This window comes from Fictibacillus sp. B-59209, from assembly GCF_036216745.1.
Lineage (GTDB): Bacteria > Bacillota > Bacilli > Bacillales > Fictibacillaceae > Fictibacillus_C > Fictibacillus_C marinisediminis.
The window spans coordinates 1-57,671 of record NZ_JARMMC010000041.1; the positions used below are offsets into that span (position 1 = coordinate 1).

The following is a 57,671-nucleotide window of genomic DNA, read 5'->3' on the forward strand; positions in this document are numbered from 1 at the left end:
TCCTAGAAAATATAGTTCAATTTTTTCGTGCGATGTTTCGCTGCCGGAGCCTTCCTTGTCCTGCGGGACTAGCGTGACAGGTGAGACTCCCGCAGGCGCTAGCGCCAAGAGGCTCACCGCACGCCCCGCGGAAAGCGAGCACCCTGGAACGGAAATCAACAGCTTACAGACTTCTTGGACAGCCCCTTCTTCCTTTTACATAAGATACCTAAGATAAACATAAACACTTGATATAAGAATGGATAAAATCATCAAGGGAAATCCAATGATCAAATATTTAACAAACGAAATATGATAGCCTTCTTTACTTGCAAGTCCGGCAACCACAAGGTTGGCACTCGCACCGATCAAGGTTCCGTTGCCGCCAAGGCAGGCTCCGAGTGACAAACTCCACCATAAGGGCTCAAGGTTTGTGATTCCCATATGCCCCATTTCTTTAATCATCGGAATCATCGTCGCAACAAACGGAATGTTATCCACGAAAGCAGAAGCAATCGCGCTCATCCATAAGATTAAGAAAGTCGTCGCCTTTAAATCTCCGCCTGTCCACTCCATCGCATGTTTAGCCACACTTGCAATAATCCCAGTCTCAACCAGCCCTGCTACAATAACAAACAATCCCACAAAGAAAAACAGCGTGGTCCATTCTACTTTTTCGAGAGCATATTCCAGGTGTTTTTCACCTGCCAGCAACAAGAGTAGAAAGGCACCAAACAAGGCAATGGTTGCGGTTTCCACATGAATGAACTGATGCAGGAAGAATCCGCCAATGGTAATCGCAAGTGCGAGCAAGCACTTACGGAGCAGCTTATGGTCTACAATTTCTTTCTTTTCATCAAGCCTCATCAGATTTTCTACTAACTCAGGTTTAGTTTTGAGTCCTTTTTTATAAAAGATAGCCATGATGACTATTGTGACCACTAGAATGATCCCGCAGATAAAAGCAAGATTATCAATAAAGGACAAGAAGGTGAGCTCCTTTACCGCACTGCCGATCATAATGTTGGGCGGGTCACCAATCATCGTTGCTGTTCCGCCGATATTGGACGCGAAGATCTCAGTCATTAAAAAAGGAATCGGATTGAGGTTTAACCTTCTTGTTACGCTGAAGGTAACAGGTACAACGAGCAGAACCGTCGTCACATTATCAAGAAAGGCCGAACCGATAGCTGTAATCAAACCTAACGCAATGAGGGTCTTGACCGGATCTCCTTTTACTTTTTTTGCTGCCCATATCGCAATAAATTTGAATAATCCGGTTTCCGCCGTTATGGTTACAATAACCATCATACCGATGAGAAGACCGATCGTATTAAAATCAATATGATGAATGGCCGTTTCCTGGTCAATGACGCCAAGAGCTACCATAAGCGCTCCCCCAAGAATGGAAATAATGGTACGGTGAACTTTTTCAGAAATAATTAAGCCATATGTAATTAAAAATATGCTGAGCGCTATAATTGCTTGTTGTCCCATATTCTTCTCCTCCATTTATCATTACGGAAAACCAGTGCTAGCGGTGCACTTGTCTCAAACCTTAACTAAAATAATACTTCATTACCGTTGAATGGGTAAATGGTTTTTGCATTATTGCTAAGTTACAATTCCATTGATATAGTCTTTTTTTCTCCTCCCTTTTTGTTTTAAATCCTTAAAAGAATGGAATATGTGTATTAAGTTTGTTGGGGAAGAAAATGAAAAACTTCGTGATAAAAAGGCAAGCCGGAGAGAAGAGCTTCTCCAAAAACCGCAGCATCATGAAATTAATTTGTAGAATATTTGTATAACTTCTGTCATGTTTTTTTATGAATTTCAGGGTTCGTTTTATAAAAAATCGGGTACTACTCTTATATCCCAACTTTTAGGAGGAATACAAAATGGCTAACACAAACGTGAACAATGTGGACGAGAAAGTAGCAAATATGGACTCCGAAAAGAAAGATCAAGTTTTACAGGATTTTGAGGAATTTAAAGGATACTTATCAGACAAAGTCAGTAAAGGCCAAAAGTTAGGATTAGGGGAAGAGCAGCTGGCGAAAGCCGCTGAAAAAGTTGCTGGATATCTTGCTGAACATGAAGAACCTAGAAACTCTGAAGAAAAACTCCTTCAGGAACTTTGGAAAGTAGGAGACAAAGATCAGCAGCATGCACTCGCTCATATGCTGGTACGCCTGGTAGATTAACAGTAAGAGTTGTAAGAGTACCGGATTCTTATCCGGTGCTCTTTTTTAGATCCCTCCAGTATAAAAACTTTTGATCCTATGTTTAAGAAAAATTTCATAGGGAACAGAAAACTATGGCCAAATTAAAATTAATTCTACTGAAGGAGTGATTCCAAATGGCCAAGAACAATAACCACAACATCTCTAGAGAAGAAGCTGGAAAGAAAGGCGGAGACGCTACTTCCCGCACTCACAGCAAGGAGTTTTATCAAGAGATCGGGAAAAAAGGCGGCAATGCTACCTCAAAAAATCATGATCGGGAATTTTATGAAGATATCGGAAGCAAGGGCGGAAAAGCCCGCCATAATGATTAAAAAATCAGCCCTTAAAGGGCTGATTTTTTTTGATTTACCTTAACTCTATACGTTTATAAACTACTTCACCGATTAACGCATACCCCTTTTTATTAGGATGCAGTTCGTCAGCAAAATAAGCTTTTTTGTTTTTCCCTGTGAAGACTCCCTCTACATTAATAAACCGGGTATTCTCCTGTTCAGCCGTTATATCCTGTGCCTTTTTGTTCCATTGCTGAACCAGGCTGCTTTCAGGGAGGCGGTCTTTTCGGTTTGTGAATGGGTTATAAATGCCTGCCAGATATATTTTTGCCTTTGGATTTTCTTTTCTCATTTCTTTTATCGCTGTTTTTAAATTTTTTTGATAGTTCTGCTGTGCTTTTATAATGATTTCTTTTTTTCGATCCGGCTGGGTTTTAGAAAGGTGCAGGCTGTTTAAGTAATCATTCATACCAATATTTAAGAAGATCATTCGGGCAGAGCCGATGGATGACTTTAACTGTTCATTCTTTAAACGCTTTAACAATAAGGCGCTTGTATCATCTAGAACTCCGTAATCCTTGACTGTAATCTCAGTTTTCATGTGATTTTCAAGTCGTTCTTCCACTGTTCCTACATAACCGCTGTTGCTTGAATTTCCTACACCATAGGATAATGAATCCCCCAATACAACCAAATTAAATTCTTTGCCATCGTTTTTTAATTCTGATTTTCCGTAATGGGTCATAGAGGACAGAACAGAAGGAAGATTAAGCTTTGTGATGGAAAAAAGGATGCCTGTGATTAAAACGATCAGACAGGATGCGATAATTAATGTGTTTTTTTTCATGGTGAAAGCCTCCGGATTTAATTTCAATTAGGTCTAATGATCTAGCTTAAAATATTTCCCTTATTTCCTCGGATGTAAACTATAAATCGGTATGGAAGCCTTTAAACCATTGTAATGTTTTCGCAATATTAATATGTTAAGATAAAATTATGTCAGAGTAATGCGGGGGCTTTCTATGTCAAAGTACTTAGTTGATCATAAATCCTTGGTTATACATCGGACAGCATACATCTGCCACGCATGTCAGCATAACTTTATTCTTAACAATTATCGTGACTTCACAAACAGCGAAGATAAAGTACATTCTCTTGTTGAAGAACAACGCTATACGTATTGTCCAAACTGCGCTCAAGAATTGATCCTACCACCTTATTAACAATAAAAACATCGCAGCCAATGGCTGCGATTGTTTTTTTTATATGATCCTTTGGCCTCTTTCAGCAAGTGCATAATGAATGCCATGCTTTAGATTGGCAAAGGACTTTATATCGGAAGTATGATAATTTGAATTTGTCATCTTTATACTAAGTGCCGGTGAAATTCCTACCATGATCGTTTTTGTGCCAAGCAATGTCGTAGCCGCAATGAGCTGCTGAAACAGAGAAATTGTATACTCGCTAATGTCCTCATCCAATCCCGTAAGATCAAGGATTAAAAAATCAGCTCCATATTTCGGAAGTTCATTGATGGTTTTTTCAAGCAATTCTTTAGAACGGTCTTCGTTATACTTGCCCAATAATGGGATGACCACAATATGATCCAAAACAGGAATGATAGGTGAAGAAATAACTTTTAGCAGATCGGACAATTCTTTTGTCCGTTCTTCCACTATTTTTTCAAGCTTAAATATTTCAGCCTGTTCTCTCCTTCTTGAAAGTTCATGAATATTTTCAGAAACGGTGATTAGTGAGGGATAGAATTCAAACTGACAATATTCATCACCTTCCAGCTGGCTGGAAGTCACTCGATACCAGAGGTTCTCTCCAAACAATCCGGTTAGTACACCTGCCCAGTGTCCAGGAATGAATGTTCCATGTTTCTTCTTTTTCTGCAGCTTATTGATCCGGTATTCCCAACTGTTTTTCATCCGCAAAACAGCTTTCTTCTCTTTTTCATCCAACTCTTCGATCTCCAAGGTTCCCCATCCGGCAGAAGCATAAATCCCTGGCAGTACATTCAAGACATCTGCCGGATTGGCTCCCTCATTATAAAAGAATTCTCCAACGATGATTCCCATCCGATATCCAGTTGTCTCAAGTACGACATTAGCTGACTCATCCCCGGATACCTCTTCAATGGTGTCAAGAAATGTTTTAAAAGCAGAATTAATCCAAAAGAGAATAGCATCTTCCCCTTTAAATAAAAAGCTTCCATCAGCAGGTTTCCAGCTAAATTCAGCACTTCCCACCTTAATCTGTGTATTATTTAAATGATTCATAATGACCAGTCCTTTCGAGGCTTGGCGAAATCAACCTTCCTTTAATTTTACTGTATTCACAAGAAAAAGCCATAATAAAAGCTCTATGTTGGCCACATAGAGCCCATTTTAATTAAATCAGCCTTTCTAATAAAACACTAGATCATGATTCCTGCAACTGCTGCTGATAACAAGCTGACGAGTGTGGCTCCATACAGCAATTTCAGTCCGAATTTTGCTACTTCGTTCCCTTTTTGTTCATGAAGGCCTTTTACCGCACCCGTTATGATTCCGATTGAAGAAAAGTTGGCAAAAGAAACGAGAAATACCGATACAATACCAACGGTACGCTCGGAAAGTCCTTTAATTTTGGCGAGGTCAAGCATTGCTACAAACTCATTGGATACAAGCTTTGTTGCCATAATCGTTCCGGCTTTTACAGTCTCTGAAAAAGGAACACCGACAATAAAGGCGAACGGAGCAAATACATATCCGAGCAGCTTTTGAAACGTTATGCCGAACGCCATATTGAAAACATCATTAATGGCACTGATCAGCGCCACAAATCCAATTAGCATCGCACCTACAATGATTGCTACTTTAAACCCGTCCAGAATATACTCCCCCAGCATTTCAAAAAAGGTTTGCTTTTCTTCCTGAATCTCGATAATATCCTCTTCTGCTGTTACTTCATAAGGGTTAATGATATTTACTATGATGAATCCTCCAAGAAGATTAAGCATTAAGGCCGTCACAACATACTTTGGATCAATCAGCGTCATATATGCACCAAGTATGGATGCAGAAACCGTGGACATCGCAGACGTACACAGCGTGTACAGACGATGCCTTGGCATATGGCCAAGCAGCTTTTTAACCGAAATAAAAACTTCTGATTGTCCGAAGACTGCTGAAGCCACTGCGTTATAGGATTCCAAACGCCCTAAACCATTGATCTTGCTTAGAAAAAATCCGATCCATTTTATGATGAAAGGCAGAATTCTTAAGTGCTGTGCAATTCCGATCAGAACGGATATAAATACAATCGGCAGGAGAACATTAAAGAAGAATGGCATAGCCCCTTTGTTTGCAATTCCGCCAAAAACAAAGTTTACACCGTCTGCTGCATACCCGAGCAGCTTTTCAAAAAGATTAGAGATACCATGGATAATTACTAAACCAATCCCTGTATTGAGCAGGATATAAGTCAGAAGGACCTGAAGTACAAGCATGATAATAATAGGTTTAAACTTGATATGCTTTCTATTATTGCTGACGGCATAAGCAAGCAAAAATACAACAGCAAGCCCTAAAATAAAAATAAGATATTTCAATCTACCATCAACCTCCTTTAAATTTTATATTGTTCAACTTTTCATATTTAAATATGTTTCACGCAGCAAATAAACATATACATATACTACCCTCCATAGTGGATGCTTTATCCTGAAATTTTCACCCTATTAAAAAAACCACCTGAGTTAAAAGGTGGCTGAAATAACAATAGGTTATGAAAGTTGACGGCTTTTAATAATCACGGGGAGCGCCTGGCGCAGATGGGCATACGTTGATATGTTGGAAAAATCCAATCCAAGGTTAACCGCAGTCTGTGCAATTTCCGGACGAATTCCAGTTACTGTTGTTTCAACACCGAGTAAAGCAAGCGCCCGAACAACTTGAAACAGCTCATTCGCTACCATCGTATCCATGATTGGAACACCTGAGAGATCAATGATCAAATGTTCAAGTTTTAATTCTGTGCATTTATCAAGACTGCTTTCTTTAATCATTTGCGCGCGGTAAGTATCAATTTCGCCTACCAGCGGCAAAACACCGATCCCTGAAAACACGGGAATAATCGGCGCACTCAGATCCAGGATCATCTGCTGCTGTGACAAGAGTCTCGCGTCACTGATCTGCTGGAAATAAACCGTAAATAGCTCAATGACATGATCAAAACCCGCATTCACTTTTTTGCTCCATCGTCCCAGTGTTTGAAGGGAGATTTCTGCTTCATTCTCTTGTACAAAATCCATGATTAGATTCCAAAAAACAATCCTGAAATGTTTAAAGTTTTCCAAAGTTTCATGCAACGGGGTATCAGCATTTGCCCTTCTTACAGCCACCTGCTCTGACCACGCGGAAAAGTTCACGTCGTCACTGATAAACGTTTTGGCCATATTCTCAATAAATGTTTGATTATGCTGTATTCGTTCTGCGCTGACTCCTTCTAAAGAGCCGCTGAGACTTAATTTTTCCTCCTGAAGCTTCAGCCATTCCTCACTTAAAGCTGCGGTGTTTCGCATCAAATACTCGTATAAGTCACGTTCCATTGCCAATGGTGTTCCCTCCTTATGTATCCAAGCATCCTCTTCTATAGTAACACTTTTAATGGATGAAAATAAAAAACCAGGCAATGGTCGCATTGCCTGGCGTAAACTAATGATTTCTTCTTGCAAAGTCAACAAATCGGAATTTATCGGGACGATGCCTGGATTCAGTGTATTGAAGAAGGCTTGCATCATCAAGATAGACATGATTTTTAACAACTACAACGTTATGAAAGCCATTGAGTGATAACAAGTTTTGATCTTCCTCTGTCGGTTCTTCAACAATAATTTCTTTTTTGGCAAAGCTGATCGTTAACCCAAGATCTTTTTCTATATATTCGTAGATCGAATCTTCACAGATTTTTTTTGTTAAACCAGGAACCAACTTTTCGTTAAAAAAGTCTTTATCGAGGATAATTTTTTCCTCATTTATCTCCCGTATCCTTATTACTTTCCTAACGGTATCATTCTTCGTCAAATTCAGCTCATTTTGCAAAAAAACGTCTGGAGCGATTGTTTCCAATTCATGAACCACTGTTTTCCAAGGTTTCCCTAATTTCGAGGCCAATTCCTTAAAGCTGACCAGTCCGGAAACAGGAAAATCAAATTTAGCCAGATCAAGGACGATTGAGCCTTTCCCGCGGATCTTCTGGATAAAACCGTTCTGAGCAAGCAAGTTTAAGGCCTTTCTGATCGTTTCCCTGGATGTCTTGTATCGCTCAGCAAGCTCATGCTCAGAGGGCAGTTGTTTTCTTGCAACAAATTCCCCTTTTTCAATCTGCTGGGATATCTCTTGATAGATCGCCAAATATTTGTTTGTTTTCATTTTTACCACCACATTTATTGTACCATTACTTTATAATGCGATAAACGATGGATTCATAGGGTCTCAGCTTCATTCCTTGGAATTCATGGGATGAATCCTCGTAGTTAGACAGGATCACCTCTGCCTTTCTCCCTGAAGGTACAAGCTCTTGAGGTGCATGGAACACCGCTTCTTTAGCATAGAAATTATTAATGACCAGCAGTTTTTCATCTGGAGTATTTCTCGTATAGGCAAAAATAGATGGATGGTCTTCGAGGATTAAGCTGTAATCCCCCTCTGTTAGAACATCCAGCGACTTTCGCATGGAGATTAATTTCTGATAGTGGCTGAACACAGAGTTCTCGTCGTGAACGGCCTTTTGTGCATTGATTTCTTTATAATTAGGCGCAACGTTGATCCAAGGAGTACCTGAGGTAAAACCAGCATTTGGCGATGCATCCCATTGTACAGGAGTACGTGAGTTATCTCTTGATTTCTGCTTTAGTATCTTGATAATCTCCGGTACATCTTTTCCTGCCTCTTTTAACTCTTGGTAGACATTGAGTGTTTCAACATCCCGGTAGTCTTCGATGGTATCAAAGCCCGGATTTGTCATGCCGAACTCTTCACCCTGATAAATATAAGGAGTACCCTGCATACAGTGAATCACCGTCGCCAGCATTTTCGCCGATGTTATCCGATGTTCACCATCATCCCCATATCGGGAGACGATTCGAGGCTGATCATGATTGCACCAGAACAGCGCATTCCACCCGCCACCTTCATTCATGCGTGTCTGCCATTCAGAAAGAATCCTTTTTAACGAAAGAAAATCAAAATCAGCGGCCGTCCACTTTTCTCCATTAGGATAGTCAACTTTTAAATGATGGAAGTTAAACGTCATGCTTAATTCTTTGCTTTCCGGCCTGGAATATCGGATACAATGATCGATGGAAGTGGAGGACATCTCTCCCACTGTCAGACTGTCATGCTTAGAAAAGACCTCTGAATTCATCTCCTGTATAAACTCATGCACCCTTGGGCCGTCCGTATAAAATCTGCGGCCGTCACCAGGCGGAAGTGATCCGTCATCTTCAGGAAAATCCTGATTTTTAGAAATAAGATTAATCACATCCAGCCTAAAACCGTCAACGCCTTTATCAAACCAGAAGTTCATCATCTCATACACATTTTCACGGACCTTTTTATTTTCCCAATTCAGATCGGCTTGAGATACATCAAAAAGGTGCAAATAATACTGTTCTGTTGTTTCATCATATTTCCACGCTGATCCGCCAAATTTGGAGATCCAGTTATTCGGTGCAGCTCCGTCTTTCGGATCTTTCCATATATAAAAATCTCTAAATTCATTGTTTTTTGAAGAGCTGGCTTGTTTAAACCATGCATGATCTGTAGATGTATGATTCACAACGATATCCATGATGATTTTAATGCCCCGGTTATGTGCTTCACCCAGCAGCCGTTCAAAATCTTCCATGGAGCCGTATTCTTCATGAATTTTATAATAATCACTGATATCATAACCGTTATCCTTTTGCGGAGACTCATAGATTGGAGTCAGCCAGACCACATCTACATTGAGAAGCTTTAAGTAGTCCAGCTTTTCAATGATTCCGTTTAAATCTCCGGTGCCGTTTCCGGTCGTATCCTTGAAGCTTTTTGGATAAATCTGATAAACCACTGATTTTTTCCACCATGGCTGTTCCATAGTGTCCACCGCCTATCTGTCTAATAATTATAAATGTGAAGCCGGCTCATGTAAGTGAGCCAGCTGTACTTGTCCGTTATTTCGCTTTTTTTACTTTGGCAAAGAGGTATGTTAATACAAACGGAACAACAATTGCGATGGCCATTCCAATAAAGAAAGGCGCCCATTTATCCGGGAAAATAGAAAGAAAACCAGGTATTCCACCGACACCGATGGAAGAAGCTTTAACTTTATTTATAGTAATGAATACCCCCGCGATCGCAGAACCGATGATCGCACAGATGAAGGGATATCTGAACCTCAGATTAACCCCAAACAGTGCAGGTTCAGTTATTCCTAAATACGCAGAAACAGCTGATGTAAAGGACAATCCTTTTACCTTTTCGTCTTTTGAGATAAACATCATAGCCAGAGCTGCGGATCCTTGAGCAATATTAGAAAGAGCGAGCATCGGCCATAAAAAGGTTCCTCCCTTGCTTCCGATGAGCTGAAGATCTACCGCCAGGAAGGTATGGTGCATGCCTGTTACAACAAGCAGAGCGTAGAGACCGCCATAGATAAGCCCTCCTAAACCAGCAAAGTTGTCAAAAATACTGACAAGTCCATCAGTTAAAAAGTTTGCGATTCCAAATGTAATCGGACCAATAACGATAAAGGAAAGAAAACCTGTAACGAGCAGGGCAATCGGAGCAACGATAAGCAATTTAAACGCATCCGGTACCTTTTTATTTAAAAACACTTCAATTTTCGCCAGCACATAGGATGCCAGCAGAACAGGAAGCACCTGGCCTTGATAGCCGATCTTCTCAATCTGTAAACCGAATAAATTCCAGTGCGGCACTTTTCCAGCTTCAAGCGCTTTTCCGTAATCCCATGCGTTAAGAAGACTTGGATGCACAAGCATCAAACCCAGGACGATCCCCAGCAGAGGATTTCCCCCGAACTTCTTGACGGCTGACCAGCCGATTAATCCAGGAAGAAAAGCAAACGCTGTGTTGGCAATCACATTGATCATATCCGCAAGATCTTTCCAAGCGGTATTTACATCGACAAAAGATTTCCCCTCATAAAAAATCCCCGGCCCAGTAAGGATATTGTTTATCCCCATGAGCAGACCGGCTGTAACGATTGCCGGAAGGATTGGAATAAAAATATCAGCTAATGTTTTTACGGCCCGCTGTATAGGATTCAGTTTCTGTTCAGCCGCATTTTTGATGTCTTCCTTTGTTGCTTTACCTATTCCTGCAGCCTCGACGAGCTCATTATAAACTTTGTCCACGAGTCCTTGTCCGATGACGACTTGAAATTGGCCGTTTGTGGAAAAAGATCCCTTCACCGCATCAATATTTTCGAGCTTTTCTTTGTTGACTTGATTTTCATCATTTAGTGCAAAGCGAAGTCTGGTCACACAATGAGTTGCTGCACCGATGTTTTCTTTGCCGCCTACAGCTTCTACAATTTGTTCAGCGGTTTGCCTGATGTCCATATAACCTTCCTCCTTGATACCGTTTACATATAACTTTTATAAAACAGCCTTGTTCACGCGTTTTGTAATCAAGGCTAAATTTTGAAAAGTGATGTAAAGCAGTGCGTTTTAAATCGCTTTCATAAAAAGCGAAAACTTGTATATACATGTCTTGTTTTGTATTGTAGCTTGTATATACATGAAGGTCAACACTTTTGTTATTTCTTTTACTTTCATCCAAACTTTCGATGAAAAAACAATAGTTGTGGGATTTTTTTCAAAAGTCAAATGAAAACACCTATACGCGGTATACTGTTTATAAGAACAGAAGAAATAGAATTGGATTTGAATGGTTGATTAAAGTTAAGCGGGCTGATATGCCTTTATTCTAATAAAAAGGAATGAGGAAGCATGACAAAAAAACTTAAGGAGCTTATTTCCAAACTTCAAAAACAGGGTGTAAATATTGATATTTGTTCAAAAACGGCACTGCTGGCCTTTCAAAATGATTTTGGAAGTGTAAAAAAATGAAGGTTTGGATCGGGGAGACATTCGAAAAAACGATTGATGGCGAAAAAATCATGATCATCGATATTTACCCTGACAGCGAAAAACCATCAGACAAAATCTATCAAAAGCTGATTTACAAGTGGGTGTAATATAACGCACTGCAGGTTGTTCATATAGAGATCCTGATTTTGGCCTATCCGATCAGGACTTTATTTGGTATGGGACAGGCCATGAAATCAGCTCCTAGCAAAAACATTCCCTTTCAACTGGGGTACAAGATCAAACTCATCCATCTTCGTACAATGCCGCACATCTTCTGAAAATCCGCGTTCACGCAGCTCCAGTCCGCTTCCGCAGTTCCAAATGACTTCTTGAATGTTTTCCTTTTGATAAAGATAAGCGCCTATACATACTTGTGCTTCAGGCGATTTACTTCCGTTAAGTTTCGAAAGTATGGCACCTGCACCGAGATAATCCTCGATACCTGGTCTGATGTTATTTTCAGCCTGCTGCGGATTTTCCCATCTCTCACCGCATGCCACCACGGTGATGTCAGCACCTGACTGCTTTTGCAGCTGTTCGGCCTTTCCCGCAGCGGCCGATGCATTCAGCAGACAGCCGATCAGCAGTGCAGGAACTTTTCTGGCAGCCCAAATGCACGCTGCACCATTCAACGAGCACATCACAAACTTCTTTTCTTGATCATGCAAACTGAATGATGCCGGTGAAAGAGAATGCATCCCCCATTTCAAAGCTTCTGCTCTTCCTGATAAAAGCTCTGCTCCGACTTCCTCTGCATATTTTTTGGCTTCTTCATTGATTGGCGGAGGATAGGGAAAAATCTTGGCACCATAACTTAGTGCCGTAACAACGGTGGATGAAAAGCTTAAAACATCAACCACAACAATAATGTCTCCCCGCTCTGCTGCTTCCCTTGCTCCCCTGACTCCCCACTCTGTTTTGCATTGATAACGCTGCTGCTGAAATACCAACATTTTTCATTCTCCCTTCAGTCTCTCTGCTTTTAATGGTATCAGCAGCACTTTAAAAAAAGTAGACTATTTTTACATAATTTGTTAAACTGTATCCTGAGGTCTGAAAATTTTTCAAATGTTTCCCCGCTGCTTCTGGCAGCGGGCTTTTTTGTGTGTATTGCATTCTTTATAAATATATGTTTTACTTATAATTGTCTTAACAAGTATTTTTTTATGAGAGGAACGATGATTTTGCAATCACAACATAAAGATGTTTCTGTCGGCTTTTTAATTAACCAGACAAGCAGGAAAACAATAAATTTGCTTATGCATCGCTTTCGTGAATTTGATATTACACCCGAACAATGGTCGGTTCTTTATCAGTTATTCGAGGACGGGGGCATTACCCAGAAAGAACTTGCCCGCCGGACGGCTAAAGACCAGCCAACCACGGCTAGAATCCTCGATATCCTCATGAAAAAAGAACTGATTCAAAAGCAAATGAGCGAAACGGACCGCAGAGCTTTTATTGTCTCCCTTACGGAAAAAGGCGAGGAAATCGCCTCCAAGACCGTTCCCATTGAAGCTGAAACCATGAAAGAAATCCTTGCTGGAATTGAACCGGCAGAAGTGGAACGGTTTAAAGAAGTCCTTGAGAAATTAAGCAAAAATATTGATGACATCATCAACAGTTAGGAGCCATGCAATTGAATTCACACCAAGAAAAACTTTGGAGCAAGGAATTTATTATCATAACCGTATGCAATTTGCTTTTATTTTTAAATTTGCAGATGATACTTCCTTCGTTTCCTGTCTATACGAAAGATGCCTTTCAAGCCAGTGATTTTACCGTCAGCCTTGTTACGAGCCTGTTTGCTCTTTCTGCCATCGCCACCCGTTTTTTTGCAGCGGGAATTCTTCGAAAAGGAAAAGCATCTGTCATTCTTTATTGTGGGATCGCCATCGCCGCACTATCGACAGCCGGCTATTATTGGTGCGGATCTATTCTTCTCCTTCTTGTCATGCGTGTGCTTTTTGGGATAGGCTTCGGACTATCAAGCACAACCTTGCCTACCATGGCAGCTGACGTTATACCCCAAAAACGGATGGGTGAAGGAATCGGCTATTTCGGGCTTTCAACGAGCTTAGCGATGTCACTCGGCCCGATTATCGGCCTTTCATTGCTTGGCAACTACGGGTTTGGAACACTGGCAGCTGTCGGGACTGTTGTTTTAATTCTTATTTTCCCGCTGGCGTTCGTGAACCGATCCGCCGCCGTTCTTCCAGCCCCGCCTAGTGCGGAACCATTGAAAAAAGCCAATCACAGTACGGGAGAAGCCCTTAAAAAAATTGCTCTTCCTGGGCTATTAAACCTGTTATTATCCATTACGTATGGAGGGCTGCTTAGTTTCCTTGCTCTATTTGGAAAAGAAGCCCACCTCACCCATATCAGCTACTTCTTTTTATTCAACGCCCTTGCCATCTTTATCATCCGTCCCTTTTCCGGAAAGATTTTTGACAGCAAAGGTCATTTTAGCTTACTGACAGCGGGGGCCATCTCCGTGATGTGCGGCCTCTTTACGCTTTCCATAGCCTCTTCCACAGGGTATATCATCCTGTCCGCGATGCTTTATGGCTTTGGGTATGGCATGATTCAGCCTTCCGTACAGGCTTGGATGATAAAAGCAGTACCCGTGGAACAACGCGGCTTAGCCAACAGCATGTTCTTTAATTCGCTCGACTTAGGAGTAGCTGCAGGTTCGATGCTGCTGGGTCTGATCGCCATGCATCAGGGATATGCCGGCATGTATCGCCTATCCGCTCTGTTTATGGCAGTCTTTCTCGTCCTGTATCTCGCTGTGTCTCTCTTGCACAAGGGAAAACAGCAGGCTGAAGATGTGCGGAAATCAGCTTGATATCATGGAATTGAGCGAAGCAAGGCTGGAATTGAGCCTAATCCGATGATAATTGAGCCAAAATCAGAATAATTGAGCCAAATATATTCAAACAACTTCGCTAGGGTAAAAACTTAAAAAGCCATAGAAAAAAGCTTGAAGAATCATAATGATCTTCAAGCTTTTTTATGCTGATTTAGCTATCTTTTTCCGTTTTCTTACCCACCATTGAGCCAGGGGCAGAACAGCAAACATAATAAAAAAGATACGAAACAGCTGATAACCTGTAACCATGGAAAGATCTGCATGAACTGCGGAAGCGGTAACTCCCATCTCAGCGATGCCTCCTGGTGCAGCACTCAAAAACGCGGTAGTAAAGTCCATTGGCGTCCATTTGCTGAGCAAAAAAGCAATCCCTAAAGAAAACAGGACGAGCAAAAGACTGTTTCCAATCGTGTAGATGCCTAGTTTCTTCACATTCCCCTCCATTTGTGGATTAAACTGCCGGCCAATGTGGATTCCGAGGAAAATTTGGGCGACGAGAATGAAATATGACGGAACAGGAGGGGCTTGCAATCCTGACGAAACGGATACTGCGACAGCGATCAGAGATCCTGTCAAAAAGCCGGCTGGAAGCCTGATCCTCTTTCCTCCCCAGGCGCCAAACAAGGCGATAGCAGCAAAAACAGCATACTGCACCCATGTCCCCGACTCAGCAGCATTTACCTGTGGAGCCGTAGATGGACGAACTTCACCGCCAATTCCGTGAACCGTTAAAAAGGGGACGAAAAAGATGACAGATACTGAACGGATCGTCTGCATGAGGACCACGGTCGTTGTATCCACCTCCATCGTTTCTTCGCTCATAACCACGACCTGTGACATTCCGCCGGGAACACTTCCAAAGATACTGCTCGCCAGATCAATTTTTATATGTTTTACCGTGTAGAAAGCCAGAACGAGGCAAAATAGAACCGTAATAACAGTTGTAGAAGCCATAAAAGGAAACTGAAGCACCATTTCTTTTACTGTTCCTGCTGTAAAAGAAGTTCCTAGCATCGATCCCAGAAAAATAATAGCCGTATGCCTGAATCCGATCGGCCAGTACAGTGGCTGTTTTGATAACTTCCTCCATACCACAACAGCAGTGAGCGAACCTAACAGCCATGGCAATGGCATGTGTATCAAAAGGAACAGGAGTGCACCCGTGATCCCTATACATGCTGTCTGCAAAATCGCAGATACGTTTTTGTTTCCTTCCAACATCAGCATTGCACCCCTTCAACTTCAACAGATAGTCAATACCTGCCTGAGAAATCAGCGTTGCCTAGTACATTTATTCAACTATCATATCAAAAAATGTTTAAAAATGACTGTTTTATACATAAAGAGCATTTTGTTCATAAAGTTCATGAATAGATGGTTTGGTGAAATTACGAAGTGTAATAAGCTGCTTATTCCATAGACAAAAATCTATTTCTACTAAACTTTGAAAAATAGTTATAAAACAAGAACAGAGGTCTAGTCCACCTTCTGCCATCCTCACATATGATATCTTAACCGGAATTTATTTCTGGAATCCACTTTCAAGGGGGATGCACAAATGGGCTTCGAAAAAAAGCACAAAAAGTTCAGCACAGGAAAGAAACATAAATGCGAATCTTCTTCTTCCTCTTCTTCTTCAAGCTCTTGCTTCTGTAAAAAGCGCAAGAGAAAACATTGCGGTTGCCATAGACGCCGCCGCTGTTGCTGCGGTTTCGGCTTTAGCTGGATCTAACCCTTTAGAAAATCAGCTCAAAAAGAAGGATCCTTTTAGGATCCTTCTTTTTTGCGCTTGTCCGCCAGCTTCATGATCAGTTCGTTTGCTTCTCTTTTGTTCAGCTTATACTTTGCCGAACTTTTCGAAAGTGATTTAATTTTGTTCATTTGTGTTTGGGTAGGAGGCTGTCTTTCAATCAGTGATTCATAGTTTTGATATGCTACTTTCACTGCTGTTTTATCGCTTAATAGATCAATCATCTCATAAATAGCGGCAATAGCCCCATCATACCCAATTCCATATCCAGAATCACTGCCAAACAAAAAACGATCTGGATACTTTTCCATCAAGGGCACAAAATCTTTCAGTTCATATTCACTGCCTTCGCCATATTCAGTATATCCTGCATAAAAGTCAATGAATAAATTGCTGTATTTAGAAAGCAATGCTTCTATATTTTCTGGCGAGGAGGCAACGTTGGCATGAGCGTAAATGAAATTGACCTTCGGAAAACGGGTAAGCACCCTTTGCAATCCCGCTATAGGCGGACCATAAGCAGGATCGATATGCAAAAGCACAGGAACTTTATACCGGCCAGCCAGTTTATAAATCTCATTGAGTTTCCCAGAAGACGGAGTTTCCGCCTTCCATTTAACAGAAGAGACAATTGGCGAATAAGTTGAAGCAGCCGCCAATTCACCGATGTTTAAGTAACCATTTTCAAGGTTTTTCCTTGTATAGGCTATCCCTTTTTCAGAATAAATGTTGATGCCCGCAAAGGATGGATACACCTGCTCAGGGCGTTCCTCATAATCCTTCCAGGCGAGCTCATCTGTTTTCATTGCCTCTGGTTCTGAAATACCACCAAATAAAACCGTACGATCCACTCCAAGTCTATCCCATTCCCTATAAGGAAATTCTGGAGATTGGTGGTTATGCACATCAATTAAGGGGAGATCTTTATATACCTTATAAAGCGGCTCGCCATCCGGCTTTTTCTTTCTCATCTCTTTTAATTTCAAATGCATCGTTTGATCCGCTTTATAGTTTACATCAGGAATTACGGTAACATTTTCTTCTTTTTTATCCACTTGAATCGTACAGGATGCCAACAGTAAAATGATGGTTCCTCCTGCAGCAAAAAAAGAACGGAATGCAGCGATTTTAATTGACCTCTTCCTCCCTTAGAATGTCATTATAAATAAAAGGAGTGAGCTAGCCTCACTCTTCCAGTTAGTTCATGATTTTCACAGGAATTAAATCGGTATTTTGCTTTGTGAAGGAATTATATTCTTTATTGATCCGGATAAATCCTTCTGTCGGTGTCTTCACTTTATTCGTCTTTAAAGTGTTGATATCCTCTTCATTTAAATCATTGTAGATCGTATCGTACTGTGAACCCGGTCCTGTGTTTCGCCACACGAGAAATTGCATAGGTCTTGCAGCATCCTCTATGACGTTATTTTCAAACTTCGGATGGATGGCACCACTGGCCAATATCCCCCTGTAACTCCCAGTTCCGTCAGCTACATTTTTGATGGTATTGTCTTCTATGACAGCGTTTGACCAGTTCATGACGCGAATGGCATCCTGGCGCGTTTTTTCTATCGTATTGTCCTTGATGACAACCTGATCATGATATTTTCCGCCTGAATACTTATGAGTCCCAACCGCCCGGTCAAGATTTTTAAACTCATTATCTTCAATGGTTACATTCTGGTTCGGTGTACGGTCGAACGTGCTCCATTTCTGGCTCCATCCTAATGTAGAATGATCCGGTGTATCAAGGTTGATGGCTTCTTTATTCCTGTTAGGCGAAGGCTTGGAATCAAGAAAACGATTATGTGCGATGGTTGCGTGTGACGTTGCATCCATTTCGATAAAATGGCCAGATTGCATATTTCGGAACGTAATGTTTTTTACATTTATATTCATGTTATGGCCTGCAATTATGGCAATTCCATCTTGTGTGTACTTCATATCGATTACGGCTGAACCTTCACCGATAAAAGAGATGTTTTTCTCTCCGTTATATTCTCCATATATACTGCTCTTTGCCGATTTGGAAGGACGGATCAGCTGAAAGATAGATTTCGCTGACTGAAAGACACTCGTCCCGGTCTTCGTTCCTTTCACAATGTTCACTCCGTCCTTTAATTTCAGGGTTACATTGGACGGAACATACAGGGTGTTGGAAATTGTGTACGTTCCTCTGTTTAAAACGAGAGTACCTCCACCCGTCTTTTCCAGCTGTTCCAAGTACGACCGCAGCAAATAATAATGCTTCGTATACGAATTATACGTACTGAAGTTCATCATAAGTCCTTTGTAGGTTTTACTGTTTGGAGTCACCGAATAAGTTGGTGACGCTGCAGCTGCATGGGATGGAAGAATAATGCTGGCCATCAGAGCTGCTGTTACAATCCATTTCATTGCCTTTTTACGCATGATTAATATTTCCCCCTATGAATTATTCTCCTCTTCTACTATCGGCAATTGGAGCCTATTCATTAGTTAATAATGCCATGCTGAGTGATCATAACTTTTACATTTGGTTCAATAGTGATCTTTGAATAATCTTTATCCCAGTTCATCCTCTTCCAATCGGAATTGTGAAACGCTCGAATCTTCTTGCCGATCCCAAGCTCATCACAGTTGGCTTTTTGCATTTTTTTAATCGTTTTTTTAGCAAGATTATTCATTTCTCGTGATAATAAACGATCCAGCTTTATTGCTTTTTTGGGATTGTCCAGATGATCCATCGGAAGTTCATTTACATTTACATCCATTTCCAAATTTAGTTTAACATGTACTTTTTGATTGTGGGAAATGTTAATTTTCATTTTCCGTTCAATATCATTAACAAGAATGGTCATGTAATTCTTTTCATTGATTTCTTGCCTTTTGCTGATTTTAAATGTAAATCGAGGGTAAGGATTTTTAACATTGTTCAAGAGCAGCAGCAGAGTGGACTCTCTACCGTTCAATGATCCTGTCATTTTGTTCCTATGAAACATCGCTGTTCCGATCACTGATGCTCTTTGCTGCTTCTCGCTGATCTTCAAGTAAGGCAGCAGATAATCATTCCCTTCATCAAACATGAGCGAACAGATCGATTGGACGGTTTCTATATCATAGAGGCCGATATTACTGGCACTTCTTATCAGTTCAGGGTAATAGATATCCAATAGCGTTGAATCCTGAGGCTGAATTTCCAGCCCTTTTTTAGCCTGTCCCTTCACAACGGCCACCATGGCGTTAATGGACCCTCTGGGATCCCTGTAAATGACATCGAGGCTGGAATACATATCTTTTCGGGCCAGCTTTTCACCAAATAAGAAGATGCGGTTTCTTGAAGCGTCGAACATCTGTGAAACTTTTTTATCGAGGTTAAACCGCGCATCACGTGTGGTGTCTCCGGTTGAAGTTACAACCACACTTTTTACCATAGCGACCGCTTGAGAAGGTTTGTTTACAACTGGATATACGACGGTGTCCCTTATTTTTCCGTTAGGAGCAAGATCTAGCCCTACTGCTAAAATAAGCCTGGATTCCTTGATGAGACGCTGATCCCAGCATCCTGTCATCAAGGGGATTATCGAAGCGATCAAGAACAGCACGCAGATTATTCTTGTCCATTTATTTTTCATAACGCCTTCTTCTCCTTTATATAGGTAAAAGCAGTTATGATAAAAAACAGGATTGGAATCCCGATTACGAATATATAGCTTAAATACGTCACGGAATTGGTAAACTTTCCAACCTCATACCCCCCCTCAGGTATGAGCGCAAGAATGACAGTGGGTATTGCAGTAAAAATAACGAAAGGAGTATGATCCTGATGTTTTTTTGAAAAGGACATCATTCCTCTTGAAGCGCCAAACAAGAAGGCCATATAAGATGTGGCAACCGAAACGATCCACATGGACAAAAACAGCAAATCAATCCGTTCAAGAACTTTAAATGAAAAGGATTTTATCATATACAGCAACGGCTGGGGAACCAGTTTAAATTCGTTAATACCAAAGAAGAGAATACAGATCAGTGTTAAGAAAGCATAAAACAATGTAACGATTAGATTGGCGATGGAAATGGACTTTAATTTCTTAATCGGCTTTGAATCTACATAAGGGGCAATGACCAGAAAAAGTTCAAATCCCAGCATGGAGAAAAAAGCTTTCTCCGTCCCTTTTAAAATTGGGAAAAAGCCACTCTCACCTACAGGGAAAATATTCAAGTAATTCACTTCAAAAAAAGCGTAAATGACAAGTAATACAAAAATGATCAGCATGATTGAGACAAATACAAAAAACCTCGCAAGAAATTTAACCGGCCCCCTTATTGCATAGATTCCGATAACCGCCATTAGAATAATAAGCAGCCACCTGGGGGTCAAAGGAAGAATCCATAAGTTGATCATCTCTGCAAATAGAGAAAGAATGCTCGCGCCGATCAAAATAAAAAAAATGATATATAGAAATTTAATCACTCCGCCAATCCAGGGGCCCGCACTATGATCAAAAATTTCAAAAATGGTCATGGCTGGATATCTTTTCATGGTGTACCAGAATAAAACTAATAGAACTTGTACAATACAGCCTCCGATTAATACAGATATCCAGCTGTCATGTCCAGCTTGTGTGTAAATATTGTATGGCATAGATAAGATTCCTACTCCGACCTGAGCCTGGACGATGAAGAAGATTAACTGAAAGGATGTAATATTGTCCTCATTTCTTAGTTTCATTTTTATTCCATCCTCTGGTTTTGTTTTGCTTCTTTATTTTTTGCGGCAAAGTGTCCATCGGCCGATCATTCAGTTTCCATATCGGAAAGCGAACGATTGCATCTTTTAAGCCACTGAGATTAAACGGCCCAAAAGGTGAGAAATATGGAGTGCCAATTGATTCCAATTTACAAAGATGCAGCAGGATGACCATCAGCCCCATAACAATGCCCAGGAAGCCAAGAAGAGAGGCGGCAATCATCAGAGGAAACGTCAAGATACGAATCGAAGCACCCATTTCATAGGTTGGAACTGTAAACGATGCGACCGCCGTAACCGCAATGACAATGACCATCACGTTGGAGATAAAGCCGGCGTTTACTACGGCATCACCGATGACCAAACCGCCAACGATACCGATTGTTTGACCGATCGGAGTGGGGAGCCTCACCCCCGCCTCGCGGATCAGCTCAATTGTAAACACCATGATGAAGGCCTCAACAATAGGCGGGAAAGGAATACCTTCCAATGATGACTTAATAGGAAGAACGAGTTCATTCGGTAATATCTCAAAATGAAATCCAATAATGGCTATGTATATCGCGGGCAGTGTCATGGCCACCAGAAAACTTACCATCCTCAGCAAGCGAAAAAAAGAACCAGAGAGGAGTCGGCTGTTAAAATCATCAGGCGATTGAAAAAAGGAAAGGAACGTAACCGGTAAAATTAATGCGGTTGCGCTCCCTTCTGCCAAGAGCGCAATCCTACCATCCATTAAGTGTGCCATCGTCCGGTCCGGACGTTCTGTAGGAAGCATTTGCGGAAAAGGCGAGAATGATTTATTTTCCAGAAACTCTTCCATAAACCCCGGACTAAAAATCATATCTGTGGAAATAGAACAGATTCTCCGGTCCACTTCCGCCAATATTTCTTTATTCACCAAATCATCCATATAAGCGATGACCACTTTTGATTTTGTTTTTTTACCCAAAATATACTGCTTAAAGACTAGACTCTCATTTTCGATGCGCCTGCGGATCAATCCGAGGTTTTGGTTTATGTTCTCGACAAAGCCTTCATGTGAACCTCGGACGACTTTTTCATTGTAGGGCTCTTCAGGAGGCCGGGTGATTTCTAACTGGACATTGATGGCGTAAACACTGTCCATCCCGTCCAAAAGCAGAAGGCAGTTTCCCGTCAGCAATTTTTTTATGGCTTCATTCAAATCGTTAAGCTGTATCATTTCTGCATTCGTAATGCCTGCCATGATATTTATTTTCGGCTGTCTGCTTAACGGTTCTAGTACGCTGTTTTGAATTTTTTCTGTATCAGCGATCGATTCCAGGTAGATGACAATCCCTGCTGATCCATTATGATTGATGTCTCTTGATTTCAAATCACTGCTTTGATGAAGGACCTGATTTACAAACTCCAGGTTTTTTGCAGCCGCAGAGTCAACCGGTTTGATTTCCACTGATTCTTGCATGATTTTTTCATCTCCCGGCATCTCCTTCACCTTCCCTTTAAAGCTATTCTCCTATCATTAGAGTGAGCAAATAAAGCAAGGTTTATTCTATTTCTTCTATTGCTGAATATATGATTTGCCGTATGATAAGAAAAGTGTAAAATAGTAAAGTCAGAAAGTTAATATTATGAAATTTTAAATCTGTTTTTTTAAAATGAATAGGCGGTTATATTGGAAAGGCGGATCTCTTCATTGAATAAAAAAATCATACTTTATTGTGTAGCCTTTGCTGCATTCTTCGGTCCCTTCACACAAACGATCTATACACCGATCCTCCCTGAAATCCAGCATGAATTTCAGACCTCGGGATTCATTGTGAATTTAACGATTTCCATCTTTACTTTCATACTCGCTATGATGCAGATGGTTTATGGCCCGTTGACAGATAAGATCGGCCGGAGAAAAGTGCTGCTTCCTGCAATACTTCTTTATGTTGCCGCTTCAGCCGGTGCGGCGTTATCCCCTAACATATGGACACTCCTCGTATTCCGGGCTGTTCAGGCAGCAGGAATCGCAGCAGGATCTGTCGTCGCAACCACTGTCATCGGAGATTTATTTGAAGGTAAGGGCCTTGGACGTTCTATGGGAACCTTTCAAATGCTTGTAGCGCTCGGCCCGGTAGTTGGGCCTGTTGTTGGAGGCTTTGTTGGAGGGTATACTGGTTATCAAGGTGTATTTTGGGTACTCACAGGAACTGGCCTGCTGATGTTTTTTGCTAATTTGAAGCTGCTTCCTGAAACAAAGCCTGCAGGGGAATCAAGAAAAGGATTCAGCTTTTCGGATTTCACCATTGTACTTAAGAAAAGAACCGGACTTGCTATCGTTCTTCTTGGATTTATTCAATATTATACGTTTTATAATTTTCTCGTTTTCCTGCCTCATCTGCTCGCAGCCTTCTATGGTTTATCGGCTAGCGAAAAAGGCTTGGTTTTCCTTCCTATGTCCTTGTTCTTAGTGGCAGGAAGCTATGTTGGCGGACGGCTCCAGGAAAGGGGCAATCCGAAAAATTTCCTGATTGTAACATCAAGCTTAAATGTTCTTGCCACCGTTTTATTTGTTTTTTTATCTTCAGTATCACTGCCCGTTTTAATCACGAGCATCTCACTTTTCGGTCTTTGTCTTGGGCTGTCACTCCCTGTCCAAACCACCCTGCTGGCACGGGCTTTTCAGCATAATCGTGCAACAGCCATAGGCGTTTATAACTTTTTCCGGTACTTAGGTATGGCGGCCGGACCGATGATCGGCTCGATGTTTTACAAGGTTGGAAATCGTGCCGAATTTTTATTTGCCTCTTTTCTATTTGCAGCCGCTGTATTTTTTGCAGGCAGGCAATTTCTAAAGTCAGCAGAAAAATCTATGAACTAATCTCCTGAAAGGGGGGCCTACTATGCCTAAGAATAAAATTGAAGATGTAATGGAAGTATGCCTTTTGGCAGGCAGGCTCATGCTTCAAAATGGTGCAGAAACCTACCGGGTTGAAGATACGATCACCCGGCTTGCGCAAAACTATAACATGGAAGCCGCCCAGGTTTTCGTTACACCGACCGCCATTATTCTATCGTTGCTTGAAAAGGGAAAAACAAAGGATTATACGAAGATTGTCAGGATCCTCGACCGGTCGACAGATCTGCATGTCGTCGTTCTCGTCAATGATCTGTCACGGAAAGTGGCCAATGAATCCCTTTCACTGGAGACGGCAAAAAAGGAATTGAAAAAGATTGAAGTCACACCTGAAGCGTATCCAACATGGATTCAGGTTGTGGCTGCCATTCTCGTGAGCGGCTGCTTCGCCCTAATGTTCAAAGGAAACTGGAACGACTTTTTGCCTGCCATGATCGCCGGAGGTGTCGGTTATGCCATTTTCTTATTTTCAAAACGCTACATTTCGGTCCGCTTTTTCTCTGAGCTTCTTGCTGCTTTTTTTATCGGCCTGATCGCCAAGCTTGCCATTACGGCCGGCATTGGAGACCAGCTCGATAAGATTATTATAGGAGCCGTGATGCCGCTTGTGCCGGGTGTGCTGATCACAAATGCGGTACGAGATCTGATGGCCGGTCACCTTGTTTCCGGCATCTCATTAGGAGCTGAAGCGATGCTGACGGCCTTTGCCATCGGAACTGGCATTGCTTTTGTTATCGTTACGCTGTGAGGAGGAAATACGATGCACATGATTGAAGCTATTTGGACGAGCTTTATTGCTTCGGCCGGGTTTGGTATTCTATTTAACGTTCCAAAAAAGGCTGTCATCCCCGGCGGCATCTGCGGGATGATCGGCTGGCTCATCTTTGAAGGGATGTCAGGAAACAGCCAGTTCGATCTGGTTCTGGCCACCGCGATGGCCTCATTTGTGGTAGCGGCCATCAGCCACCTGTATGCCCGGATCCACCGTATGCCTGTCATCATCTTCAGTGTCTCCGGCATCATCCCGCTCGTACCAGGCGGCGGTGCCTATGACACGATGAGGCAGCTGGTCGAGAATGATTACAACGCCGCGATCCAGCTCGGCTCACAAACCTTTCTGATTTCAGGGGCAATCGCATTCGGGCTTGTCCTTGCAGGAACGATTATCCCGATCATTTTACGCAGCCAAAGAAAGGTGACATAAGAAAAGAACTGACAATGTCAGTTCTTTTCTTATGCCATGAAAACTGCCCCGTAGCCAATGGCAGCCACGATTACAATAACTGGAGATACTTTGAATTTTTGCATTAATAGAAAACTGATAGCGGCTATGGCTGCAGTCTGTATCCAGCCGGAAGAGCTGACAGATTCCGCAAAAAAATCATAAGCCATCACTCCGAGAAGAACGGCAATCGTTGGTTTTACGTATAACGTCATTTTTTTCACTCTTGGTGAATCCTTGAACTTATAGATGACACTCAGGAAGACGATCATCAAAACCAGGGAAGGCGCTACCGTTGCAAAAACAGCCACAAAAGAGCCAAGAGCGCCTCCTTGCGTGTAACCGATATAGCCGGACATCTTTGTGGCAATCGGACCCGGGAGGGCATTGCCAAGCGCGAGCACTTCAGTAAACTGATTGACAGTCAGCCAATGATAACGGCCCACAACTTCATTTTCAATCAGAGGAATCGAAGCCGGGCCTCCCCCATACCCCAGCATGCCGGGGATAAAAAAAGCAAGGAAAATATGCCAATAAATCATCCCATACCTTCCCCTCTCTCAGAAGATTTCTCTTTATCTTTCCTTGTGGGCTTAAGAAGCGCATAAGCCAGAAGCACGCCGATCAAAATGGCGGGATGTATCCTCATCAGCTGCAATAATAAGATGCCTGCCGCTACATGAATCAGGCTGAGCTTAACTCCCAGACCTTTCTTTGCGCTGGTGAAAAACTGCCACGTCAGCACCGCAAGCATAACGGCAACAACAGGAAGCACGCCTTTTGTCATTCCTTGAACCCATGGCTGGTCTTTATATTGTGCGAGAGAGGTAAGAAGGACGATCATCAGAATAATAGTAGGAAGAATAGAAGAGAGCAAAGCAACAAGCATACCGGATAAACCGGCCACCCGGTATCCTATATATCCTGCCATTTTTGTGTTAATGGGGCCAGGCAAGGCATTTCCAAGGGCAAGCACATCTCCAAATTCTTCATCGTTCATCCATTTAAACTTTCCGACCACTTCCTTATGTACGAGCGGTATGGAGGACGGACCGCCTCCATATCCAAGAATGCCTGATCGAAAAAAAGCGATAAATAATTGCAAATAGGTCATGAATGCATCAAATCCTTATGAAGGTTATTTCTACCAGGCTGCCACGGCTCCGTCAGTCCGGCCTTCTGTTCCGCCGGCAAGTACACCGGTTTCAGGATTGCGCCATATGATCTGGCCTCTCCCAAAGTTTCCGGCATCAAGTGCAACTTTTACGTCATGGCCTTTGCGCGCCAATTCCTCGGCAACATGCTGCGGCAGTGAACGTTCTACCAGTACCTTTTTCCCTTCGATCCATTGCCATCTTGGCGCATCAAGCGCGGATTGTGGATTCAGCAGGAAATCGACCGTGTTCATGATGACCTGGACATGCCCCTGGGGCTGCATGTATCCTCCCATAACACCGAAAGGACCGACAGGCTGGCCGTCTTTCGTTAAAAATCCCGGAATAATGGTATGATAGGTTCTCTTGCCGGGACGAAGGCAGTTGTCGTGAGAATGATCCAATGAAAAATCATGTCCCCGATTCTGAAGGCTAATCCCGGTGCCAGGCACCACAATTCCAGAACCAAAGCCCATATAGTTGCTTTGAATAAACGATACCATGTTTCCTTCTTCATCAGCCGCTGCAAGATAGACTGTGCCGCCTTTTGGAGGTGTTCCCGGCTCAGGCAGCATCGCTTCTGAACCAATGAGCTGTCTGCGCTTTTCTGCGTATTTTTCTGATAAAAGAGCTTCTGCTGTTACTTTCATATGCGTAGTATCTGTCACATATTTTTTGGCATCCATAAAAGCAAGCTTGATCGCTTCAATCTGCTTGTGATACCGATCAGCAGCTTCCGTTTCGGGAAAATCATACCCTTTTAGGATATTAAGCGCCATTAAAGCAACAATTCCCTGGCCATTCGGGGGGATCTCCCATACTTCATATCCTTTATACTCCGCCTTAATCGGGTCTACCCATTCTGGATAATAGGCCGCAAGATCCTCTTTTCGCAGGAAACCCCCTTCATTTTCAGAGGCTTTGCTGACCTTATCAGCCAGTCTCCCTCTATAAAAGGATTCTCCGTTTGTTTCGGCGATTTCCTTTAATGTGGCTGCATGATCGGGTGATCGCCACATTTCACCTATTTCCGGAGCTCTTCCGTCGGGCGCAAAGGTTTCAAACCAGCTCTTAAATTCATCGGCCTTCTGTTCTTTTTTGTAAGCTTCAAAAGCTTGTTTCCAATACGTTCCGAGTACTGGAGAAACCGGAAAACCTTCTTCTGCATATGTAATGCCCGGCTGAAGCACCTCAGTCAGCGGCAACTTTCCAAAACGGCGCGATAATTCTGCCCATGCCGCAGGAGCTCCGGGGACAGTAACCGGATACCAGCCATATTTCGGGATCTTGTCGTACCCTTCATGTTTGAGCGCTTCAACGGTAATATTTTGGGGTGTGGCACCACTTGAATTCAACCCGTGCAGCTTTCCTTTTGTCCAAACAAGCGCAAAAGCATCTCCACCGATCCCGTTTGACGTCGGCTCGACCACGGTAAGGCAGGCAGCCGTCGCAATTGCCGCATCAATGGCATTTCCGCCTTTTTTTAAGATATCCAGGCCTGCCTGTGCCGCTAGCGGCTGAGATGTTGCGACCATTCCTTTTTTTCCGTACGTTACTGAACGCCGGGAAGCAAAAGGATATCGTTCATGATCATAAAATGTTTGTTCTGTTGTTTGTTCAATGGTTTGCTGTTTCATATCTTCACCTCTCATGGCATGCATAACTTGTACATATATTCAGAATATTTTATAAATAGTTTAAATGTTGTTAGGAACAAATACAAATGTTTTACAAATAGCACTTTCATAAACATAAAAAAATCCCGTCCTTCTTCGGACGGGATTACTTTACCTCGTCTATCGGTTTCATATCCATGGTTACCATGTAATCCTTCCCCCACTGGTACATGGCATCAAGAATCGGCATCAGGCTCTCACCTTGCTTCGTCAATGAATACTCAACTTTTGGCGGAACAACAGGATAAACTTCGCGATGGACAATCATATCCTCTTCCAGTTCACGAAGCTGGTTAACGAGCATGCGCTGAGTGATGGCGGGTATAAGAGCCTTCAGCTCACCGAAACGTTTTGTTCCTTCTTTCCCAAGGTGCCATAAAATAATCATTTTCCACTTGCCGCCGATGACAGATAACGTTAATTCTTTCTCACAGTTAAACATTTTATCGTCCATTCGTGACATAGAACATCACCTCCACCCTTATTATACCTTATAGTATACTTTTTGACACTATGTAATATTAAAGTCAGTACTTCACAATAGGTAATCATGAAGAGTATACTTACAACTAATCCTTTACGGACTTTATAAAGTCAGCCGCCAAAGGAAATAATATGAGGTGCAACATAGATAAAACACCACAGGAGGAGAATGTAAAAATGGAATTACAATTAGCGATAGATCTTGTAAATACAGAAGAAGCCATCAAATTGGTGAAAGAAGTTGAAGAACATATCGATATCGTTGAGATCGGTACCCCGGTTGTCATCAACGAAGGCCTTAGAGCAGTTAAAGAAATGAAAGAAGCATTTCCAAATTTGAAAGTCCTTGCCGACTTAAAGATTATGGATGCTGCAGGATACGAAGTCATGAAGGCTTCTGAAGCCGGTGCTGACATCATTACCATCCTTGGGGCAGCTGAAGATGCATCCATTCAAGGTGCGGTTGATGAAGCAAAAAAACAAAACAAAAAAATCCTTGTGGACATGATTGCCGTTAAAGATATCGAAACAAGAGCAAAAGAGCTTGATGAGCTTGGTGTTGATTATATTTGTGTCCATACAGGTTATGACTTACAGGCTGTCGGGAAAAATTCTTTTGAAGACTTAAAAGCGATCAAACGCGTCGTTAAAAACGCAAAAACGGCTGTCGCAGGCGGAATTAAATTAGAAACATTGCCTGAAGTTGTTGCAGCTCAGCCTGACCTGGTTATTGTCGGCGGCGGTATTACTGGACAAGATGATAAAAAAGCAACCGCAGCTGAAATCCAAAAATTAGTAAAACAAAGCTAAGGATTTTCCACATGAATACTTCACATTATTATACGGAAATTGTGAAGGAATTAAGCCGGGCAGCGGACCTAATTTCAGATCAAGAGGCTGAAAAGCTCGTAGATGAAATTTTGAAAGCCAAGAAGATATTTGTTGCAGGAGCTGGCCGGAGCGGATTGATGGGAAAATCCTTTGCCATGCGAATGATGCACATGGGATTGGATTCCTATGTCATCGGTGAAATCGTTACTCCTAACCTGACCGAGGACGATCTCATCATTTTCGGTTCAGGTTCCGGGGAAACAAAAAGCCTTATTTCAATGGCCGAAAAAGCGAAAAGCATTGGCGGTAAAGTTATTGCAGTGACCATCTTTCCCGACTCGACTCTTGGCAAATTGGCCGATGTCTGCGTAAAATTACCTGGCTCTCCAAAAGATCAATCGGAAAATGACTATAAGACCATTCAGCCTATGGGATCTCTATTCGAACAAACACTTCTGTTGTTTTTCGATGCCGTTATTTTACGTTTTATGGAAAGAAAAGGGCTGGATACCGATACCATGTTCGGACGGCATGCCAATTTGGAATAGATATTCATTAAAAACAGGACAGGACTGCCTTTGGCGTCCTTCCAGTTGTTTTTACATTAAGGAGGAAAGCGCAGATGCAAACATTAAAGGGAAAAACAGCGCTCATCACCGGAGCTGGAAGAGGAATCGGCCGTGCAACAGCGATTGCTTTTGCAAATGAAGGCATTCATGTTGGCCTTATCGGTAAAACCCGTTCAAATCTCGAAAAAACAGCAGCAGAACTGATGGAATATGGCGTGAAGGTGGCGATTGCAGAAGCTGACGTTACGAATAGCAATGCTGTTGTTCAAGCTGTAAAAAGCATTGAAGATGAACTGAGCTCCATCGATATTTTAATAAATAATGCCGGGATCGCAAAGTTTGGCGGATTCCTTGAACTTTCGCCTGAAGAGTGGAAAAATATCGTAGACGTCAATTTAATGGGTGTTTACAACGTTACAAGAGCAGTTTTGCCGGGAATGATTGAAAGAAAAGCAGGCGATATCATTAACATTTCGTCATCAGCAGGGCAAAAAGGTGCACCGGTAACAAGTGCGTACAGTGCTTCTAAATTTGCAGTATTAGGTCTAACCGAATCTCTTATGCTTGAAGTAAGGAAACATAATATTCGTGTCAGTGCCCTGACACCAAGCACAGTGGCGACAGATTTGGCCATTGATACAAATCTGACGGACGGCAATCCAGAAAAAGTGATGCAGCCTGAGGATATGGCCGAGTTCATGGTTTCCCAGTTAAAATTAAATCCGCGTATTTTTATTAAAAACGCAGGCATGTGGTCGACAAATCCATAAAAAACAGGTAAAGGGCAGTTCCTCCTTGAGGAACAAAGGGCAGTTCCTCCTTAGAGGGACTGCTCTTTTGTGTTTATGTAAATGAAGGGTAAAAAACCTCACTTGGGGTATAGTATTTTATACCAATTTTAGGAGGTTGATTATGAAGGCTGTTACTTTTCAGGGAGCAAAAGAAATCGAAGTGAAAAATGTTGAAGATCCCAAACTACAGGAAAAGGAAGACATCATTGTCCGCATTACTTCAACCGCTATCTGCGGATCAGATCTCCACATTTATCAGGGAGCTCTTCCAGCACATAAGGATTATGTCATTGGACATGAACCCATGGGTATTATAGAAGAAGTTGGTCCTGAGGTCACCAAAGTAAAAAAAGGAGACAGGGTCGTCCTTCCTTTCAATATTTCTTGTGGCCACTGCTATTATTGCCAGCATGAAATGGAAAGCCAATGTGATAATTCCAACCGAAATCCTGAATTTGATACAGGCGGATATTTCGGCTTTACGGACCGTTACGGCGACTATAGCGGTGGACAAGCCGAATATTTGCGTGTGCCTTATGGAAATTTTATGCCGTTTGTCATTCCTGAATCAGCGGAACTTGAGGATGAAGCTGTGCTTTTCATGTCTGATGTTCTTCCTACAGCCTACTGGAGCGTCGAAAATTCCGGGGTAAAAGAAGGTGACACGGTCGTTGTTCTGGGCTGTGGTCCAATTGGCTTAATGACACAGAAATTTGCATGGATGAAAGGCGCCAAGCGTGTCATTGCCGTAGATAACTTAAGATATCGTCTTAATCATGCAGTGAAAATAAACAATGTTGAAGCTTTTAACTTTGATCAATTCGATAACATGGGTGCCCACATTCATGAAGTCACCAACGGCGGCGCAGATGTTGTTATCGATTGTGTAGGAATGGACGGCAAAAAGTCGCCTGTTGAAGCGATTGAACAAAAACTGAAGCTGCAGGGCGGTACGCTGAGTGCCATACAGATCGCCCTCAAGGCCGTTAAAAAGTTTGGAACCATCCAACTCACTGGTGTATATGGATCCATGTACAACATGTTCCCGCTTGGAAACATTTTTGAGCGTAATATCACAATGAAAATGGGCCAGGCCCCTGTTATCCATTATATGCCGATGCTATTTGATAAAATTGCCAATAAGGAATTTGATCCGACTGAGATCATTACACACCGAGTACCTCTTGATCAGGCGAGCGAAGCGTACAAAACATTCAACGATCATGCGGATGAGTGTATTAAAGTGGTCTTAAAACCTTAAAGCATTTTGTTGATTTCCAATCATAATGGACATCGCATACTGATGTTTAAAAGAGGCTCTCAAGTCTTTTTCTTAGAGAAAAAGGGGTGATAGCTGGCGATGATAAGAGCCGGCTGATTTGTGAAACAAATGAAGCGCTCGAAAAGCAGATGGGAAAAAGCTTGCTTATACCCTTCTGCTTTTTCAGATGGCGCTTCAATCACCCCTACCAAAAATCAACAACATTTATTAACACAGCTTTTTATTATATAAAGTTCCTTACATTATTGCCGCGGCTGAACTTATAGATCGCAATCATGAAGAAGGCTAATGCGAAAGCGAAAAGAATGGCGATGTTCAGTGAAAGACTGCTTAGCGAATGGCCTTTTTGCAGCTGGGTAAATGTGTCCAGCAGCCATCGCTGAGGAAGAAAATCTGCTATTTTTTGCAGCGTCTTCGGCATGATCTCCACTGGCCAGAAGCAGCCAGCCAACAGACACGATGGTGTCATGATCAAATTTTGCAGTGCTCCAGCTGAAGTCGTGGTCGATGCAAATGCTGTGATGACAAGCGATAATCCAACACCTGCAAGAGCGAAAATCATTAATATTTCTACCATCGTCAAGAACGGGATCCCCGTAGAAATATGGAACACTTGAGTCATAAACGTTAGTGTAATTAAGATCTGTACCGTCATGATGATCATGTTAACAACCACATTTGAGAAAACGTATTTTCGGCTGTTAATCGGTGTTGACATTAACCGCAGATAGGTTCTGTTTTCTTTTTCCTGAAGGATAATTTCAGATAATCCGCCCGCACATGAAAGCATGATCATGATAAGAAAACCGACCGTCTGATTCGTTATATCATTATTTTTTGAAGTATCTTTGAGTGAATGAGCTGAAACTTGAAAGTCTGATGCACGGTACTGGTCATACATTTTTTGAAACGCAGCTTGATCTCCGCCAGCTGCCTTGCTTAAGGAAGCGATGTTAGACAAATAGTTATTCACATAGGTTTTCACAAAACCAGTGATGGTTGCCCCTTTGATGGATACGATTTCAATGTGATCAGGGTTGCCGTTCAGCACACTGTTTGAGAAGCCCGAATTCAGGACAATAACACAGTCAAGCTTTCCTGAAGCAATTTGATCTTTCACTTCTGAAGAGCTAATGTTTTTCACTTTTACATTTGTTAATCCGTCGACAAATTTAACCGTGTCATTGGCAATTTCCCCTTTATCTTGGTTAACGACGCCAGCATGCATGGTAGCGGGACCTGTGTTGCCATACGCCGCAATTCCAATGAGAATACCGATCAGCGGTACAAATAGGTAGGTGAACAGCTTTCTTTTATTTTTAATGATGGAGCGCAGAGAATTTGTTATGAGCCAAAGAATCTCTTTCACTTAAAGGCCCTCCCGTCGTTTGAAAGCAACAATGGCAATGGTTAAAAAGATGACAGCTACCCCGAGATTTAATCCAATAACCTGCAGTGAAGCAGCAAGATCATTATTATAGATAATTTTATTGATGGCTGAATTTGCCCAAGTCAGCGGTGAAAGGTTCGTGACCAGCTTCATGAAGCCATCGGGATTATCGATTTTAAAATAAGCCCCGCCGAAGAAGGAAGCGAGCTGAACAACAATGAGGATGATCGTCCTGGAAGCCTCGCCGGTTTTTGCCATGTAACTGACCCCAATGCCGAAACTTACGGCAAGGAAAACTTCAGATAGTAATATGACAATGACCAGGCCGAGATGCTCCCCCCAGTTTGCGTTAAACAGCAAGGAACTCACAGCGACAATGAGAAGAAGAGATAGCAGGTTTAGTACAATGCTTCCGATAATTTTCCCGAGAAAAATTTCAGCCTTGGTGATCGGTGCGGTTGCCAAACGTACCGCTGTATTTCGTGTTCTCTCTCCCCTGAGCAAAAAGGATGCCCCCATCGCCCCGTACAAAGCGATCATCGTTGTTACAGCCACCGCATAATAATCCATTGATCCCGGTGCTTTATTGGCGTTCAATGACTTCTCTTTTACGTAATCGCCCGGTGTACCGCTGGCGAGCACCGTCTGTGTCTGATCCGGCTTCACTTTAGCCACTTGGCTGACGAGATTGTATTTATCTGCAAAAGCTGTCAGCATTCCTTGAACAATGCTGCTCTCAATGCTGTTTCGTTCACTTCCGTAAAAGGTTAAGCCTTTATTGGAAACTTCCACATAAGCATCATAGCGGTTCTGTTTTACTTCTTTTTTTCCATCCATTTTGTCAGGAGCTTTATAAAAATAAATATCTTCTTTTTTGGCAGCCTTCGTAAATTCTTTAAAATACGGGGAGAAGCTGGTGTCCCCGGTTTCTTTATAAAGGACTTGCATTTTATCAATCTTGATATTGTTATCAAACGCATTGGATAAAGCAGAGCCAAGAACCAGCATCATCACGATCGGAAATGCCAGCATGAAAATCAACGTTCTGGTATCCCTGATGCTGATTTTTAAATGATGAAGTGCAATGTTAAATATGTTCAAGGGGGAAGTCCTCCTTAGTTATTTTTGTAAAGAAGTTCATAGCTTCTTAGAGTTAATTAAAGGTAGGAATAATTGGCTAACGCCAATTTTCCTTAATCTCTCAAATTCCTTCCGGTTAGGGTGAGGAATACGGTTTCCAGGTTAGGTGCCTGTTCTTGCAGTGAGCGGATTTCGATTTCCCGGTTGATAAAATATTGAATGATTTTATTTAAGTTGCTGACTTCGGCTTGAGAATTGATTTTAACGATGTTCTCTTCAACCTGCACCGTGTTTACCCCGTTGATGTCTTTTAATATGTTTTCTTCAATATTTTCATTTGATTTTACATCGACCCAGATGTCTTTCGTGTCTGTAATGATGGCTTTCAGCTGTTCTTTTGTGCCTTCCGCTATCACTTTCCCATGGTCGACGATGGCGATTCGGGTACAGATTTCCTCGACTTCCTCCATATAGTGACTCGTGTAGATAACGGTGCATCCCATCTCGTTCAGTTTTCTGACAGAGTTCAAAATATAGTTCCTGGATTGTGGATCAATCCCGACCGTCGGTTCATCCATGATGATCAGTTTCGGACGGTGCGCGATGGCACAGGCGATGTTAAGCCTTCGTTTCATCCCGCCGGAAAAGTTCTTTGGAAAGTTTTTTTGTTTATCAAGCAAGCCGACAAACTCGAGTGCTTCCTCTACCCGGTCTTTGAGTTCTGCACCGCGGAGTCCGTAAAGTCCTGCGAAGAAACGTATATTTTCATAGGCTGTCATATCTTCATAGATGGCCAGATCCTGTGGTACGATGCCGATGTTCATCTTTGCGAACTTGCTGTTGTTTGCAATGTTCTTGCCAAGGATTTTGATTTCTCCTTCATTGCTTCTTAACAAACCTGCAATCATGTTGATCGTTGTACTTTTTCCGGCTCCGTTCGAACCGAGGAACCCGAAAATTTCACCTTCTTTAATGGTTAAGGACATATTGTCTACAGCGATGAAGTCACCGAATTTTTTTGTCAGGTTATTGATTTCTAAAACGTTCATCATCTCACCTCATGTATTCTTTATATTGTCATTATACGGAAAAAGAGTGAACCAACGTCAGTGCATTAGTTCACTCTTTTCACATGAGAATCTTCACTATTTTTATATGAGGCTCTTCACTTAGCCTATAGGAAGCAGCGTGGTAACAGAGAAACCGTTCGTTCCGTCCACAATAATCGTTCCGTTGACAGAGGCTGTTCTCTCTTCCATCCCCAGGATTCCAAGCCCTTTTACCACTTTAACAGCTCCTCTTCCATTGTCCCTGACCTCCGCTTTGATCATGCGGTTCAGTACATGAATCTCGATCGATATTTCCGTCGGTTTGCCATAATTCATGGAATTCGTAAGCGCCTCGGTCACGTTCTCCGCGATAATCTTCCACTGGATAGGAGTAATCATGTCCATATTTCCTTTGTATACGAAAGGAGCCTTGATCCGGTGCTTTACCGAAAACTCTTCAATCATCAGTTTCATTCGCTGAACCCCCATCTGTTCAGTGGGGGGCTTCATATTTTTCAAGGTAATTCGTATATCTTCAATTCCCTTTTTCGAGATGACGATGGCATTCTGCAAGAGTTCTTTCGCTTTCCCCGTATCCATTCCCATCAAGCTCTTTGCTGCTTCCATCTGTATCAATGCTCCAGTCATGGAGTGGCCGATACTGTCATGGATCTGCTGTGAGATGCGGTTCCGCTCCTCAAGCCGATGCGTATATTCAGATTGCTTGATATACTCCTGATTTTCATTGAGGCTTGACGTCAGACGCTGCATATCATGCCTCACCTTGTCCAGCTTGCTTTCATACTGAATCAGTTTTTCTGTATAGCGGGTGGTCATCGTATGTACAACAAAGGTGAAGGCAGAAACCAACCCAAATAAGTATTTATTTTGAGGCAGATACAAAACCGGGATTAGACCCAGAGCCAGCAGCAGCCATTTCGTTTTGAAATATGTTGAGGCCAGCTCATATAGATTTAATGGCAAAAGCAAAATAAACAGCGGATCCACATAATAAAAGGCCAGGCAGGTCATCAGAATTGAAACAAGCAGAACCGTTTGCTGGAACTTCTCGCGGCTGAAGATATACATGATGATATTTAAGCTCACGTATAAGAGGAGACAAAATATGATCCACGGCAGATTTTCCACATTCATGCGGGCATAGCTGGCCGCAAGAAAAAGCACGACGATCAGCTTGGTGTAAATGATCCATAGCTCCATTGTTTCTACCCCTTACTCCACAGATCCTGTTAAATAGTAAATAGCAATCTGAGTTCGATGCTCCAGACCTGTTTTTCCTAATATAGAGGTAATATAGTTGGCGACGGTTCCTTCTGAGATAAAAAGCTGCTTTGCGATGGATTTATTGGAGAACCCCTTGGCGATGAGCGCCATGATTCCCATCTCGCGTTCGGTAAAAAGACTAGCATCAATTTTTGTCTCTGCCTTTTTGCTTCCATCGATATTCGATTTCAATTTTTCCAGAACGACATCCTGCATTACCGTGTTGCCGTGATAGACACTCTTAATGGCATCGCGAATCCGTTCAGGCTCTGTGTTTTTTAACAAATAGCCTTTTGCACCGTTTTTTATAGCGTCAAATATATATTCGTCATCATCAAAGGTGGTCAGGATCATGGGTTTGCACGACGTATGTTCTGCGATGAATTTTGTCGCCTCCACACCGTTCATGTTCGGCATCCGCACATCAAGAAGGGCAACATCCACTTCATTATTTTTGCAAAAATCAACGGCTTCCTTACCGTCATTAACGGTAACAAGCACTTCAAAATCTCCATACGTGCTTAATATGATTTTCATTCCTTCTCGAATAAAGGAATTGTCATCCGCAATAATAATTTTAATTTTCATTTTTATTCAGCAGAATACGTTCCGCTGCTCACATCCTTCTTTTTAACTATCTTCCTTCTTCTAATTGGCTTTATTTTACCAAAAACCTCTTCACGAATAAAAAAAGAGCCCATCCGAATGGACGAGCCCTTTCTACTCTATATTAAAACAAACTCTGAAGTTCTGAAATGCCCAGAACAATAAACATGAGTACACAGCCGATCAGTACAGATCGCCACCCATTTAATAGGTTTGAAGGTTTAAGGATCAGGTTGCCGCTTGGGAATATCTCATTTTCTCTAAATACCGTTTATGGGCGGCTTTGACTGCCATGATGACGGAAGGTGTGGAAGGGGTATAATAATAGTCTTCGATTCTCTGGATCAATCCGTCGATCCCCTGTGCTAAATTATAATTGACGATGACCCTTCTCAGAAAATCGCGTGCCAGCTCCGTGGCAAACGTAAACTCAGCATTGACGATCATATTGGTCTCTGTATCAATTTCCATGACGATGCCCGATGTCTTGCAGACTTCAAACATATAATTTCCATGCGGCGCTTTCGCATACCCCGTTACGAGCACAGTCTTCATCCTCGTTAATTCAGTCATTTCGCCAGACCCCTCTTTTATCTGTGATTTGTTTTTACTGCTGCAACAAACCTTATGTGCTATCTTACGGGGTAAACCTGAAAAATATATATGTACCCAAAATAAAAATTTCGGGAGACACTGATTTGGCTAATCAAAGCAATTTACCACATATTCGCAACCCCAAAACCATTGCCTATTTTTATTTTTTTCCAAATATCCAATTGACTTAGAGCAAGCTCTAAGTTGTAAGCTTTAAGAAAGTGAAAGAAAGGGATGATTGGTTATGTACACAATCAGTGAAGCAGCCCGGGATACCGGCATCAGTGCCTATACACTGCGTTACTATGAAAAGCTGGGCTTGCTGCCGGCACCTGGAAGGAAGAATGGCCATAAGCGTCTGTATTCAGCAAAAGATATTGCGTTCATCAAGTTTTTAAAAAGCCTGAAGGATACTGGCATGCCATTGGAAGAGGTAAAAGAGTTTGTACAGGATGGCTGCATTTGGGACAGTTTGGAAGAAGATCCCGATTACAAGCCCGCTCCTACACTGACGAAAAGAGTGGACATCCTAGAAAAACATCTAAAAAACATGGAGAACAAAAAACGGGAATTGGAAGCCATTATGGAAGTCACCAGGGAGAAGCTTCAAACGTATCACACGTTATTGGAAGAGGAAGCGAAGAAATGAAAAATCTCTCAGTCTATCTCATGCTGCTTGGTTTTGCGGTGTTTACCGGAGCTACGTTTAATCTCGGCAAGTATGCAGTAGGGTATTTTTCACCGGCCTCGGCAGCCGCCTGGCGCTTTGGTATCGCTGCAATCGTGCTTTTTCTGATTTTAATCGTTAGTGAAGGTGTGAAGAAAACAACGCTATCCCGGAATTTAGCGGCTTATGCGGCTCTCGGCATCATCGGAGTGTTCGGCTTTAACACTTTGTTTTTCACGGGATTGAAATATACGTCACCGATCAATGGAGCGCTTATAATTGGCACCAACCCTATTTTGACGTCGGTTTTAGCACTGTTCCTGCTAAAAGAAAAACTGACAAAACAGCGCATGGCCGGAACTGGGTTTGCCTTTATTGGCGTCGTTTTAGTCATCACGCAAGGCTCCTTGGAAACGTTAATGAGCCTATCCTTTTCTAAAGGAGATCTTATCATCCTGGGAGGAAACCTCTGCTGGGCAAGCTATGGAGTGCTAGGACGGATATGGATGAAAGACAGCTCTTCTCTTGAAACAACGGCATATCCGATGCTGATCGGTGCTGCCGCATTAATTGCTGTCTCTTTGTTTTCAAGACCACCGGCCGAAACACCTCACATTCCGCTTGGAGGCTGGGGAGCTATTCTTTTTATGGCCATATGTACGACCGTACTTGGCTATTTATGGTGGAACCTTGGTATCAGAAAAATTGGAGCCGGCAAGACCTCCCTATTTTTCAACCTTGTTCCTGTGGTTACGATGATCATATCCGCCATGACTGGGACATCTATCACCTACCCTCAGCTGCTTGGAGTCGGATGTGTAATTTTAGGCGTACTTACCGCGTCTGGAGTTCTTTCGCTGTTCAATCCAAAAACAGAGTCCCACGTCTATCCCGAAGCAGCAAAGACAAAATAAACAAGCTGTCCGCTCAAATGGCGGACAGCTTCATTACTTTCTTCTTTTTTTCATAAATAAAAAGACGAACACCAACAGCCCAGCAGCCAGCAGAGCGTACATGATGTTGGAATAGATGTCCATGAACTGAACGACCTGTTCCCAATTGCGCCCGAACGCTGCTCCGACATAAACGAGAATCGTGTTCCACACGAGTGTGCCGATCGTCGTAAACAGCAGGAAAAGACTGAACCTCATGCCCGACATCCCCGCCGGAATCGAAATAAGGCTTCGGATAAGGGGAACGAGCCGGCACAGAAGAACGGCCCAATACCCATATTTATCAAACCAGGAATCTGCTTTATAAATGTCTTCTCTTTTTAACCGCAGGACTTTTCCCCAGCGGTCTACAATTTTTTCAAGGCGTGAAACATCAAGATACGTACCCACTTTGAAAAGAACAGCAGCTCCAAAAACCGAGCCTGCCGTCGCTGCCAAAATGACTCCCCACACCGAGAGTTTAGAGAAAGACGTCATCATACCGCTGAACGTCAGAATGACTTCAGAGGGAATGGGCGGGAAAATATTTTCAAGGGCGATCATCAAAAAGACGCCGAAATAGCCAAATTGTTCAATAATGTCTGTAATCCAATTCTGCATGTAAACCTCCTGAAACAAGCATTCCACTAACTACTACGAAACAAAACCTCTTTGGTTTCATCCAAAGAGGTTTTTGTTGAGGATGGAGCTTCCTGAACCGATTCCGATCACAAAAGAAATCAGCAGAAAGAACAATGGAAAAAAAGCAGAGATGGCAGCCACGCTGTCCACTCCCAGGCATCTCCCGATAATCACCATCCCGACCAGCTGCCCGATCGATTGCATAACATTGCTGAAAAGCAGCGGTACGAGAAACAGAAGCATCGGCTTCATTACCGTCATCTGTGAAGAATTCTCTTTTATCGCTTCATTCGCATTCATCGGGGTTTCTCCTTATTGTATCCCCGGCCTTCAAACGGCTTAAGCTCCTGCAGCCATTTGTATTCCAGTTTTTCAAGTGCTTTTTTCTCATTAAAATATCCATCGTCCTTCTTCTCCAGAACTTCCAGCACTTCAAATTCAAAGCCGTCTTTACCGAACTCATTCCATTCTGCTTGGAGTGTCTTGTTCATGCTGCTGCCTTGCTCCAGCTCAAACTTTTTTCCATTGAGCGTTTTCAAGTTTCTTGTGCTTCCTACAAAGATTTTTTGATTGGCGGTGTTCCTGATCAGGTAAACACCCGCTTCAATCTTTGTTTCCATGTACTGTTGCTTTAATTCTTTTTTCCTGTCCAAAATATGTTCCTTCTTTCGTTTTATTTTTTCAGCCAATACGAGCTTCCATCATTTTTCCGATCCAAAAATCCATAGGCAACCATATATCTTCTCAAGGTAACGTAGTCATGATAGACCGTCTTCAGGATTTCATTGACCTCTTTTTCGGTGTACGTTTTTTCAGCAGAAAATAATGAGAGGATTTCCCGCAGCACAACAAGCTTTTGCTTTTCTTTTGACGGAAACGCCTTAAGAGCAATTGTTCCTTCAATAAAGAACTTTTTCACCATCTTCTCCTTCTCTTCTTTTGTCACGTTATACCGGTCATCAATCATGGTCGCTGTCTGATGGGGTGCGATCATTGGGGGCGCGTGCTGATCCTTTTCCTTCAGCAGCTCCATCATCGTCAGCAGCATTTTCGCCTGACGCTCTTTTTCTTTCAGCACAAAACGGTGGTTCCTGATGGTTGACGTGCTGCCAACCTCCATTTCCTGCTTGATTTCCTCATCGCTTTTCCCTTCATAAAAAAGCCGGAGAAGCCGGTTCTGGTGATCGGTTAAGCCTGTCAGTTTTTTATTTAGTCCGATCAGATACTCGAAAACGGAACCGTGCTCAGAGCCGATATGAAGAGTCATATATTTTTCCGCTTCGTAAAGTACATCATTTTCAGGATAGATGATACCTTTTTCAATGGTGTTCCCGCATAAGAGGCAAACAAAATGATGATCTTCTTCTACATAACCCTTTTTCAAATCTTCCAATGACGCTTCCCAAAACAAATCCGATATCGACATATTACAAACAACCCCTATAAAAGTTTATTTATTTACAAACATAATATTATTTTGTTTGTTATACGTCAATAAATTTAATGTAAAAAAATTCAAAACAAAAAACCTTCCGGAAAACGCGTTTCCAGAAGGTTTTATATATATTACCAAACAAACAATCCAACAAGCATCGCACTCAGCAGTGATACTGCCATTCCGCTGACGAGCAGCTTCCAGACGTTTTTGCCTATGATCGTTGATTTTTCTTCTCCTAAAATGGAGTTGTACGTTCCGTAGATCATACCAACTGTACTGAAGTTCGCAAACGATGTTAAGAACGTTGTCGCAACAGCAATCGTATGCGGAGGCAAATTTTTAAGCTGATTTTTCAAGTCCATCATCGCCACAAACTCATTGGTCGCCAGCTTGATTCCCATCAATTTTGCGACATACATTGCATCATGAACCGGAAGCCCTAGTAAAAAGGCAAACGGGCTGAAGATGAACGAGAAGATTTTTTGAATGGTAAGTCCATTGATAAAGAATCCAAGGATCCCGTTCAAAGCGGACGTCAGCGCCACGTAACCGATCACCATCGCAAGGATGACAATGACCATGCGAATCCCGACAAGCATACTGTTAGAGATCGTAGAGAAGAAATCCTTCTTCTCTTCTTTTGGCGGAACATAGACGACATCTTCCTCTTTTGCCACGTCTACCGGATGCAGAATGCTTGCGAGCAGCAAGGCATTCAAACAGTTGAGAGGAATAGCCGCAAACACATATGTTGCCGGCACCATCGTCAAATACGCTCCAATAATGGAACCGCTGATACTGCTCATGCTCATCAGTCCGAACGTCAGCAGCCTGTGTTGTTTGAGCACGACCAGCTGCTGACGGATCACCGCAAGTGCTTCTGTATTTCCAAGGAACATCATCTGGATGGAGAAAAAGCTTTCAAGCTTCGGCAGCCCTGAAATTTTTGAGATGACCCAGCCAACCTTATCGATAATCCACGTTAAGATTCCAAAATAAGAAAGAATATCAAAGAACGTAACGACGAAAATAATGGGAAGAAGAGCACTAAAGAAGAAATCGATGTTCTTATTTGCCATAACGGAAGGAAATACAAAGGCCGTTCCGTCGTTTGCACAGGCAATGAGCCAAGAAAAAAATGACGCAAACTGATCAATCACTTTTGTTCCAATTTTTGTACCAAGCATAAACCACGTAATGAGCAATTCAACCGCAAAAAGAATCCCAATGGATTTCCATTTTACGTTCTTTCGATTCGGAGAACATAAATAAACAACTCCGACCACAACCAGCACACCTAACAGATTCATCAAAAAATACAAGTCCAACCACTCCCGTTGTATGTTTTTCCGTATATAAAATGCCCTTATTTCCCTACTTTCAGCCAAATTGGACAGAAAGCATGAAAATAAGAGCAATACACGTTGTCATACAGCAGAGCAATGTCCGGAAAAGTGATCGGTCTTGCTCTGTGTTGAGATCGAGACTCTTTAAAATTTCACGCTTCCCTGTAGTCCGGCATTTGACGGCTGCCAGGTAGAAACTATCAGACCGATTGATTGTACTGATATTATACAAGGATACTATTTTAATTTTTAGGAATAAAGGTCATTTTAATATATCAACATTCTTTTTACAATGGAGGGACAAAAAGTTTTATTTTAAAAATAATTTCGAATTAATGAAAAACAATTGTCTTGTTTTCGTGAACAATCACCCGGTCCTGCAGATGCCAGTTTACCGCCCGGGCAAGTACACTGCGCTCAACGGAACGGCCGATTCTTTTCAGATCCTCCGCATTATGATGATGGCTGACCCGCTCCACTCCCTGCTCAATGATCGGACCTTCGTCCAAATCGTTGGTCACATAGTGAGAGGTCGCACCAATCAGTTTCACTCCCCTTCCGTACGCCCGTTCATACGGCTTGGCACCAATAAACGCCGGCAGGAAGGAGTGATGAATATTGATGATCCGGTTCGGGTGCTTCGATACAAAATCCGGCGTCAATATCTGCATGTAACGTGCGAGGACGATAAGCTCAATTTGATACTCTTCCAAAAGCTGCAGCTGTTTCTCTTCCACTTCTTTACGGATATCCTTGTTGGCCGGTATGTAATGGTAGGGTATGCCGAGCGATTCGACAAGCGTTCTTGAATCCTCATGATTGCTGACCACAAGGGCAATTTCCGCGTCGAGTTCTCCGCTCTGATACTCCCACAACAGCTCGAGCAGACAGTGTGGTTCTTTTGAAACAAAGATAGCCGTCTTCTTCAGTTGGGATGCCAGCGAGAGGCGCCAGTCCATTTCGAAATTTTCGGCGATTGCGGTGAAAGCCTCTTTTAGATTTGGAGCGTTTTCGCCCAAATCTTCACATTCAAACTCGATACGCATAAAAAATGTGCCGCCCGCCGGATCCGTCGAATATTGATTGGATTCCACGATATTCGCTCCCTGCCTATATAAAAACTGCGAAACGGCAGCCACAATTCCCGGCTTGTCCGGACAGCTGATCAGCAGCCTTCCTTTGTTGCTGTTTAGTACGTTTTCACTCTTTTGCATGCTCTCCATTCTCCTCTGTCTTTTTAATATCTGAGTATACGGGATTGTGAGGAAAAAGGGAAATGATGCGAGGGGTTGGGGCTAGTCTTCGAAGGTGAGATGGTAGGTTCTTCCTCTTTGGTTTCCTTCAGTCTCTGTTGAAATAGATTGAAGGATTCGACTGGCCAAGGGGTTTGAATTAATTTTTAGGAAGTCCCGAGCTTCACGGTTTGAAATGGTTGATTGGATGAGGTAACTGTAATCTCTCAAAGCGTCAATATGCGCAGTTTTACAGGTATGTAAGCATTGAGCACAAAGCCAAGTACCATGCACTCTTTCCATTGGTATTTGAAAGCATTCGGGACAATGGACCCCTTTAATAATATCTTTTGAATGAATATTGAATTGTTCCATAACAGAGGAATCAGATGAATTGTGTTGTTTTAGAAGAAGGCGGGTTATTTTTTTTAGTTGTTTTATCGATAATATCGCTTCATTATAGCGGCCTTCAATCTGGTTAATTTTAAACGGAAGGGCATTGCGGTGAATAACCTTCCTGCGAACGTATTGCTGATGTGGAGGAGAGGTTTGAATCTGTGAGTTCGGGTGGCTGATTACTACCAGTGTTTCTATGGGAATATCAGGGAGTTTATGCTTGTTAAGCCATGAGGTAAGTTGAACTTTGTGACGTTTGACTTGGAGAATGGGATCAGGAAAGACTTCTACTTTGTCGTCTAAAGTTCGGATCAGTTGGTGAAAGTCCTGGTCAAAAAATAAAGTTCCAGCTATGTTCTTCACCTCTAAAATGAAGAGATAATACGGGGATATGAGCAGGGTGTCGATCTGAAAGTGATATTCATTATGGGGTAATCTGAGGTCATGCACTATAAAGTAGTTTTGCGGGGATAAAAAGCTTAGGGGATAATCTATGGAGTGCTCTCCTCTATAGCCGGCGGTGTGTTTTGCGAGCGTTTCTTGAATGAAAGGGATTTTCGAATGATTTTTTGGCAATCTGCGCAATAAAGCCTGTAATTTTTGAATGTATAACGGGCGATTCCGGGTTTTAACGATCATATTTTCACTCCCAGTCAAAAATTGAAGAGTTTTTCAGACAAAATTGGTTTGACTAATGAGATTAGCTCTTGTAATTAGGGGACTAAAAAATTTTATGTTCAAAAAAGGTTAATTTATGTTCAAAAATCCGGATTTATGTTCAAAAAAATGATTTTATGTTCAAAAACTCATCTTTTATTTTCAAACAGGATAACCTCGACACCGTTCGACTGTTTTCGCTACAATCATTTGCGCCCTCCTCCCACCTCCTCAACCCAACCACCAATTCCTCCAACTTGTTCATCATTTCCTCAACGATCATTTCTCATCGCCTCCCACCTCCATTAATTCTCCCCCTCCATTAAATAATCCTCCACAAAAAAGCAGGCCCGCCTCAATCGGCAAGCCCGCTCATGACCAATAATTATTCAGCTGCTTCTTTTTTGTTTCTTCGTGTCAGTTTCATCAAGAACTCGTATACGACCGGTACGATCACAAGAGTCAGCAGTGTTGAACTTGTAAGACCGCCGATAACGGTCACGCCAAGACCTTTGGAGATCAAACCGCCGCCTTCAAATCCGAGCGCGAGCGGAATCAAGGCTCCAATGGTTGCCAGAGCAGTCATCAAGATCGGACGCAAACGGGTTGCTCCCGCTTCAAGCAGCGCTTCACGCGTCGATAAACCTTCGTTCTCCTTGTGGATGACGCGGTCAATCAGCACGATCGCATTCGTTACAACGATACCGATGAGCATCAAAGCACCAATCATAGCAGAGATATTAATACTTTCACCAGAGATATAAAGAGCGACAAGTGCACCGATTAAAGTAAACGGCAATGAGAACAGGATGGCGAATGGCGCCAATGCACCGCCGAACGTTACGACGAGTACAAAATAAACGATCGCAATCGCTACAAGCATCGCAAGTCCCAACTGGCTGAAGGACTCATTGATATCCTCGGTTACCCCGCCCATCTTCACGTCTACACCATTAGGAAGATCAAGCTTATCGATTTCTTTCTTCACATCTTCAGATACTTTGTTTACGTTTTTGCTGGTGACGTCTCCGCTGACGCTCGCATAGATCTTATCGTCTTTGCGTGTAACCGTGTCTGCGGTTTCGCCTTTTTTCACTTTCGCTACGTTACTGATGGCCACTTCTTTTCCAGTTGCGGATTGCAGCTTTTTAGCGGTTAGGTCGTTAATGTCTTTGTATTTGCTTTTGTCAACTTTTACATAGACGTTAATGTCCTTGCCGTCTTTTTTCAGCGTCGTCAGCGCTGATTTATCGCCGGAATCATTCAGTTCCATGCCGATTTGGCTGGCGGTCAGACCGAGCTTGCTCAGCTTTTTCTGATCAGCGGCAATCGTGTATTCCTGGTACGATTTGGACAGGCTGGAATCCACATTTCTCAAGGAATTCTTATCGTCCATGATGTTCTGGACTTTTTCAGTGACAGGCTTAATGTCCTTGATGTTGTTTCCATAGACTTGAACCTCCAGCTTATTGCTTCCGCCTGTAGCTCCAAAGTCTTGTGCCTTCCATTCCCCTTTGTTCGTTGTTCCCTGCAGGTCATCAATAACACGCTTCTGCTCTTTTTCAAAGTTCGGGGTATCTTTGTCATACTCCATAAAGAACATAGCCTGGTTACTCGCTGCCGGATTCATCGGGTTCTCACCGCCAACGGAATACTGGATCGTCTTCACATGTTTACGGTCGATGAGCAATTTTTCAGCTTTAAGAGATTCTTTTTCCACATCTTTTCTCGTCTGCCCTGGTTCTGGATTGAACGTTGCTATGACCATCTTCTGATCATCGGATGGCAGAAAGCTGACGCCGATCTTCGGAACAAGGAACAAACTTCCGGCTAGCAGAAGGATGGCCAGCCCGAATGAAACAAATTTATGGTTGAGCGACCAGTTCAGAACTCTTTTATAAAAGCCTGCAAGTGCACCCGGTTTATCGTGGCCGACTTCCTTCTTGTTCTTCAACCCCTTTTTAAACAAGGAATCTGCAAAAGCCGGAACGACCGTAATGGCCACGATCAGGGATGCCACGAGGGCGAAAACAATCGTTAAAGCAAACGGCAGGAAGAGCTCTCCGACAGGTCCTTTAACGAGGCCGAGCGGCAGGAATACTGCGATAGTGACAATTGTTGATGACATGATTGGGATAAACATCTCACGTGTTGCTGATGTGATCAGTTCCTTGCCTTTGATGCGTTCGCCTGTTAGTGACATCCGGCGGTAGATGTTTTCGATAACGACGATCGAGTCATCGACTACCCGGCCGATGGCAACCGTCATGGCACCGAGGGTCATGATGTTGAGCGTGATATCCATCTGCTTCAGTGCAAGAATGGCCATTAGCAACGAAAGCGGGATCGAGATGACCGCGATCACTGTTGAACGGATATTCCGTAAGAAAAGCAGGATGATAATCACGGCGAACAATCCGCCGATCAGCGCTTTGTTCAGCATCGTGCTGACTGACTCTTTGATTGGTGTTGCCTGGTCGAACACATTAACGGTTTTCAATCCAGGGTGATCCTTTTTGATTTGTTTCAATTCTTTTTTTACGTCATCTGCCACATTAACCGTGTTGGCATCCGCAGATTTAACGATCTGAACGCCAATGGATTCATGGCCATTCGTTCTGGAGATCGATTCTGCTTTTCCTACCGACTTGATCGACGCGATATCTTTTAATTTAACAGTCGGCAGCTCTGAAGGCTGTGCTTGTTGTGGTGCCGAACCGGCTGCTGGTGAACCTTGTTGACCAGCACCAGGTGCGCCTTGCTGTGCCCCTTGGCCTGCAGCTGTTCCGGCACTTTGTCCGCCAGTTCCACCTGAAGTAGCTGAAGGACTCTTTCCTGCCTGCTGTGCATTGCCCGCCCCTGATTCTGGAGCAGGAGAAGTCACCGGAATCTCAAGGTTCTTCAGTTCCTTGATGGTTGTGATCTTACCATCGACAACTACAGATTTTTCTTTGTTGTTAAAGTTGTACAGTCCGAGCGGCATGGAAGAATTGGCACCCTGAATAAACCGCTTGACCGTGTCTTCTGTCAGACCTTTTTCTTTTAATTTATCTTGTTTGAAGTCTAACTGAACTTCCTCAACGTTCTGGCCTGCAACCTGGACAGAGGAAACACCTTCAACTCCTTCAAGTCTTGGTACGACATCATCTTCTACCACTTTGGTCAAGTCCTTCAGTGATTTATCTTTATCCGAAACACTTAATGATAAAATCGGAAATTCATTAAAGCTTTGACGGGATACTTTCGGGTCATCGACTGAATCAGGAAGACTGATGTTGGCAAGAGCCTCTTGCACCTCTCCCTTCGCCTTTTCCATATCCTTGTCAAAATTGTATTCGATCTGGACAGAAGAGATATTTTGATATGAAGAGGAACTTACGAAATCAACACCCGATAAATTCTTCACCTTCTGCTCAATCGGCACGGTCACCTTGTCAGCTACCTCTTCTGGAGTAGCACCCGGATATACCGAGGATACTGTGACGATCGGTGTATTAATATTAGGCATCGTTTCCAGTTTCATATTCAAACCAGAGTACAAGCCAGCTGCAACAACAAGCAGCGTTAAAAGCCATACGGCAAATTTATTCCTCAGACAGAACCTGATGATTGAACTCATTCTTTCTTCTCCTTTCAAACGCATGACTGACCAGTCGGGTTGTGCTATAATATAAATGAACGGTCATAATAGATATAAATATAAAGGACCGTTCCCCGGAATGCAAGAACTAATAATAGCTTCAATTGACGAAAAAATATGTACTTAAGATAATAGAATCAGACGTTTACTTGGAGGTAAGGGATGAAACAGAGAAAAGTAGAAATCATTGAGTCGGCGATTGCCTTATTTGCGGAAAAAGGATTTCATTCAACATCCATTCAGGACATCACCGATCATGCTGGGATGTCAAAAGGGGCTTTTTATAATTATTTTTCCTCTAAGGAAGAATTGATGATTGCCCTATTCCATTACTACAACGATAAAATCAGTCAAAAGATCTCAGAAATCGGGGAACAAAATCTTCCTCCTCGCGAAACAATAAAAAAGCAAATGGTCGCACTGTTTACTTCATTCACAGAACATAAAAACTTCATTATCATGCATTTCCGCGAACAGAACTCGACGATCAATGAAGAAATGCGGAAGCATATGCTGAAAACGCAATATAGATCGATGAAATGGCTGGAAACAAACCTGCTTTCTTTGTACGGAGAAGAAATTACTCCTTATTTAGGGGATTTAATTTTGATGGCTCAGGGTCTTCAAAACACGTACATTCGTATTTTTATTTTTGATGATCAGCTTCTCCAGCCGGAGGCATTGGCTGAATTCCTGCTGCAGAGATTGGATGACATCGTTGCCGGTTTGCAGAAAACGAAGGCTACGATGATTTCGATCAAGAACTTAGAAAACCTGTTCTCCCGGCTTCATCTCCATACGGAACAATCTCTACAGGATACCATTCATCAAAAACTTTTAAACATGGGGAAAACGCTGGATAAACTCCCACTACCCGCTGAAAAAAGGGACGAGCTGAAAAGTGTCATCGAATTCTTGCTGAGTGAAAATGAAAAAACAGATCCGAACAAGATGGTGTTCCAGGGCATGCTTGCCAACTTAAAAGGGGTAAAGGAATTGGAGAATGACAGGAAAGACATTGCGAGGATTATGGGGATTGAGCTTCTTTAATTCCAAATAAAGAAGGACTATAGACATACGAAGAAATTGAATATAAGGAGCCTCTAAATGACGCAAAAACAATTTATTTATACGTTAAAATTGATTCCGCGATTAGTAGATGAAAACAATTGGACTGAAAAAGAGAAAAGCATCGTATCAGATCACTTTCAAGCACTGCAGGAGTTAAAGATGGCAGATAAACTCATTATGGCCGGCCGGACCCTGAACATGGATGAAACCACGTTCGGCATTGTCATTTTGCTTGCTGATACGAAAGAGGAAGCCAGAACAATGATGGAAAGTGATCCTGCAGTAAAAGAAGGAGTCATGACCGCTGAACTTTTCCCTTACAAAATTGCCTTGTTGAACGAAAACTTTCTAAAACTTAATCAAAATGCATAATAAAAAGACCCTGCCGATTTGGCGGGTCTTTTCAATGGCTGCTGCGAAGTTTTTTTGAACGAGTCATCGCTGCTCCTAAGTATATGGTTCCGCAGACAATAACGGCAAAGGTTCCCCAATAGAAGAATGGAGCCCGATTTGCAGCGGAATCCGTTCCCATCAGAATGCCGTGCAGAAAGGAAAGAAGCCAAAGCGGAAGCACAAGGTAATGTGTTTTCTTCCAAACTGACCTGCCGATCACTTTCATAAAATCTGATGTGATTATGACGATGAGCAGCATATAGGCCGCAATCGTCCCGAGTCCTGAGAGGATGGGGTGATAGGAAGACGCAAATGGAACGAAGATAGCTTCCAGTGAATAAGGTTCATACTGATCAAATAGAAGCAAAAAGGCATGGATCCCAATAAACAGCAAGGCAACCTGCCCGATGATCTGGTGAAAGGAAAGATAAAATCCCTTGTTGCGTGGAACATGGCGCATAATACCTGCCAGTAAGGATAGGGTCAGCAATAAATAGGCGGTTAAGCCTGTAACCCGTATAAAGAACCAGATCCAGTTCATTGTGCCACCTCCAGTTTTTCATATAGCGTGGAATCCCCGCCGACAGCGATTCTATGATCCTCGAAATAAACAAAATAAGCAATGCAGGGGAAATTTCGATAGAGCAATGTTTTTGCCTCTTCATAAGGAAGAATGCAAAAGATTTTTGCTGCGGTTTCTGCCTCCATGACATTTTTAGCGATTACACTTGCCTGAAGTACCCCATTGTTGGCAAGCCTTCCGGTCCGTCCATTTAAAATATGATTGTACTCCCTGCAGCCCATGCTCCACTTCCGAACATTTTTCCCAGACGTGGCAAGCGCACAGTTGGTCAGCTGCAGCCGGATCATATCCCTCCCCATTTGTATGGGATGTTCGATTCCTGCTTCCCGGGTGCCTGTCACCAGCAAATCTCCTCCTGCATTAATCAGCCAGCTCTCCTTTTCATCCACAAAGAACAGCTCCTTCATCCGATCGACAATAAATCCTTTTCCAAAACCGCCAAAGTCGAACGAAAAAGGCTGTGTCTTTATGATGCAGTTTTTTGTCAGCTGATCAATCGGCTCTTTAAATTGATTTTCCGTAACAAAGGAAACCATCTCCTTCTCGGAGGATTTTTCTCCTTTTTCAAAGGATTGAGCATATCCTGAGGCCTTCATGCTATCTCCGCCAAATGGATGGACATAATAACCCGTCTTTCTTGCCAGCCGCAATGAACGTTCCAGCAGTTCAGCAACCTGTGATTGAAGAAAAACAGGCACATTTAAGGGAGCATTATTGATCACCTCAAGCGCATTATTTGGAAGAAAGCGGCTCGCCGCCTGTTCAAAATCCAGCATCTCATTCTTCACAAGCATTTTTGTTTCCATGTCCATTCCATCAAGCTGAATGGTACAGTTCATCGCATTAAATTTCATCGTGAAGAACCCGAACTTCCTTGGCCCTGATCAAACCCGCCCTGTGGTCCCTGCTGAAACTGATCTTGTCCCCAATCGGAAGACTGGCCATCTCCCTGGCTGAAATCATCGCTTTGCCCATTATCCGTAAACGCCGAGGAATCACCCTGATCGTTAAAATCATCTTGAACGTCTTGCCTGCCACTACCTTGTGACGGGTTATTCTGCACTGTCGTCCCTGTGTTTTGATTTTTTGCAACCAGACCGCCAAACGTGAAGAATGCAAGGGTGCTGACAGAGATTACGGACCACTTCACCTTTTTATTCATCGTTCGCCACTCCTATATCATTAAAGTCATTTCTACTTTGTATTTTTTCAAGGTATACACAGAGTCTACTTGACGAACCTTAATCAAACCTTAAGTTTTAAAGATTTGAGCTATGTCCTTGATTTTTTCTTACAACCGCGTTATATTAATTGACGCATCAATCATTGAGGTGTCAAATATTAACCGGTCAATCATTCTTTTAATGACGAAAGAGGAGATTTACTTGAACCAATCATGTGCTACAAAAACGCATATCGCCTATACATTACGGGAGCTTCACAACCAGATCAGCCCAAAATTTGAACGATGTACAGGAATCAGCCAGTCCCGGCTTGAGCTCCTTCATCGTCTATATGAAGTTGAGGAGATCAGCCAGACCACCCTTCAAAAAGAGGTCAAAATTGACAGTGCTGCTGTCACGAGGCACTTAAAACAGCTTGAAATCTCAGGGATGGTCGCAAGGCGGAAGAATCCCAAGGATAACCGAGTAACGCTCGTCAGCCTTACCGATCAAGGCCGCAATGAAATCATTGCCTACAGAAAAGAAAGAGATCAATTTGTCTCTAACCTTTTGAAAGATTTTAAAGAGGAAGAGCTTCCAGTTCTTTTAGATATGCTTAAACGCATGCAGCATAACGCTGACCAGATTGAAGGTTAGCCTTTTGACACCTTAGACAAACATCATAAGTAAAAAGGGGAATCTATCCATGAATACAACATTAGTAAATAACTTTAATGATATCGTGACTGGACGCCGTTCCATTCGCTATTACGATCCATCCGTTAAAATCAGCAAGGAAGAGATGACAGAAATCCTTAATAAAGCTACAATGGCACCTTCTTCTGTCAACATGCAGCCATGGCGTTTTCTAGTGATTGAAAGTGATGAAGCAAAAGCAACGCTCGCTCCGCTTGCTCGTTTTAATAACTCTCAAGTGGAAACTTCATCTGCCATGATTGCTGTATTCGGAGATTTGAACAACTTCGATAAAGGTGAAGAAATCTACAGCAAAGCCGTTGAGCTTGGCTACATGCCGCAAGATGTAAAAGAACAAATGATGGGCAGACTCACCGCCCACTTTGATACTCTTGATCCTGAGGTAAATAAGGAGACAGTATTAATCGATGGCGGCCTCGTATCCATGAATCTTATGCTTGCCGCACGTGCCCATGGCTATGATACATGCCCCATCGGCGGTTATGAGAAAGATAAAATTTCTGAAGCTTTTGGATTGGATAAAGACCGTTACGTTCCGGTTATGCTGATCTCCATCGGTAAAGCAGCGAATACTGGGTATCCGTCTGTTCGTCTTCCTGTTGAAGAAGTGGCGGAGTGGAAATAAATTTTATATAAAAAAACTAAGGGATGAATAAGAATGATCATTATTCACGCAAAAAATTATGTTAATGCAGCAAAAGAAGAGGAATTTGTAAACGAGATTCAGCAGCTTATCTCAGCTTCAAAAGCGGAAAGCGGCAATATCTCTTACGAACTGTTCAAAGATACAGCAGAAGAACATGCCTACATGATGGTGGAAGTGTGGCAGGATCTAGTAGCAGTAGATGCTCACAATAAAAGCGAACACTTCACTTCCTTCGTTGCAAAAGCGCCTGAATATCTCAGCCGTCCAATAGAACTTAAAGTGTTTAACGGAAAACAGATTAAATAATAAAAATCATGGGCAAATCAATGCCCATGATTTTTAACTTTTGTTTAGGCTTAGTTAAAGCATATTTTTGATTTTCTACAAAAAAGGAATTAAGATAGCTTGCATTTTTTCGTTTCTGCTTGAAACGGACTTCTTTAAACATGGAAGATGTTTAATACTGTCCGATCCCCTGCACAGAAAACCCCAGCAAAAAGTAGATCAGTGAAAAACCCAGAGAATTGTACATATCATTACAGTTATAATAATGTTAAAGTGTTAACATTTAAAGGAGCTGTTTTAATGTCAGATTTGTATTTATTTTTCATGATTGCGATGATCGGCGGACTTGTCGTGCTGATCGGTACAATCATTCTTATTACCAAAAAGATCACTGCACCCAATGATGACCTGAACAAAAAGATTCATCACTTGGAGAAAGAAGTTGAAGATTTGAAAAGAAGATTGTAAAAGACCTGCCGACTAGAACAGGTCTTTTTTAGAATAGTATCATTCCCAAAACAAATACTTCCTATAGTATTCGCTCAGCGTGGTGTTTCTGCGGTTTCAGCAGCTAAAGAACAGTAATTTGATGGAGCCGTTACTTAGCAACGGCTCCTTTTATTTAAAGCCATGAAGGAGGTTTGGTCATGAAATTTTTAAATACAGTTGGCCTTCTCACATTTACACTCATGTTATATCTTCCAACTACTTTCTGTTTAACTCACTAAGTATACAGGGTAAAAGTACTAGATACGCAGTAATTTCGGGAGGAAAAGATATGGATTTGCATAACGGCAGCCTTTTTTGGCCGACCACGCTAGACGGTGAGAAGACCATAAAAGGAAGACAGGAACTCGACACACATTATGATGCAGTAATCGTAGGCGGCGGCATGTCCGGCGCTCTAACGGCGTTTACTCTCGCACAGGAAGGTTTGCATATTGCCATTGTGGATAAGAGGGAGATGGCTGCGGGCAGTTCTTCTGCCAACACAGGCCTTCTTCAATTTTCAAATGATATTATGCTTCATGAGCTGATTGATCAGATTGGCGAGGATCAAGCCGTGCACTTTTATAAGCTTTGCCAGAAAGCAGTGGACCAGCTGAAAGAGGTAGCTGGGACACTTCCCCGTGAAGTGGATTTGATCAAACGAAAAAGCATTTGCTATGCGAGCATTGAGGAACATGTTCAAAAGCTGCAAAAGGAATATGAGGCCTTAATCAAGCATGGCTTTCCTGCTGAATATTGGACCAAAGAGGACATGAAAGAGCATTTGCCATTTGAAAAACCGGGGGCTTTAATTACGCATGGAGATGCCGAAGTCAATCCTTACCGTTTTATTCAGGGGATCTTGGAACATTTGGAGCAAAAAGGCATTCATTTGTTTGAAAATGTGGAAGCTAAAGAGACAGAAGAACAAGATGACCGCATTTTGCTGCACACCTCCATCGGCACATTCTCAGCATCCCATTTGATTTATGCAACAGGATATGACACAATCCCTATTAATGAAAAAATCGGATCAGACATCAACCGATCCTATGCGATCGCGACTGAACCGATTGAAGATTTGTCTTCCTGGGAAGATAACGCAATGATCTGGGAAACGAAACGACCTTACCTTTATATGAGGACAACCGTTGATCATCGCATCATTGCAGGCGGATTGGATGAAGATAAGCCTGAAGCGCCTCAAAGTGAAGAATGGATCGCCAACCGTGCAGAGCGGATTCAGCAGGAGCTTATAAAGCTGTTTCCTCATCTCCCTATAAAGATTGCCTACGCCTGGGGGGCAAGTTTCGGTGAATCCCTCGATAACCTTCCATTCATCGGAAAGCATCCTCATAAAAACCGCCAGTACTATCTGCTTGGGTATGGAGGAAACGGAACCGTATACAGCATGCTTGGCTCTCATATTATTAGAGATTTGATTTTGGACCATCCAAATGAAGATGCTGAACTTGTAAAACTGGATCGGTAATTGAAAAAGTTACACTGACTGTTTAATTGGCCAAAACATGTTCAAAAAACTTAAAATAAAAGGGGCTGTCCAANNACTTTCAGGACAGCCCCGTTTTTTAAACATTTCTATTTGATTTATTTAAGCATTATTACTTTAACTTTTACTGTCAGAAATTCTTCCGAGGAAAAATCCATCAACCTGATCCAACTTTCCCCTCCAAAGAATTTTCCCCTTAGATGGAGTTGAATTACTATCACCACAAAACACTCGTGTGTTCTTTAAATGAATGAAATTTATATCGCTGTTGTTATTGTCGTCTTCTGCCGCCTCACCGGCTTTAACAAGGCGCTCGCCTATCTCCTGAGCGATCTCGTTTCCATCCTCAAACGTTTCAGCCAGCGTTTCGAAGTATTCTTGAGCGGTGATCGTTGTGCCTGTAATGACAGCCCCTTTGACATTTAACGTAATATCTAATGAAAACCCATGTTTATTGCAGGCCTTCACAAAAAATTCAAGTATGCTGTCTTTAGATTGGGATGACGTGGTTGAACTCATCAAATATCCTCCTCTTATTTCGAAGATGTATCGTCATTGCTGGAAAGAGATGTCTCTGATTTGCTGCTTTTTGCTTTCTTTGAATTCTTATTTTTTGCAGGTGTCTTTTTGGTTTTTGATTTTGTTGTTTTCTTTGCAGGCTTCTTTTCCTCTTCGTCGTCTTCTTCCTCGTCATCTTCGTCTTCATTTACATTATTGTTTACGTCTTCTTCCTCATCTTCCTCTTGTTCGTCTTCCTCTTCCTCTTCTTCCTCATCATCTTCGTCTTCATTTACATTGTTTACGTCTTCTTCTTCTTCTTCTTCTTCTTCTTCTTCTTCTTCATTATCCAACTCTAATTGCTCTTCTTCATCTTGCTTTTTCTTCTTTTCCTTCTTTCCTTTTTTATCTTTTTTTTCATCTTTTTCCTCACTTGCATCAACCATTTGCTGCAATTTCTGTTCTAACATTTCCATTCGTTCACTTAGTTTCTTATTTTCATCTTCGAGTGATTGATACTGTTTGTTTTCGTTATTTCCATTATCTTGATTTTGGTCTTCGTTTGTAACATCTGTTTCTTCGCTTTGATCGTTATCCTGGTTCTTATTTTTCTTAAATAAACTGGATGTTTTTTCTTTTAGACCTGTAGCCGCTTGCTGTGATTTGGCAAACCCGGTTTCTTTAACGCCACTTAACTTTTCTTTAGCAGATCTGCCTATATTTTTACCTTTATCTTTCAGGTTGGCTTTTTCTATACCAGCCAATATTTTTTTTCCGGTTTTCGGGGTAGCAAGCAATCCTACAGTAGCACCTACAACTCCTCCTACAAGTGTTCTATTTACGGGACTTTCACTTAACTTTTTCTTCTTTTCACCTGTTTGATTTTCAACTTGGGTATTTTCAGTTTGGTTAGTAGCCATGTTATTTTTCCTCCTTTAATATCTTTAACTTTTTTATTTGAAATGATTGAAAGTCAATCATTTACTGCCTACATTCTCTTCTAAAAGTCGGATTCGCTCCATTAATTCTTTGTTTTCTTCTTCCAATGTTCGATTGCCCTCTGAAGCCTTGGAGGATAGATAAGGATCATTTTCCCACCAGTCCATGCCGATTTCTTTTGCTTTATCTACAGAGGCCACAATCAGGCGGATTTTAATGGTTAGCAACTCTACATCAGCGATACCAACCGTTATATCCCCAGCAATGACAACCCCTTTATCCAGTATCTTTTCTAATACATCGACTATTGTACTGGACTCTGCAGGATGCTGTACTGCCATTTTTATCACTCCCTAATTTGCACGTCTGGCTCATAATAGGTTCCCTAAAGGCCCAAGATCAATATTTAAATCTTCATCCTTTAAATTAAAAATGGTTTTAAGCTCGTCCATTTTTACTTCTAAATTCATCAATGCCACACCAAGGTTTTCAATTTGTTCATCGGTTAAATTTCCGCCGTCCACCCGGCGGATGGC

60 protein-coding genes, 1 pseudogene and 1 riboswitch (1 of these 62 running past the window's edge) are annotated in these 57,671 nt (G+C 42.3%); of the genes and pseudogenes, 21 read left to right on the forward strand and 40 right to left on the reverse strand.

The window, feature by feature from the left end:
- Nucleotides 1-195: 195 nt before the first annotated feature.
- Nucleotides 196-1,476, reverse strand: coding sequence for an ArsB/NhaD family transporter (locus P4361_RS21970; protein WP_328091018.1), 1,281 nt, complete (start codon nt 1,474-1,476; stop codon nt 196-198).
- A gap of 401 nt (nt 1,477-1,877) precedes the next feature.
- Between P4361_RS21970 and P4361_RS21975 the strand changes: the two genes are divergently transcribed.
- Both P4361_RS21975 and P4361_RS21980 read left to right on the forward strand, forming a co-directional pair.
- The gene (locus P4361_RS21975) at nt 1,878-2,183 is read left to right on the forward strand and encodes a DUF3243 domain-containing protein (protein ID WP_328091019.1); all 306 of its coding nucleotides are present in this window, start codon (nt 1,878-1,880) and stop codon (nt 2,181-2,183) included.
- Between the two features lie 155 nt (nt 2,184-2,338).
- A complete protein-coding gene (locus P4361_RS21980) occupies nt 2,339-2,536 on the forward strand; it encodes a KGG domain-containing protein (RefSeq protein ID WP_062232901.1) in 198 nt (65 codons plus the stop codon).
- Between the two features lie 34 nt (nt 2,537-2,570).
- On the opposite strand, the gene P4361_RS21985 is transcribed toward P4361_RS21980, so the two are convergent.
- From P4361_RS21985 to treP, 7 genes are all read right to left on the reverse strand, one after another.
- Complete coding sequence (locus P4361_RS21985; protein ID WP_328091020.1) at nt 2,571-3,344, reverse strand: GDSL-type esterase/lipase family protein; 774 nt, start codon at nt 3,342-3,344, stop codon at nt 2,571-2,573.
- Nucleotides 3,345-3,759: 415 nt separating this feature from the next.
- A complete protein-coding gene (locus P4361_RS21990; protein ID WP_328091021.1) occupies nt 3,760-4,782 on the reverse strand; it encodes an STAS domain-containing protein in 1,023 nt (340 codons plus the stop codon).
- A gap of 137 nt (nt 4,783-4,919) precedes the next feature.
- The gene (locus P4361_RS21995; protein WP_328091022.1) at nt 4,920-6,095 is read right to left on the reverse strand and encodes a NupC/NupG family nucleoside CNT transporter; all 1,176 of its coding nucleotides are present in this window, start codon (nt 6,093-6,095) and stop codon (nt 4,920-4,922) included.
- Nucleotides 6,096-6,269: 174 nt separating this feature from the next.
- Nucleotides 6,270-7,094, reverse strand: a complete 825-nt coding sequence (locus P4361_RS22000; protein WP_248254715.1) for an STAS domain-containing protein — start codon at nt 7,092-7,094, stop codon at nt 6,270-6,272.
- A gap of 106 nt (nt 7,095-7,200) precedes the next feature.
- Nucleotides 7,201-7,917, reverse strand: a complete 717-nt coding sequence (gene treR, locus P4361_RS22005) for a trehalose operon repressor (protein ID WP_328091023.1) — start codon at nt 7,915-7,917, stop codon at nt 7,201-7,203.
- Between the two features lie 25 nt (nt 7,918-7,942).
- Complete coding sequence (gene treC / locus P4361_RS22010) at nt 7,943-9,625, reverse strand: alpha,alpha-phosphotrehalase (RefSeq protein ID WP_328091024.1); 1,683 nt, start codon at nt 9,623-9,625, stop codon at nt 7,943-7,945.
- Between the two features lie 76 nt (nt 9,626-9,701).
- Nucleotides 9,702-11,111, reverse strand: a complete 1,410-nt coding sequence (gene treP / locus P4361_RS22015) for a PTS system trehalose-specific EIIBC component (RefSeq protein ID WP_328091026.1) — start codon at nt 11,109-11,111, stop codon at nt 9,702-9,704.
- Nucleotides 11,112-11,617: 506 nt separating this feature from the next.
- On the opposite strand from treP, the gene P4361_RS22020 reads away from it, so the two are divergent.
- The gene (locus tag P4361_RS22020; protein ID WP_255357543.1) at nt 11,618-11,749 is read left to right on the forward strand and encodes a hypothetical protein; all 132 of its coding nucleotides are present in this window, start codon (nt 11,618-11,620) and stop codon (nt 11,747-11,749) included.
- Between the two features lie 87 nt (nt 11,750-11,836).
- On the opposite strand, the gene P4361_RS22025 is transcribed toward P4361_RS22020, so the two are convergent.
- Nucleotides 11,837-12,595: a 2-phosphosulfolactate phosphatase gene (locus tag P4361_RS22025; RefSeq protein ID WP_328091028.1), complete on the reverse strand. Its 759-nt coding sequence runs from the start codon at nt 12,593-12,595 to the stop codon at nt 11,837-11,839.
- A gap of 231 nt (nt 12,596-12,826) precedes the next feature.
- On the opposite strand from P4361_RS22025, the gene P4361_RS22030 reads away from it, so the two are divergent.
- On the forward strand, nt 12,827-13,270 hold the full coding sequence (locus tag P4361_RS22030) for a MarR family winged helix-turn-helix transcriptional regulator (RefSeq protein ID WP_231689215.1): 444 nt from the start codon (nt 12,827-12,829) through the stop codon (nt 13,268-13,270).
- A gap of 5 nt (nt 13,271-13,275) precedes the next feature.
- Entirely contained in the window at nt 13,276-14,490 is a 1,215-nt protein-coding gene (locus tag P4361_RS22035) for an MFS transporter (RefSeq protein ID WP_425590305.1), read from the forward strand.
- A gap of 165 nt (nt 14,491-14,655) precedes the next feature.
- On the opposite strand, the gene P4361_RS22040 is transcribed toward P4361_RS22035, so the two are convergent.
- The 6 genes from P4361_RS22040 to P4361_RS22065 all read right to left on the reverse strand — a co-directional run bounded on the left by P4361_RS22040 (nt 14,656) and on the right by P4361_RS22065 (nt 22,440).
- Entirely contained in the window at nt 14,656-15,741 is a 1,086-nt protein-coding gene (locus P4361_RS22040) for an AbrB family transcriptional regulator (RefSeq protein ID WP_328091030.1), read from the reverse strand.
- A 540-nt stretch (nt 15,742-16,281) separates the two neighbouring features.
- Nucleotides 16,282-17,340 carry an amidohydrolase family protein gene (locus P4361_RS22045; RefSeq protein ID WP_328091032.1) on the reverse strand — a complete coding sequence of 353 codons (1,059 nt, stop codon included), beginning with the start codon at nt 17,338-17,340 and terminating at the stop codon, nt 16,282-16,284.
- A 121-nt stretch (nt 17,341-17,461) separates the two neighbouring features.
- Nucleotides 17,462-18,676, reverse strand: a complete 1,215-nt coding sequence (locus P4361_RS22050) for a right-handed parallel beta-helix repeat-containing protein (protein ID WP_265409697.1) — start codon at nt 18,674-18,676, stop codon at nt 17,462-17,464.
- Between the two features lie 62 nt (nt 18,677-18,738).
- The gene (locus P4361_RS22055) at nt 18,739-19,878 is read right to left on the reverse strand and encodes a Ger(x)C family spore germination protein (RefSeq protein WP_328091033.1); all 1,140 of its coding nucleotides are present in this window, start codon (nt 19,876-19,878) and stop codon (nt 18,739-18,741) included.
- A complete protein-coding gene (locus tag P4361_RS22060) occupies nt 19,875-20,975 on the reverse strand; it encodes an endospore germination permease (RefSeq protein ID WP_328091034.1) in 1,101 nt (366 codons plus the stop codon). Before P4361_RS22060 ends, P4361_RS22055 begins: the two co-directional genes overlap by 4 nt.
- Nucleotides 20,959-22,440, reverse strand: coding sequence for a spore germination protein (locus P4361_RS22065; RefSeq protein ID WP_328091035.1), 1,482 nt, complete (start codon nt 22,438-22,440; stop codon nt 20,959-20,961). The genes P4361_RS22060 and P4361_RS22065 overlap by 17 nt, the downstream gene beginning before the upstream one ends.
- Nucleotides 22,441-22,671: 231 nt before the next feature.
- Between P4361_RS22065 and P4361_RS22070 the strand changes: the two genes are divergently transcribed.
- Genes P4361_RS22070 through P4361_RS22080 form a run of 3 tightly spaced genes read left to right on the forward strand, consistent with a single transcriptional unit; the run spans nt 22,672 to nt 25,084 of the window.
- Complete coding sequence (locus tag P4361_RS22070) at nt 22,672-23,844, forward strand: MFS transporter (protein WP_328091036.1); 1,173 nt, start codon at nt 22,672-22,674, stop codon at nt 23,842-23,844.
- 22 nt (nt 23,845-23,866) lie between these two features.
- A complete protein-coding gene (locus tag P4361_RS22075) occupies nt 23,867-24,628 on the forward strand; it encodes a threonine/serine exporter family protein (RefSeq protein WP_053357171.1) in 762 nt (253 codons plus the stop codon).
- Between the two features lie 12 nt (nt 24,629-24,640).
- Nucleotides 24,641-25,084, forward strand: a complete 444-nt coding sequence (locus P4361_RS22080) for a threonine/serine exporter family protein (protein WP_062232850.1) — start codon at nt 24,641-24,643, stop codon at nt 25,082-25,084.
- 29 nt (nt 25,085-25,113) lie between these two features.
- On the opposite strand, the gene P4361_RS22085 is transcribed toward P4361_RS22080, so the two are convergent.
- The 4 genes from P4361_RS22085 to P4361_RS22100 form a co-directional block, all read right to left on the reverse strand.
- Nucleotides 25,114-25,644 carry a chromate transporter gene (locus P4361_RS22085; RefSeq protein WP_062232847.1) on the reverse strand — a complete coding sequence of 177 codons (531 nt, stop codon included), beginning with the start codon at nt 25,642-25,644 and terminating at the stop codon, nt 25,114-25,116.
- Complete coding sequence (locus P4361_RS22090) at nt 25,641-26,216, reverse strand: chromate transporter (RefSeq protein WP_328091037.1); 576 nt, start codon at nt 26,214-26,216, stop codon at nt 25,641-25,643. The genes P4361_RS22085 and P4361_RS22090 overlap by 4 nt, the downstream gene beginning before the upstream one ends.
- A 30-nt stretch (nt 26,217-26,246) precedes the next feature.
- Nucleotides 26,247-27,893, reverse strand: coding sequence for a gamma-glutamyltransferase family protein (locus tag P4361_RS22095; RefSeq protein ID WP_328091038.1), 1,647 nt, complete (start codon nt 27,891-27,893; stop codon nt 26,247-26,249).
- 145 nt (nt 27,894-28,038) lie between these two features.
- Nucleotides 28,039-28,395: a winged helix-turn-helix transcriptional regulator gene (locus P4361_RS22100; RefSeq protein ID WP_091003092.1), complete on the reverse strand. Its 357-nt coding sequence runs from the start codon at nt 28,393-28,395 to the stop codon at nt 28,039-28,041.
- Nucleotides 28,396-28,592: 197 nt separating this feature from the next.
- Here P4361_RS22100 and hxlA point away from each other — a divergent pair, with 197 nt between their 5' ends.
- From hxlA to P4361_RS22120, 4 genes are all read left to right on the forward strand, one after another.
- Complete coding sequence (gene hxlA, locus P4361_RS22105; RefSeq protein ID WP_053357166.1) at nt 28,593-29,225, forward strand: 3-hexulose-6-phosphate synthase; 633 nt, start codon at nt 28,593-28,595, stop codon at nt 29,223-29,225.
- 11 nt (nt 29,226-29,236) lie between these two features.
- Nucleotides 29,237-29,794 carry a 6-phospho-3-hexuloisomerase gene (gene hxlB / locus P4361_RS22110; protein ID WP_256224478.1) on the forward strand — a complete coding sequence of 186 codons (558 nt, stop codon included), beginning with the start codon at nt 29,237-29,239 and terminating at the stop codon, nt 29,792-29,794.
- Nucleotides 29,795-29,868: 74 nt separating this feature from the next.
- Nucleotides 29,869-30,585, forward strand: coding sequence for a 3-ketoacyl-ACP reductase (locus tag P4361_RS22115; protein ID WP_091003090.1), 717 nt, complete (start codon nt 29,869-29,871; stop codon nt 30,583-30,585).
- 142 nt (nt 30,586-30,727) lie between these two features.
- The gene (locus P4361_RS22120) at nt 30,728-31,867 is read left to right on the forward strand and encodes a zinc-dependent alcohol dehydrogenase (RefSeq protein WP_328091039.1); all 1,140 of its coding nucleotides are present in this window, start codon (nt 30,728-30,730) and stop codon (nt 31,865-31,867) included.
- 244 nt (nt 31,868-32,111) lie between these two features.
- Here the strand turns inward: P4361_RS22120 and P4361_RS22125 are convergent, their stop codons facing one another.
- From P4361_RS22125 to P4361_RS22150, 6 genes are all read right to left on the reverse strand, one after another.
- Nucleotides 32,112-33,257, reverse strand: coding sequence for an ABC transporter permease (locus P4361_RS22125; RefSeq protein ID WP_062232829.1), 1,146 nt, complete (start codon nt 33,255-33,257; stop codon nt 32,112-32,114).
- Complete coding sequence (locus tag P4361_RS22130; RefSeq protein WP_328091041.1) at nt 33,258-34,379, reverse strand: ABC transporter permease; 1,122 nt, start codon at nt 34,377-34,379, stop codon at nt 33,258-33,260. It lies immediately after the preceding gene.
- Nucleotides 34,380-34,471: 92 nt separating this feature from the next.
- A complete protein-coding gene (locus P4361_RS22135) occupies nt 34,472-35,407 on the reverse strand; it encodes an ABC transporter ATP-binding protein (RefSeq protein WP_091003083.1) in 936 nt (311 codons plus the stop codon).
- Nucleotides 35,408-35,527: 120 nt separating this feature from the next.
- Nucleotides 35,528-36,628 carry a sensor histidine kinase gene (locus P4361_RS22140; RefSeq protein ID WP_328091043.1) on the reverse strand — a complete coding sequence of 367 codons (1,101 nt, stop codon included), beginning with the start codon at nt 36,626-36,628 and terminating at the stop codon, nt 35,528-35,530.
- A gap of 12 nt (nt 36,629-36,640) precedes the next feature.
- Complete coding sequence (locus tag P4361_RS22145; protein ID WP_328091045.1) at nt 36,641-37,279, reverse strand: response regulator transcription factor; 639 nt, start codon at nt 37,277-37,279, stop codon at nt 36,641-36,643.
- A gap of 246 nt (nt 37,280-37,525) precedes the next feature.
- Complete coding sequence (locus tag P4361_RS22150; RefSeq protein ID WP_053357157.1) at nt 37,526-37,870, reverse strand: DUF3870 domain-containing protein; 345 nt, start codon at nt 37,868-37,870, stop codon at nt 37,526-37,528.
- Between the two features lie 259 nt (nt 37,871-38,129).
- Between P4361_RS22150 and P4361_RS22155 the strand changes: the two genes are divergently transcribed.
- The gene (locus P4361_RS22155; RefSeq protein WP_254781303.1) at nt 38,130-38,540 is read left to right on the forward strand and encodes a MerR family transcriptional regulator; all 411 of its coding nucleotides are present in this window, start codon (nt 38,130-38,132) and stop codon (nt 38,538-38,540) included.
- Nucleotides 38,537-39,472, forward strand: coding sequence for a DMT family transporter (locus tag P4361_RS22160; protein ID WP_328091048.1), 936 nt, complete (start codon nt 38,537-38,539; stop codon nt 39,470-39,472). The genes P4361_RS22155 and P4361_RS22160 overlap by 4 nt, the downstream gene beginning before the upstream one ends.
- A gap of 33 nt (nt 39,473-39,505) precedes the next feature.
- On the opposite strand, the gene P4361_RS22165 is transcribed toward P4361_RS22160, so the two are convergent.
- The 8 genes and pseudogenes from P4361_RS22165 to P4361_RS22200 form a co-directional block, all read right to left on the reverse strand.
- Nucleotides 39,506-40,111, reverse strand: a complete 606-nt coding sequence (locus P4361_RS22165; protein WP_328091050.1) for a DedA family protein — start codon at nt 40,109-40,111, stop codon at nt 39,506-39,508.
- 60 nt (nt 40,112-40,171) lie between these two features.
- Nucleotides 40,172-40,432 (reverse strand): annotated as a pseudogene (locus P4361_RS22170) (MATE family efflux transporter); the annotation flags it as partial.
- Nucleotides 40,429-40,785, reverse strand: coding sequence for a GIY-YIG nuclease family protein (locus tag P4361_RS22175; RefSeq protein WP_328091051.1), 357 nt, complete (start codon nt 40,783-40,785; stop codon nt 40,429-40,431). The pseudogene P4361_RS22170 and the gene P4361_RS22175, both read right to left, overlap by 4 nt.
- A gap of 20 nt (nt 40,786-40,805) precedes the next feature.
- Nucleotides 40,806-41,558, reverse strand: a complete 753-nt coding sequence (locus tag P4361_RS22180) for a DUF2087 domain-containing protein (RefSeq protein WP_328091052.1) — start codon at nt 41,556-41,558, stop codon at nt 40,806-40,808.
- A gap of 140 nt (nt 41,559-41,698) precedes the next feature.
- On the reverse strand, nt 41,699-42,892 hold the full coding sequence (locus tag P4361_RS22185; RefSeq protein WP_328091053.1) for a nucleoside transporter C-terminal domain-containing protein: 1,194 nt from the start codon (nt 42,890-42,892) through the stop codon (nt 41,699-41,701).
- A gap of 169 nt (nt 42,893-43,061) precedes the next feature.
- Nucleotides 43,062-43,168, reverse strand: a riboswitch (purine riboswitch).
- 80 nt (nt 43,169-43,248) lie between these two features.
- Nucleotides 43,249-44,139: a formyltetrahydrofolate deformylase gene (gene purU / locus P4361_RS22190; protein ID WP_328091055.1), complete on the reverse strand. Its 891-nt coding sequence runs from the start codon at nt 44,137-44,139 to the stop codon at nt 43,249-43,251.
- Nucleotides 44,140-44,211: 72 nt separating this feature from the next.
- Nucleotides 44,212-45,183 (reverse strand): nuclease-related domain-containing protein, encoded by a 972-nt coding sequence (locus P4361_RS22195; RefSeq protein ID WP_328091057.1) that lies wholly within the window; start codon nt 45,181-45,183, stop codon nt 44,212-44,214.
- 403 nt (nt 45,184-45,586) lie between these two features.
- Nucleotides 45,587-48,820 carry an efflux RND transporter permease subunit gene (locus tag P4361_RS22200; protein WP_328091058.1) on the reverse strand — a complete coding sequence of 1,078 codons (3,234 nt, stop codon included), beginning with the start codon at nt 48,818-48,820 and terminating at the stop codon, nt 45,587-45,589.
- A gap of 183 nt (nt 48,821-49,003) precedes the next feature.
- On the opposite strand from P4361_RS22200, the gene P4361_RS22205 reads away from it, so the two are divergent.
- Together P4361_RS22205 and P4361_RS22210 are read left to right on the forward strand one after the other, a co-directional pair.
- Entirely contained in the window at nt 49,004-49,891 is an 888-nt protein-coding gene (locus tag P4361_RS22205) for a helix-turn-helix domain-containing protein (protein ID WP_328091059.1), read from the forward strand.
- A gap of 57 nt (nt 49,892-49,948) precedes the next feature.
- The gene (locus P4361_RS22210) at nt 49,949-50,284 is read left to right on the forward strand and encodes a YciI family protein (protein ID WP_328091060.1); all 336 of its coding nucleotides are present in this window, start codon (nt 49,949-49,951) and stop codon (nt 50,282-50,284) included.
- A gap of 31 nt (nt 50,285-50,315) precedes the next feature.
- Here the strand turns inward: P4361_RS22210 and P4361_RS22215 are convergent, their stop codons facing one another.
- Genes P4361_RS22215 through P4361_RS22225 form a run of 3 tightly spaced genes read right to left on the reverse strand, consistent with a single transcriptional unit; the run spans nt 50,316 to nt 52,050 of the window.
- Nucleotides 50,316-50,846, reverse strand: a complete 531-nt coding sequence (locus P4361_RS22215; protein ID WP_328091061.1) for a ferric reductase-like transmembrane domain-containing protein — start codon at nt 50,844-50,846, stop codon at nt 50,316-50,318.
- Entirely contained in the window at nt 50,843-51,742 is a 900-nt protein-coding gene (locus P4361_RS22220; RefSeq protein WP_328091062.1) for an FAD:protein FMN transferase, read from the reverse strand. The genes P4361_RS22215 and P4361_RS22220 overlap by 4 nt, the downstream gene beginning before the upstream one ends.
- Nucleotides 51,739-52,050, reverse strand: a complete 312-nt coding sequence (locus P4361_RS22225) for a hypothetical protein (RefSeq protein WP_053357143.1) — start codon at nt 52,048-52,050, stop codon at nt 51,739-51,741. Before P4361_RS22225 ends, P4361_RS22220 begins: the two co-directional genes overlap by 4 nt.
- 223 nt (nt 52,051-52,273) lie before the next feature.
- On the opposite strand from P4361_RS22225, the gene P4361_RS22230 reads away from it, so the two are divergent.
- From P4361_RS22230 to P4361_RS22250, 5 genes are all read left to right on the forward strand, one after another.
- A complete protein-coding gene (locus P4361_RS22230) occupies nt 52,274-52,708 on the forward strand; it encodes a MarR family transcriptional regulator (protein ID WP_328091063.1) in 435 nt (144 codons plus the stop codon).
- Nucleotides 52,709-52,757: 49 nt separating this feature from the next.
- A complete protein-coding gene (locus P4361_RS22235) occupies nt 52,758-53,393 on the forward strand; it encodes a nitroreductase family protein (protein WP_256224497.1) in 636 nt (211 codons plus the stop codon).
- A 33-nt stretch (nt 53,394-53,426) separates the two neighbouring features.
- Nucleotides 53,427-53,720 carry a putative quinol monooxygenase gene (locus tag P4361_RS22240; RefSeq protein ID WP_328091064.1) on the forward strand — a complete coding sequence of 98 codons (294 nt, stop codon included), beginning with the start codon at nt 53,427-53,429 and terminating at the stop codon, nt 53,718-53,720.
- Between the two features lie 279 nt (nt 53,721-53,999).
- Entirely contained in the window at nt 54,000-54,167 is a 168-nt protein-coding gene (locus tag P4361_RS22245) for a hypothetical protein (RefSeq protein WP_175501771.1), read from the forward strand.
- 310 nt (nt 54,168-54,477) lie between these two features.
- Nucleotides 54,478-55,680 carry an FAD-dependent oxidoreductase gene (locus P4361_RS22250; RefSeq protein WP_328091065.1) on the forward strand — a complete coding sequence of 401 codons (1,203 nt, stop codon included), beginning with the start codon at nt 54,478-54,480 and terminating at the stop codon, nt 55,678-55,680.
- A 135-nt stretch (nt 55,681-55,815) separates the two neighbouring features.
- Here P4361_RS22250 and gvpU read toward each other — a convergent pair whose 3' ends face one another.
- The 4 genes in view from gvpU to P4361_RS22270 are tightly spaced (at most 57 nt apart) and all read right to left on the reverse strand, a layout consistent with a single transcriptional unit that may run on beyond the window.
- Nucleotides 55,816-56,217 carry a gas vesicle accessory protein GvpU gene (gvpU, locus tag P4361_RS22255; RefSeq protein ID WP_062232722.1) on the reverse strand — a complete coding sequence of 134 codons (402 nt, stop codon included), beginning with the start codon at nt 56,215-56,217 and terminating at the stop codon, nt 55,816-55,818.
- A 14-nt stretch (nt 56,218-56,231) separates the two neighbouring features.
- Nucleotides 56,232-57,116: a GvpT/GvpP family gas vesicle accessory protein gene (gene gvpT, locus P4361_RS22260; RefSeq protein WP_328091067.1), complete on the reverse strand. Its 885-nt coding sequence runs from the start codon at nt 57,114-57,116 to the stop codon at nt 56,232-56,234.
- 57 nt (nt 57,117-57,173) lie between these two features.
- Nucleotides 57,174-57,476 (reverse strand): gas vesicle protein, encoded by a 303-nt coding sequence (locus P4361_RS22265; protein WP_328091068.1) that lies wholly within the window; start codon nt 57,474-57,476, stop codon nt 57,174-57,176.
- A 30-nt stretch (nt 57,477-57,506) separates the two neighbouring features.
- Nucleotides 57,507-57,671, reverse strand: the 3' portion of a protein-coding gene (locus P4361_RS22270; RefSeq protein WP_053357136.1) for a gas vesicle protein K. It continues 120 nt past the right edge of the window; only the last 165 of its 285 coding nucleotides appear in the window; its start codon lies off the right edge, out of view; the stop codon is at nt 57,507-57,509.

Coding starts and splice junctions, on each gene's coding strand:
- P4361_RS22240 (WP_328091064.1), top strand. CDS start 53,427: ATGATCATTATTCACGCAAAAAATTATGTTAATGCAGCAAAAGAAGAG.
- P4361_RS22135 (WP_091003083.1), bottom strand. CDS start 35,407: ATGAACGTTTTAGAAATCAATAACCTGACAAAAAAATTCGGTGACTTC.
- P4361_RS22245 (WP_175501771.1), top strand. CDS start 54,000: ATGTCAGATTTGTATTTATTTTTCATGATTGCGATGATCGGCGGACTT.
- treP (WP_328091026.1), bottom strand. CDS start 11,111: ATGGACATCAGGCAAACCGCTGAACAAATTGTAGAAGCTGTAGGCGGC.
- P4361_RS21980 (WP_062232901.1), top strand. CDS start 2,339: ATGGCCAAGAACAATAACCACAACATCTCTAGAGAAGAAGCTGGAAAG.
- P4361_RS22115 (WP_091003090.1), top strand. CDS start 29,869: ATGCAAACATTAAAGGGAAAAACAGCGCTCATCACCGGAGCTGGAAGA.
- P4361_RS21990 (WP_328091021.1), bottom strand. CDS start 4,782: ATGAATCATTTAAATAATACACAGATTAAGGTGGGAAGTGCTGAATTT.
- P4361_RS22055 (WP_328091033.1), bottom strand. CDS start 19,878: ATGAAAAATAAATGGACAAGAATAATCTGCGTGCTGTTCTTGATCGCT.
- P4361_RS22220 (WP_328091062.1), bottom strand. CDS start 51,742: ATGAAATTTAATGCGATGAACTGTACCATTCAGCTTGATGGAATGGAC.
- P4361_RS22100 (WP_091003092.1), bottom strand. CDS start 28,395: ATGTCACGAATGGACGATAAAATGTTTAACTGTGAGAAAGAATTAACG.
- P4361_RS22050 (WP_265409697.1), bottom strand. CDS start 18,676: ATGCGTAAAAAGGCAATGAAATGGATTGTAACAGCAGCTCTGATGGCC.
- P4361_RS22265 (WP_328091068.1), bottom strand. CDS start 57,476: ATGGCAGTACAGCATCCTGCAGAGTCCAGTACAATAGTCGATGTATTA.
- P4361_RS22235 (WP_256224497.1), top strand. CDS start 52,758: ATGAATACAACATTAGTAAATAACTTTAATGATATCGTGACTGGACGC.
- P4361_RS22040 (WP_328091030.1), bottom strand. CDS start 15,741: ATGCTGATGTTGGAAGGAAACAAAAACGTATCTGCGATTTTGCAGACA.
- P4361_RS22060 (WP_328091034.1), bottom strand. CDS start 20,975: ATGAAACTAAGAAATGAGGACAATATTACATCCTTTCAGTTAATCTTC.
- hxlA (WP_053357166.1), top strand. CDS start 28,593: ATGGAATTACAATTAGCGATAGATCTTGTAAATACAGAAGAAGCCATC.
- P4361_RS22065 (WP_328091035.1), bottom strand. CDS start 22,440: ATGCAAGAATCAGTGGAAATCAAACCGGTTGACTCTGCGGCTGCAAAA.
- treC (WP_328091024.1), bottom strand. CDS start 9,625: ATGGAACAGCCATGGTGGAAAAAATCAGTGGTTTATCAGATTTATCCA.
- hxlB (WP_256224478.1), top strand. CDS start 29,237: ATGAATACTTCACATTATTATACGGAAATTGTGAAGGAATTAAGCCGG.
- P4361_RS22085 (WP_062232847.1), bottom strand. CDS start 25,644: ATGATTTATTGGCATATTTTCCTTGCTTTTTTTATCCCCGGCATGCTG.
- P4361_RS22165 (WP_328091050.1), bottom strand. CDS start 40,111: ATGCAGAATTGGATTACAGACATTATTGAACAATTTGGCTATTTCGGC.
- gvpT (WP_328091067.1), bottom strand. CDS start 57,116: ATGGCTACTAACCAAACTGAAAATACCCAAGTTGAAAATCAAACAGGT.
- P4361_RS22095 (WP_328091038.1), bottom strand. CDS start 27,893: ATGAAACAGCAAACCATTGAACAAACAACAGAACAAACATTTTATGAT.
- P4361_RS22195 (WP_328091057.1), bottom strand. CDS start 45,183: ATGATCGTTAAAACCCGGAATCGCCCGTTATACATTCAAAAATTACAG.
- P4361_RS21985 (WP_328091020.1), bottom strand. CDS start 3,344: ATGAAAAAAAACACATTAATTATCGCATCCTGTCTGATCGTTTTAATC.
- P4361_RS22025 (WP_328091028.1), bottom strand. CDS start 12,595: ATGTTGGTATTTCAGCAGCAGCGTTATCAATGCAAAACAGAGTGGGGA.
- P4361_RS22000 (WP_248254715.1), bottom strand. CDS start 7,094: ATGGAACGTGACTTATACGAGTATTTGATGCGAAACACCGCAGCTTTA.
- P4361_RS22075 (WP_053357171.1), top strand. CDS start 23,867: ATGCCTAAGAATAAAATTGAAGATGTAATGGAAGTATGCCTTTTGGCA.
- purU (WP_328091055.1), bottom strand. CDS start 44,139: ATGGAGAGCATGCAAAAGAGTGAAAACGTACTAAACAGCAACAAAGGA.
- P4361_RS22160 (WP_328091048.1), top strand. CDS start 38,537: ATGAAAAATCTCTCAGTCTATCTCATGCTGCTTGGTTTTGCGGTGTTT.
- P4361_RS22225 (WP_053357143.1), bottom strand. CDS start 52,050: ATGAATAAAAAGGTGAAGTGGTCCGTAATCTCTGTCAGCACCCTTGCA.
- P4361_RS22035 (WP_425590305.1), top strand. CDS start 13,276: ATGCAATTGAATTCACACCAAGAAAAACTTTGGAGCAAGGAATTTATT.
- P4361_RS22080 (WP_062232850.1), top strand. CDS start 24,641: ATGCACATGATTGAAGCTATTTGGACGAGCTTTATTGCTTCGGCCGGG.
- P4361_RS22180 (WP_328091052.1), bottom strand. CDS start 41,558: ATGTCGATATCGGATTTGTTTTGGGAAGCGTCATTGGAAGATTTGAAA.
- P4361_RS22150 (WP_053357157.1), bottom strand. CDS start 37,870: ATGACTGAATTAACGAGGATGAAGACTGTGCTCGTAACGGGGTATGCG.
- P4361_RS22215 (WP_328091061.1), bottom strand. CDS start 50,846: ATGAACTGGATCTGGTTCTTTATACGGGTTACAGGCTTAACCGCCTAT.
- P4361_RS22210 (WP_328091060.1), top strand. CDS start 49,949: ATGACGCAAAAACAATTTATTTATACGTTAAAATTGATTCCGCGATTA.
- P4361_RS22145 (WP_328091045.1), bottom strand. CDS start 37,279: ATGAAAATTAAAATTATTATTGCGGATGACAATTCCTTTATTCGAGAA.
- gvpU (WP_062232722.1), bottom strand. CDS start 56,217: ATGAGTTCAACCACGTCATCCCAATCTAAAGACAGCATACTTGAATTT.
- P4361_RS22250 (WP_328091065.1), top strand. CDS start 54,478: ATGGATTTGCATAACGGCAGCCTTTTTTGGCCGACCACGCTAGACGGT.
- P4361_RS22120 (WP_328091039.1), top strand. CDS start 30,728: ATGAAGGCTGTTACTTTTCAGGGAGCAAAAGAAATCGAAGTGAAAAAT.
- P4361_RS22140 (WP_328091043.1), bottom strand. CDS start 36,628: ATGGAGCTATGGATCATTTACACCAAGCTGATCGTCGTGCTTTTTCTT.
- P4361_RS22090 (WP_328091037.1), bottom strand. CDS start 26,216: ATGACCTATTTGCAATTATTTATCGCTTTTTTTCGATCAGGCATTCTT.
- P4361_RS22020 (WP_255357543.1), top strand. CDS start 11,618: ATGAAGGTTTGGATCGGGGAGACATTCGAAAAAACGATTGATGGCGAA.
- P4361_RS21970 (WP_328091018.1), bottom strand. CDS start 1,476: ATGGGACAACAAGCAATTATAGCGCTCAGCATATTTTTAATTACATAT.
- P4361_RS22205 (WP_328091059.1), top strand. CDS start 49,004: ATGAAACAGAGAAAAGTAGAAATCATTGAGTCGGCGATTGCCTTATTT.
- treR (WP_328091023.1), bottom strand. CDS start 7,917: ATGAAAACAAACAAATATTTGGCGATCTATCAAGAGATATCCCAGCAG.
- P4361_RS22200 (WP_328091058.1), bottom strand. CDS start 48,820: ATGAGTTCAATCATCAGGTTCTGTCTGAGGAATAAATTTGCCGTATGG.
- P4361_RS21975 (WP_328091019.1), top strand. CDS start 1,878: ATGGCTAACACAAACGTGAACAATGTGGACGAGAAAGTAGCAAATATG.